The 57,671-nt window shown below is 49.4% G+C and carries 50 protein-coding genes and 1 tRNA gene (1 of these 51 running past the window's edge); 30 read left to right on the top strand and 21 right to left on the bottom strand.

What is annotated here, in order from left to right; genetic code table 11:
* Both BUB16_RS07955 and BUB16_RS07950 read left to right on the top strand, forming a co-directional pair.
* Nucleotides 1-1,272, top strand: partial view of a peptide MFS transporter gene (locus tag BUB16_RS07955; RefSeq protein WP_073061951.1) — the 3' portion only. It extends 423 nt beyond the left edge of the window; the window shows 1,272 of its 1,695 coding nt (coding positions 424-1,695); its start codon lies off the left edge, out of view; its stop codon occupies nucleotides 1,270-1,272.
* 308 nt (nucleotides 1,273-1,580) lie between these two features.
* The gene (locus BUB16_RS07950; protein ID WP_084088126.1) at nucleotides 1,581-2,795 is read left to right on the top strand and encodes a BspA family leucine-rich repeat surface protein; all 1,215 of its coding nucleotides are present in this window, start codon (nucleotides 1,581-1,583) and stop codon (nucleotides 2,793-2,795) included.
* Between the two features lie 154 nt (nucleotides 2,796-2,949).
* On the opposite strand, the gene purU is transcribed toward BUB16_RS07950, so the two are convergent.
* Nucleotides 2,950-3,786: a formyltetrahydrofolate deformylase gene (purU, locus tag BUB16_RS07945; protein WP_073061947.1), complete on the bottom strand. Its 837-nt coding sequence runs from the start codon at nucleotides 3,784-3,786 to the stop codon at nucleotides 2,950-2,952.
* A gap of 274 nt (nucleotides 3,787-4,060) precedes the next feature.
* Between purU and mnmE the strand changes: the two genes are divergently transcribed.
* Nucleotides 4,061-5,428, top strand: a complete 1,368-nt coding sequence (gene mnmE, locus BUB16_RS07940) for a tRNA uridine-5-carboxymethylaminomethyl(34) synthesis GTPase MnmE (RefSeq protein WP_073062361.1) — start codon at nucleotides 4,061-4,063, stop codon at nucleotides 5,426-5,428.
* Nucleotides 5,429-5,585: 157 nt separating this feature from the next.
* On the opposite strand, the gene BUB16_RS07935 is transcribed toward mnmE, so the two are convergent.
* The 3 genes from BUB16_RS07935 to BUB16_RS07925 form a co-directional block, all read right to left on the bottom strand.
* Complete coding sequence (locus tag BUB16_RS07935; protein WP_073061944.1) at nucleotides 5,586-6,653, bottom strand: alkaline phosphatase family protein; 1,068 nt, start codon at nucleotides 6,651-6,653, stop codon at nucleotides 5,586-5,588.
* 288 nt (nucleotides 6,654-6,941) lie between these two features.
* On the bottom strand, nucleotides 6,942-8,423 hold the full coding sequence (locus tag BUB16_RS07930; protein ID WP_073061941.1) for a SusD/RagB family nutrient-binding outer membrane lipoprotein: 1,482 nt from the start codon (nucleotides 8,421-8,423) through the stop codon (nucleotides 6,942-6,944).
* Nucleotides 8,424-8,458: 35 nt separating this feature from the next.
* Nucleotides 8,459-11,620, bottom strand: coding sequence for a SusC/RagA family TonB-linked outer membrane protein (locus BUB16_RS07925; protein WP_073061938.1), 3,162 nt, complete (start codon nucleotides 11,618-11,620; stop codon nucleotides 8,459-8,461).
* A 359-nt stretch (nucleotides 11,621-11,979) separates the two neighbouring features.
* Here BUB16_RS07925 and BUB16_RS07920 point away from each other — a divergent pair, with 359 nt between their 5' ends.
* The 3 genes from BUB16_RS07920 to BUB16_RS07910 all read left to right on the top strand — a co-directional run bounded on the left by BUB16_RS07920 (nucleotide 11,980) and on the right by BUB16_RS07910 (nucleotide 14,820).
* The gene (locus tag BUB16_RS07920; protein ID WP_073061935.1) at nucleotides 11,980-12,576 is read left to right on the top strand and encodes a short chain dehydrogenase; all 597 of its coding nucleotides are present in this window, start codon (nucleotides 11,980-11,982) and stop codon (nucleotides 12,574-12,576) included.
* Between the two features lie 70 nt (nucleotides 12,577-12,646).
* Nucleotides 12,647-13,693, top strand: coding sequence for an LLM class flavin-dependent oxidoreductase (locus BUB16_RS07915; RefSeq protein ID WP_073061932.1), 1,047 nt, complete (start codon nucleotides 12,647-12,649; stop codon nucleotides 13,691-13,693).
* 110 nt (nucleotides 13,694-13,803) lie between these two features.
* The gene (locus BUB16_RS07910) at nucleotides 13,804-14,820 is read left to right on the top strand and encodes an alpha/beta fold hydrolase (RefSeq protein ID WP_211483125.1); all 1,017 of its coding nucleotides are present in this window, start codon (nucleotides 13,804-13,806) and stop codon (nucleotides 14,818-14,820) included.
* Nucleotides 14,821-14,847: 27 nt separating this feature from the next.
* Here the strand turns inward: BUB16_RS07910 and secG are convergent, their stop codons facing one another.
* The gene (gene secG / locus BUB16_RS07905) at nucleotides 14,848-15,252 is read right to left on the bottom strand and encodes a preprotein translocase subunit SecG (RefSeq protein ID WP_073061913.1); all 405 of its coding nucleotides are present in this window, start codon (nucleotides 15,250-15,252) and stop codon (nucleotides 14,848-14,850) included.
* A 143-nt stretch (nucleotides 15,253-15,395) separates the two neighbouring features.
* Between secG and BUB16_RS07900 the strand changes: the two genes are divergently transcribed.
* Entirely contained in the window at nucleotides 15,396-16,283 is an 888-nt protein-coding gene (locus BUB16_RS07900) for a mechanosensitive ion channel family protein (protein WP_073061910.1), read from the top strand.
* 102 nt (nucleotides 16,284-16,385) lie between these two features.
* Here BUB16_RS07900 and BUB16_RS07895 read toward each other — a convergent pair whose 3' ends face one another.
* Nucleotides 16,386-17,060, bottom strand: coding sequence for an SOS response-associated peptidase (locus BUB16_RS07895; protein ID WP_073061907.1), 675 nt, complete (start codon nucleotides 17,058-17,060; stop codon nucleotides 16,386-16,388).
* An 85-nt stretch (nucleotides 17,061-17,145) separates the two neighbouring features.
* Between BUB16_RS07895 and BUB16_RS07890 the strand changes: the two genes are divergently transcribed.
* Nucleotides 17,146-18,108: a CPBP family intramembrane glutamic endopeptidase gene (locus BUB16_RS07890; protein WP_073061904.1), complete on the top strand. Its 963-nt coding sequence runs from the start codon at nucleotides 17,146-17,148 to the stop codon at nucleotides 18,106-18,108.
* A 92-nt stretch (nucleotides 18,109-18,200) separates the two neighbouring features.
* Entirely contained in the window at nucleotides 18,201-19,565 is a 1,365-nt protein-coding gene (locus BUB16_RS07885; RefSeq protein ID WP_073061902.1) for a DEAD/DEAH box helicase, read from the top strand.
* 170 nt (nucleotides 19,566-19,735) lie between these two features.
* Here BUB16_RS07885 and BUB16_RS07880 read toward each other — a convergent pair whose 3' ends face one another.
* Complete coding sequence (locus BUB16_RS07880) at nucleotides 19,736-20,977, bottom strand: aminotransferase class I/II-fold pyridoxal phosphate-dependent enzyme (protein ID WP_073061899.1); 1,242 nt, start codon at nucleotides 20,975-20,977, stop codon at nucleotides 19,736-19,738.
* A gap of 525 nt (nucleotides 20,978-21,502) precedes the next feature.
* Between BUB16_RS07880 and BUB16_RS07875 the strand changes: the two genes are divergently transcribed.
* Genes BUB16_RS07875 through BUB16_RS07860 form a run of 4 tightly spaced genes read left to right on the top strand, consistent with a single transcriptional unit; the run spans nucleotide 21,503 to nucleotide 27,936 of the window.
* A complete protein-coding gene (locus BUB16_RS07875; protein WP_084088125.1) occupies nucleotides 21,503-21,958 on the top strand; it encodes a MarR family winged helix-turn-helix transcriptional regulator in 456 nt (151 codons plus the stop codon).
* Between the two features lie 55 nt (nucleotides 21,959-22,013).
* Nucleotides 22,014-23,222, top strand: coding sequence for an efflux RND transporter periplasmic adaptor subunit (locus BUB16_RS07870; protein WP_073061894.1), 1,209 nt, complete (start codon nucleotides 22,014-22,016; stop codon nucleotides 23,220-23,222).
* A 59-nt stretch (nucleotides 23,223-23,281) separates the two neighbouring features.
* Nucleotides 23,282-26,431, top strand: coding sequence for an efflux RND transporter permease subunit (locus BUB16_RS07865; RefSeq protein WP_073061891.1), 3,150 nt, complete (start codon nucleotides 23,282-23,284; stop codon nucleotides 26,429-26,431).
* A 47-nt stretch (nucleotides 26,432-26,478) separates the two neighbouring features.
* On the top strand, nucleotides 26,479-27,936 hold the full coding sequence (locus tag BUB16_RS07860) for an efflux transporter outer membrane subunit (RefSeq protein ID WP_073062354.1): 1,458 nt from the start codon (nucleotides 26,479-26,481) through the stop codon (nucleotides 27,934-27,936).
* 50 nt (nucleotides 27,937-27,986) lie between these two features.
* Here the strand turns inward: BUB16_RS07860 and BUB16_RS07855 are convergent, their stop codons facing one another.
* The gene (locus BUB16_RS07855) at nucleotides 27,987-28,619 is read right to left on the bottom strand and encodes a CPBP family glutamic-type intramembrane protease (protein WP_073061888.1); all 633 of its coding nucleotides are present in this window, start codon (nucleotides 28,617-28,619) and stop codon (nucleotides 27,987-27,989) included.
* A 153-nt stretch (nucleotides 28,620-28,772) separates the two neighbouring features.
* Here BUB16_RS07855 and uvrA point away from each other — a divergent pair, with 153 nt between their 5' ends.
* The gene (gene uvrA / locus BUB16_RS07850; RefSeq protein ID WP_073061886.1) at nucleotides 28,773-31,583 is read left to right on the top strand and encodes an excinuclease ABC subunit UvrA; all 2,811 of its coding nucleotides are present in this window, start codon (nucleotides 28,773-28,775) and stop codon (nucleotides 31,581-31,583) included.
* 154 nt (nucleotides 31,584-31,737) lie between these two features.
* On the opposite strand, the gene BUB16_RS07845 is transcribed toward uvrA, so the two are convergent.
* Together BUB16_RS07845 and BUB16_RS21185 are read right to left on the bottom strand one after the other, a co-directional pair.
* Nucleotides 31,738-32,688, bottom strand: a complete 951-nt coding sequence (locus tag BUB16_RS07845; protein ID WP_073061883.1) for a collagen-like domain-containing protein — start codon at nucleotides 32,686-32,688, stop codon at nucleotides 31,738-31,740.
* 162 nt (nucleotides 32,689-32,850) lie between these two features.
* Nucleotides 32,851-33,048 (bottom strand): hypothetical protein, encoded by a 198-nt coding sequence (locus BUB16_RS21185; RefSeq protein ID WP_139240235.1) that lies wholly within the window; start codon nucleotides 33,046-33,048, stop codon nucleotides 32,851-32,853.
* Nucleotides 33,049-33,368: 320 nt separating this feature from the next.
* Here BUB16_RS21185 and BUB16_RS07840 point away from each other — a divergent pair, with 320 nt between their 5' ends.
* From BUB16_RS07840 to BUB16_RS07825, 4 genes are all read left to right on the top strand, one after another.
* Nucleotides 33,369-33,929, top strand: a complete 561-nt coding sequence (locus tag BUB16_RS07840; RefSeq protein WP_073061880.1) for a sigma-70 family RNA polymerase sigma factor — start codon at nucleotides 33,369-33,371, stop codon at nucleotides 33,927-33,929.
* A gap of 140 nt (nucleotides 33,930-34,069) precedes the next feature.
* Nucleotides 34,070-36,505 (top strand): tetratricopeptide repeat protein, encoded by a 2,436-nt coding sequence (locus BUB16_RS07835; protein WP_073061878.1) that lies wholly within the window; start codon nucleotides 34,070-34,072, stop codon nucleotides 36,503-36,505.
* 359 nt (nucleotides 36,506-36,864) lie between these two features.
* Entirely contained in the window at nucleotides 36,865-37,434 is a 570-nt protein-coding gene (locus BUB16_RS07830) for a porin family protein (protein ID WP_073061875.1), read from the top strand.
* Between the two features lie 264 nt (nucleotides 37,435-37,698).
* Nucleotides 37,699-38,460: a ThuA domain-containing protein gene (locus tag BUB16_RS07825; RefSeq protein ID WP_073061872.1), complete on the top strand. Its 762-nt coding sequence runs from the start codon at nucleotides 37,699-37,701 to the stop codon at nucleotides 38,458-38,460.
* A 199-nt stretch (nucleotides 38,461-38,659) separates the two neighbouring features.
* Here BUB16_RS07825 and BUB16_RS07820 read toward each other — a convergent pair whose 3' ends face one another.
* From BUB16_RS07820 to BUB16_RS21455, 5 genes are all read right to left on the bottom strand, one after another.
* The gene (locus BUB16_RS07820; RefSeq protein WP_073061868.1) at nucleotides 38,660-38,917 is read right to left on the bottom strand and encodes a hypothetical protein; all 258 of its coding nucleotides are present in this window, start codon (nucleotides 38,915-38,917) and stop codon (nucleotides 38,660-38,662) included.
* 355 nt (nucleotides 38,918-39,272) lie between these two features.
* Nucleotides 39,273-40,565 carry a hypothetical protein gene (locus tag BUB16_RS07815; RefSeq protein WP_139240234.1) on the bottom strand — a complete coding sequence of 431 codons (1,293 nt, stop codon included), beginning with the start codon at nucleotides 40,563-40,565 and terminating at the stop codon, nucleotides 39,273-39,275.
* 142 nt (nucleotides 40,566-40,707) lie between these two features.
* Nucleotides 40,708-41,238 (bottom strand): Yip1 family protein, encoded by a 531-nt coding sequence (locus BUB16_RS07810; protein WP_073061861.1) that lies wholly within the window; start codon nucleotides 41,236-41,238, stop codon nucleotides 40,708-40,710.
* A gap of 501 nt (nucleotides 41,239-41,739) precedes the next feature.
* Nucleotides 41,740-42,201 (bottom strand): GAF domain-containing protein, encoded by a 462-nt coding sequence (locus BUB16_RS07805; protein ID WP_139240232.1) that lies wholly within the window; start codon nucleotides 42,199-42,201, stop codon nucleotides 41,740-41,742.
* Between the two features lie 218 nt (nucleotides 42,202-42,419).
* Complete coding sequence (locus BUB16_RS21455; protein WP_170864324.1) at nucleotides 42,420-42,569, bottom strand: hypothetical protein; 150 nt, start codon at nucleotides 42,567-42,569, stop codon at nucleotides 42,420-42,422.
* Nucleotides 42,570-42,605: 36 nt separating this feature from the next.
* Between BUB16_RS21455 and BUB16_RS07795 the strand changes: the two genes are divergently transcribed.
* A complete protein-coding gene (locus tag BUB16_RS07795; RefSeq protein WP_084088123.1) occupies nucleotides 42,606-43,280 on the top strand; it encodes a MarC family NAAT transporter in 675 nt (224 codons plus the stop codon).
* A 20-nt stretch (nucleotides 43,281-43,300) separates the two neighbouring features.
* Here BUB16_RS07795 and BUB16_RS07790 read toward each other — a convergent pair whose 3' ends face one another.
* Nucleotides 43,301-44,068, bottom strand: coding sequence for a type III pantothenate kinase (locus BUB16_RS07790; protein WP_073061851.1), 768 nt, complete (start codon nucleotides 44,066-44,068; stop codon nucleotides 43,301-43,303).
* Between the two features lie 352 nt (nucleotides 44,069-44,420).
* On the opposite strand from BUB16_RS07790, the gene BUB16_RS07785 reads away from it, so the two are divergent.
* The 8 genes from BUB16_RS07785 (at nucleotide 44,421) to BUB16_RS07750 (ending at nucleotide 52,146) form a co-directional block, all read left to right on the top strand.
* Nucleotides 44,421-44,885 (top strand): DinB family protein, encoded by a 465-nt coding sequence (locus tag BUB16_RS07785; RefSeq protein ID WP_084088122.1) that lies wholly within the window; start codon nucleotides 44,421-44,423, stop codon nucleotides 44,883-44,885.
* Nucleotides 44,886-44,939: 54 nt separating this feature from the next.
* Entirely contained in the window at nucleotides 44,940-46,319 is a 1,380-nt protein-coding gene (locus BUB16_RS07780; RefSeq protein WP_350354134.1) for an alanine/glycine:cation symporter family protein, read from the top strand.
* A 311-nt stretch (nucleotides 46,320-46,630) separates the two neighbouring features.
* Nucleotides 46,631-47,131 (top strand): ankyrin repeat domain-containing protein, encoded by a 501-nt coding sequence (locus BUB16_RS07775; RefSeq protein WP_073061841.1) that lies wholly within the window; start codon nucleotides 46,631-46,633, stop codon nucleotides 47,129-47,131.
* A gap of 453 nt (nucleotides 47,132-47,584) precedes the next feature.
* Nucleotides 47,585-48,166: a crossover junction endodeoxyribonuclease RuvC gene (gene ruvC / locus BUB16_RS07770; RefSeq protein WP_073061838.1), complete on the top strand. Its 582-nt coding sequence runs from the start codon at nucleotides 47,585-47,587 to the stop codon at nucleotides 48,164-48,166.
* 109 nt (nucleotides 48,167-48,275) lie between these two features.
* The gene (gene ruvA, locus BUB16_RS07765) at nucleotides 48,276-48,875 is read left to right on the top strand and encodes a Holliday junction branch migration protein RuvA (protein WP_073061834.1); all 600 of its coding nucleotides are present in this window, start codon (nucleotides 48,276-48,278) and stop codon (nucleotides 48,873-48,875) included.
* Between the two features lie 117 nt (nucleotides 48,876-48,992).
* A complete protein-coding gene (locus tag BUB16_RS07760) occupies nucleotides 48,993-49,673 on the top strand; it encodes a response regulator transcription factor (RefSeq protein ID WP_073062347.1) in 681 nt (226 codons plus the stop codon).
* A complete protein-coding gene (locus BUB16_RS07755; RefSeq protein ID WP_073061831.1) occupies nucleotides 49,670-50,770 on the top strand; it encodes a sensor histidine kinase in 1,101 nt (366 codons plus the stop codon). Before BUB16_RS07760 ends, BUB16_RS07755 begins: the two co-directional genes overlap by 4 nt.
* A gap of 290 nt (nucleotides 50,771-51,060) precedes the next feature.
* A complete protein-coding gene (locus BUB16_RS07750) occupies nucleotides 51,061-52,146 on the top strand; it encodes a mannose-1-phosphate guanylyltransferase (RefSeq protein ID WP_073061826.1) in 1,086 nt (361 codons plus the stop codon).
* 63 nt (nucleotides 52,147-52,209) lie between these two features.
* On the opposite strand, the gene BUB16_RS07745 is transcribed toward BUB16_RS07750, so the two are convergent.
* The 3 genes from BUB16_RS07745 to BUB16_RS07735 are packed head-to-tail and all read right to left on the bottom strand — an operon-like array spanning nucleotide 52,210 to nucleotide 54,056.
* Complete coding sequence (locus BUB16_RS07745; protein WP_073061822.1) at nucleotides 52,210-52,968, bottom strand: MBL fold metallo-hydrolase; 759 nt, start codon at nucleotides 52,966-52,968, stop codon at nucleotides 52,210-52,212.
* Nucleotides 52,968-53,273, bottom strand: coding sequence for a hypothetical protein (locus BUB16_RS07740; protein WP_073061819.1), 306 nt, complete (start codon nucleotides 53,271-53,273; stop codon nucleotides 52,968-52,970). Before BUB16_RS07740 ends, BUB16_RS07745 begins: the two co-directional genes overlap by 1 nt.
* A gap of 9 nt (nucleotides 53,274-53,282) precedes the next feature.
* Entirely contained in the window at nucleotides 53,283-54,056 is a 774-nt protein-coding gene (locus BUB16_RS07735; RefSeq protein ID WP_073061816.1) for a hypothetical protein, read from the bottom strand.
* 52 nt (nucleotides 54,057-54,108) lie between these two features.
* On the opposite strand from BUB16_RS07735, the gene BUB16_RS07730 reads away from it, so the two are divergent.
* On the top strand, nucleotides 54,109-54,660 hold the full coding sequence (locus BUB16_RS07730; protein WP_084088121.1) for a glutathione peroxidase: 552 nt from the start codon (nucleotides 54,109-54,111) through the stop codon (nucleotides 54,658-54,660).
* A gap of 356 nt (nucleotides 54,661-55,016) precedes the next feature.
* Here BUB16_RS07730 and apaG read toward each other — a convergent pair whose 3' ends face one another.
* The gene (apaG, locus tag BUB16_RS07725; RefSeq protein ID WP_073061812.1) at nucleotides 55,017-55,409 is read right to left on the bottom strand and encodes a Co2+/Mg2+ efflux protein ApaG; all 393 of its coding nucleotides are present in this window, start codon (nucleotides 55,407-55,409) and stop codon (nucleotides 55,017-55,019) included.
* A gap of 472 nt (nucleotides 55,410-55,881) precedes the next feature.
* On the opposite strand from apaG, the gene BUB16_RS07720 reads away from it, so the two are divergent.
* Together BUB16_RS07720 and dgt are read left to right on the top strand one after the other, a co-directional pair.
* Nucleotides 55,882-55,955, top strand: a tRNA-Asp gene (locus BUB16_RS07720).
* A gap of 279 nt (nucleotides 55,956-56,234) precedes the next feature.
* Nucleotides 56,235-57,050, top strand: coding sequence for a dGTP triphosphohydrolase (gene dgt / locus BUB16_RS07715; protein WP_073061809.1), 816 nt, complete (start codon nucleotides 56,235-56,237; stop codon nucleotides 57,048-57,050).
* Here the strand turns inward: dgt and BUB16_RS07710 are convergent.
* On the bottom strand, nucleotides 57,042-57,671 hold a 630-nt coding region (locus BUB16_RS07710; RefSeq protein ID WP_170864323.1), incomplete at its 5' end, for an IS3 family transposase. The two genes, dgt and BUB16_RS07710, sit on opposite strands and share 9 nt — an antisense overlap.

The following is a 57,671-nucleotide window of genomic DNA, read 5'->3' as shown; positions in this document are numbered from 1 at the left end:
ATGGTGGGGGACTTGTATCCCGAGGGCGGGGCGCGACGGGATGCCGGCTTTTCTATCTTCTACATGGGCATTAATTTTGGCGCCATTTTGGGTCCCCTGCTCTGCGGGCTCCTGGGCGAGGGCTATAACTGGCACTACGGATTTTCACTGGCCGGATTCGGAATGGTGCTCGGACTGATTTCCTATAAATACGGCTACAAATTTTTAGGCAATGCCGGGGACCTCAAAACCGGCGAGAGCCGGGAAGTCCTTAACGCGCGGAGCCGTAGATTTTATACGATTCTCTCCGTTACAGCCGGTGCTATCGTTGCTTTCACCTTCCTGATGAGTTCCGGTGTCATCAACATTACGCTCCAGACCCTGGCCGAGTACCTGGGCGGGGCGGCGGTGACGATAACCATCCTATTCTTCGGCTACATCATCTTCTTCGGGGGACACACAAGAGAGGAACAGAAGAAATTAGGGGTCATTTTCTGGCTCTTTATCCTGGCGGCGCTCTTCTGGAGCGGGTTTGAACAGGCGGGTTCTTCGCTTAACCTCTTTGCCCAGGATCTCACCAACCGTTCTATCGGAGACATTGCCTGGCTCGATGCTACGACCGCTTCTATCCTTACGCTGCTTATTGCGATCCCGGTATTGTACATGGTATACCGGGTTTTCAATCGCAAGAATCTCTGGGACTTTGCCAAATGGGTGGTCGGTATCTCCTCGGTAGGTATTCTGATTTTTATCTGGTGGCTGATTCAGCGGATCGGTATCGGCTGGGAAACGCCGGCCAGCACCCTTCAGCTTATCAACCCGTTTTTTATTGTCGTTTTCGCCCCGATATTCGGGTGGCTGTGGACCTGGCTGGCGTCCAAAAATGCGAATCCCTCTATCCCGGTTAAATTCGGATTGGGATTATTCGGCCTGGCCGCCGGCTTTTTTGTGCTCTCGTGGGGAGCAGTCAACGCCACGGAGGCGAATCCCGTAAGTCCCTCCTGGCTTATCGTAACCTATTTCCTGCATACCTGCGGCGAACTCTGCCTGTCGCCTGTCGGGCTCTCATCCATGACCAAGCTGGCCCCTCAAAGCCGGGTCAGTCAAATGATGGGCATCTGGTTTGTCGCCGCGGCCGTGGGCAATCTGTTTGCCGGACTCCTGGCCGGCCAGCTCGAAACGCTTGCCCCCACAAGCCTCTTCTGGTGGGTTGCTATGATCGTAGGAGGCGGTGGAATTGTGGCGCTGATTGCCGCGCCCCCTGTCAAAAAACTGATGGGGGACGTGGAGTAGGTAGAAGTTGACCTCTCCCGTTTCTTCTCTTACATGCATACAGTAAATTATTCATGTAACCTTAGTACACCTCTTTTTGCGTTTTTTTGAAATTTAATTAGTTATGTTAATATTAAATTGTGTACTACCATTGAGGGATCCCGTATCCGCCGATGGATAACCTCCGCAGATATAAACCTGAAATTACGGCATCCTTAACAACTACCAGGCGGAATGGAGTGATACCATAAGACGATCGAGAGGTACTTCTTTCTGTTTTCTGTTTCCCTTCATATCATAACTATTCAGCAGAAATCATCCTGAACATCATGCGTTATGCTTTTTTCTTACTTGTCTTAGCGCTTATCACAGTTTCCTGCAGCGATAGGGGAACAAGCCCTGACCCCGGCAACAGTACATTTTACCTCCATGAAAATGGAGTTACCATCATGTGCCCGGATGCAGAGCCGGGCCAGAAAGGAGTGGTTAATGGCGTAGAATATGTGGCAGTTGATAGCACCCTTCTGGAGCAAAAAATAGAAAATGGGGAGGATCTGTCTGCTGTATGCACCTCGCTCGTTACGAACATGCCAAGCTTAAGTACAGTAAATGGATCTTATAACCAAGATATAGAATCTTTTAACCAAGATATAAGCAGTTGGGATGTGAGCAAAATAACGGATATGAGCAGCATGTTTAATGGGGCAAAAAACTTTAACGCTGATATCAGCAGCTGGGATGTAAGTAATGTTACGGATATGAGTGGTATGTTTGCTGGGGCCTTAAGCTTTAATCGGGATATTAGTGGCTGGGATGTGAGCAACGTAACGAATATGAGAAGCATGTTTGATGTGGCCTCAAGTTTTAATGCTGATATAGGCAGCTGGGACGTCAGCAAGGTAACGGATATGGGTGGGATGTTTGCTTACGCAGAGAGTTTTAATGCGGACCTGAGCAACTGGGACGTGAGTAATGTAACGGGTATGGACAGTATGTTTTCTCTGGCTTCAAGCTTTAATAGCGATCTAAGTAGCTGGGACGTCAGCAAGGTCACCAATATGAGCTATATGTTTGATGGAGCCTCAAGCTTTAATAGCAACTTAAGCAGCTGGGATGTAAGCAACGTAACTGTTATGTTCCGTATGTTTTTTGCGGCTACAAGCTTTAATGGCGATCTAAGCAGCTGGGACGTCAGTAAGGTCACGGATATGAGTAGGATGTTTGCTGGCGCCTCTAACTTCAATCAAGATCTTAGCAGCTGGGATGTGAGCAAGGTAACTGGCAGCAATAGTCATACTGCTGAGATCTATGGCTCTGGTATGAGCGGTATGTTTAGTGGAGCCTCAAGCTTTAATGGCGATATAAGCAGCTGGGATGTGAGTAATGTAATTGATATGAGGTGGATGTTTGATGGGGCCTCCAGTTTTAACCAGGATCTCAGCGGCTGGTGCGTAAACGATATTGATGAAAAACCAGAAAATTTTTCATCTGAAAGTGCCCTTTCCCAGAAACACCACCCGGTTTGGGGGACCTGCCCGCAGTAATCCGCCGGGGTGAGTTCGTTTACACGAACTGCAAGGATGACTTCTCCAAAGGGCCAATAATCAGTAATCCACTGGGCCGGGTTGTCTTTGCTCGATGTCACAGAATCAAGAACATAAAGCTAAATACAGACTCAATATCTCTTTCTTACTTAGCTCACTCAAAAACAATTGTACGTCCATTATGGATAAAGATCCGTTCCTCCAGCAGTAACTTGACGGCCTTGGCCAGCACCGTCTTTTCCACATCCCGTCCCGCATTGGCCATTTGATCGGCCGTGTGCGTATGATTGACCGGTAGCACATCCTGGGCAATAATGGGTCCCTCATCCAGGTCTTCCGTCACAAAGTGAGCCGTGGCCCCGATTATTTTTACGCCCCGTTCAAACGCCTGCCTGTAGGGGTTCGCCCCGATAAACGCCGGCAAAAAGGAGTGATGTATATTGACAATGCGTCCCCGGTAGCGGTTGACAAATTCCGGGGTAAATATGCGCATATATTTTGCCAGGACGATATAATCCGGGTCATACCGGTCAATAACTTCCTGCAGTTGCTTTTCATGGGCTCTCCGCTCCAGGCCTTTGTGACTTACCTGATGAAAAGGGACGTCAAAGGCCCGTGAGAGGGCTTCCAGCTCCCCGTAATTGCTGATCACGGCGTCAATATCCGCAGGTATTTCACCATAACTGTACCGGAGCAGTAAATCTCCCAGGCAGTGGGCTTCTTTGGTGGCCATAACGACGATTGACCGGTGGCCGATCTCGGCCCGGCGAATATTCGCGTCCGCCGGCAACGCCTTGTTGAGATCTCTTACCACCCCCTCGGGCGTCCGGTCTCCCTCAAAGGCCGTACGCATCACAAAATGATTCGAGGTAGCGTCCACAAACTCCTGGTTGCTAACAATATTTAGCCCGTAGTTGTACAACACTTCCGTAATCCGGTAGACCAGTCCCTTTTCATCCGGACAGTCGATATGCAATACCTGTTTTCCCATCTTATACCTTTACCTTTACTTTCATCTTAATACTAAATTACCCGTCAGCCGTTTTCTGGTTTGCGTCTTTCTTCTTTCCCGCGATCAAACAGTAAGCGGCAGCACCAACAGTAAAAATAAAATCTGCGCCAGTCAATATTTCTTTTCAGTTATCCCCCTTCCCCCCTGCATTATTTTCATCCGATATGAATGCTGATTAACGATACCAGAGTCGTTATATTTACCCGTTATGAACAACACGACTACAGCCTCCGATCCTACAGATGACGCCACTATTACAGAACGAAAACCCATTGCGGCTATCGCCACCCCGGTGGGCGAAGGCGGGATTGCCGTCATACGGGTGTCGGGAAAAAATGCCATTGAAAAAGTAAACGAGGCCTTCCGGGGAGCGGATCTTATCGAAAAAGAGAGCCATACCGTCCATTTCGGAAAAATCACAGATGCGCAGGGGGACGTGGTGGATGAGGTGCTCGCCACCCTTTTTCACGCTCCCCGGTCGTACACGGGAGAAGAGACGGTAGAGATTTCCTGCCACGGGGGCGTGCTGGTCACCCAGGCCGTACTGGAGACAATATTGGCCCTCGGCATTCAGCCGGCCGAGGCGGGAGAGTTTACCCAGCGGGCCTTCCTGAATGGCAAAATGGAACTGAGTCAGGCCGAAGCGGTGGCCGACCTGATTCATGCAAAAAGCGCCAAAGCGCTGGATTCCGCGCACCAGCAGCTGGAGGGACGGCTGGGCGAGCATATCAGGGAGTTTCGGCAGCAAATTATTGACGCAACCGCCATGGTGGAACTGGAGCTGGATTTCGTGGAGGAGGATGTGGAATTCGCCAACAGGGAACAGCTCCGGGAGCTGCTCGCCGAACTGGAAGAAGAAATTGACAAACTACTTGCCACCTACGAAACCGGCCGGCTGGTCAAGCACGGGGTTCGAACCGTCTTTATCGGACTGCCCAATGCCGGCAAATCGACCCTGCTGAATACGCTGGTGGGCAAAGACCGGGCGATTGTTACCGAAATCGCCGGAACCACCCGCGATACCATTGACGTGGACTGGAGCTACGAGGGACTCCGGTTCATCCTTACCGACACGGCGGGACTCCGCGAGACGGAGGATGTGGTCGAGGCAGAGGGGGTCAAGCGATCTCAGAAAGCGTTCCGGGAAGCGGACCTGGCGGTTTATCTCAAGGATCTGTCCCGCGAACCGACGGCAGCGGAGCGCAAGGATATCGCCCGGTTTCAAAAAGCGGCCGGCGATACGCCTTTCGTACTGATTGGCACCAAAAAGGATATCGCACTGGATCTGGAGGACGAGCGCATGGATTACGACCTGAAGATATCGGCTCTGGAAGATGAAAAAATAGCGGAGCTTAAAAAGCTGATGAAGCAGCGGGCGCTGGAGAACAAGCATTACGATGCCTCGAGCCTGCTGGTCACCTCCAGCCGTCACCGTGACGCCCTTCAAAAAGCCCGGCAAAACGTGCAAAGCGCTCTGCAGGCCCTCGACCAGGGCATGACCGGCGACTTCCTTTCCATCGACCTGCGCTCGGCGTTGAAAGACCTGGGAACCATCACCGGCGAGATCACCAACGAGGATATCCTGGATTCCATATTTTCGCGTTTCTGTATCGGTAAGTGAGGGATTAGACGCGGAGTGTAAGGGACCGGGAAAAGTAGTCGCCGGATGGTAGCATATCGTTGTAAAGGGATCTCTGAGCGAAAAATGCGGGACACGTGCACTGCTCCCGCAGAACGATGCAATCCGGTAATAAATAAGAGTTGGGCTCACCGCATACTTACCGCTGTTCGCCTACAATAGTTTCTATCATTTTGACAACTCCCGTACTATATAGCTGCTCTTCTTTCTTCATTTCTCCCCGGGCCTCCGCCTGGTGTCCGTACATCATCAGCCAAACCTGTCCGGCTCCCTCGATTTCCGATCCGTGACTTCGCCACGTATCCAACGGCCTGGTTCCCCGGCCGTGATCCGTGGTCACGATAAAAGTCGTTTTTCCCCGGTAATACGGGTTCCCTTGCGTAAAGCGCCACAGTTCCTTCAAAAAAGCGTCGGTACTGTGAGCCGAATTCAGGTAGGCCTGGTAGTTTCCGTCATGGGCAAAATCGTCGGTCTCCCCATAGGCGATATAGACCATATCCGGGTGCTCCCTTTTCATATACTCCAGCGCATAGTTATGGGTGAAGATATCCAGTCGAACCGATCCCCAGGGGCTGGGGGTGTGCGGTTGAGCCTTATTGAGAAATCGCTCGATTTCCGTAAGATTGTCACCCTCGGCCTTCTCAAAACCGGCATTCACCGGCACGCCACTTCGCTTCTCATTGATGATATACGGAAATACATTCCAGCTGCCAAAAGCGGCCACCTTACCTTCATAGGCTGCGCTTTTGTTCAGCTTTTCGAGAATCGTAACATTGGGATTATTCATCTTGTCATTGCTGTTAATACGCTCATCATCCGCTTTGCCGGTCAAAATCTCGTTATACCCGGGATAGGAAAACACCATCCCGTTCATCAGGTTTACCTTACTTCCCTCCCCGCGATTACCATGGATGCTGCCTATCTCCGCAATCGTATTCCATATAAACGGAAGCAGCGCTTCTCGCCTCCCGGTCGGAGTTTCGCGCCAAAACTGTTCTTTTAAAGAAGCAGCATCGGATACATACTCTTCATGGTCAATTAGCAAAGAATCCGCCCCGGTAAAAAGCTCCTGCCAGCGAAACCCGTCAAGGGTTATAAGCACCACTTTTTCTGTTGACGAATTATTCTGAGCCTTGGCGTTGTTGTTCCAGCCAGCGAGCGGGAGCCAGATCAGGATTAGCGCTGAGAGTACAAATTGTTTCTTCATATCAAGTATATTAATTAATGTGACAGATAGCATAGGTTATATATTCCGGCTCAAAAGTGCCATCTTTGTATAAATTAATCATGGTATAGCCCGGTGGGTTTGGTGGGAGAACGGTTATGTGTCCCCGGTATTATTGCTTACCTGCTCACCGGTAATATGGGCAATACGCACGACCCGTTTCTTGTTAACCCTCGACTGTTTGTAGGTATTTGCTCTCGTTAACAGACAGTCCAGGGAAGTGTTGCCGGAATATGTTAGAAAATCTTTTGATTTATAAGCTAAACTCTATTAGTTAAGCCACCAGGACGTTTCACGAATTCCATCATTGCCAGCTCCGAACTGACGATCAATGGCCGCTGAGACATTGGCCTTATTATTTTGATATTCACTTTGGGGATAAATCCATCGTGTGGGAGGAGATCCTGTCTGTGGCTGCAGGAATTCCGGGTAACCTGTTCTCAGCTGCTCAAAGTAGAGCGTCCATCCACCCTGCAAGAACGAACGCAAATACTTCTGCAAAGCGATGCGCTTTATTTTTTCCTCCGTTGTTACGGCGGTCGACAAATCTACCGCTTCTCCCTGCAAGTACTCCTCAGCCGCCTGTTCATCGACATAGGAGGCATAATTTTCCGCGTAGGTATTGTAAAAGGCAAAACTGGCCTTCACGCCTTCATCATAATAGGATTCCGCCGACGACATGGTTATCCAGTCGCGTACCCGGGCTTCTGCCAAAATAAACTGAAGCTCGGAATAACCCAACAGCACGTGGGGTTCATTCGTAGGATCTTCAGTGTAGCGCAAATCAACGAGTGAAATATTGCCTGCCGCCGCCTTATCACTGTTTTTGCCATACTGACCGATAGGGTTGCCACCTTCGTAAGCATCAAAATTATTCCTGGCCAACCCCTGCTCGCTGGCATTCTTGGTTTGAGTTGCATAGATGAACAATCGGGGATCCTGCCGGTCTTGCAGCCGCTTGATGAACGTTGAATCGACATAAATATCAGATCCGTACGTGCTTTCGTTATATTCTCCATACCGGCTGCCCAATTGATCATAGAATACCATCTGACCGTTGTCGGCAATCGATTCTATGAGTGGCTCATTCTGTGCAATGGATGCAAATCGAGCGGGAATATCCAAGTCGGTCTTCCCTACTTTATTGGATAAGGTCATTAGCACCTTCAGCCGGTAGGAATTGACCAGCCGCCGCCATTTGGAGGCGTCCGATGAATAGATAATATCCCCCTCGATTACATCATTGTATTCTTGCAGCAGGCTGTCGGCTTCTTCAAGCTCGGTTAAAATACCCTCGAATACCTTCTTTTGGGTATCATATGCCGGAACATAAATGCTTTCCATTTCACCTTGCAATGCTTCAGAATAGGGAATATCACCGAAGGTCATCGTTAGGTTATAGAAGTAATAGGCCCGAAAAAACTTACCCAGTGCCTCGTACACCGGCTTGTTAACACGCTTTGCCTCCTCAATCATCTTGGTGACATTCCGCAAACGATTATAGGCATCGAAACTTCCGCGATTCCATTTATAGTACTGAAGTGCGCTCTCTCCCGATGTACTCACGATCATCCGGCTTGCCAGCAAAGGGTCAAGCCCTTCTACCTGAAAAGCATTAGATGCTATTTCAGTCAATAGCAACTGCGGCGGGGTCTCGGATACACTGTTTGGATTATCGTCAAGCTTTTGCAAATCATTACACGAGGTAATGACGAATACCATCATCAAAAGGATGTATAGTGACTGTTTCATTGTTGGGATCTTTATAGTTTTAAATGAATTCATTATTAAAAAGACAGATCGATCTTAAGCCCTATATACCGGCTTGAAGGATCTTGCAGGTCGTCGTCATTGCCGAAATCGGGATCAATAACTTTTGCCTTCTTCAGGATGGCAAGGTTGTAGCCGAAGGCCGTCAGATTTAGCTTTTTTACACCTAAATTGGGGAATAAGTGGGCCATACTGTAGGTCAATGAAACATCCCGAAGCTTTAGGAAGCTGCGATCGAAAACATTAGCGAACAGCTCACTCTCATCCCGGGTAACTTTTGCCCGGTACGGATAGTTTTGAGCCCACTGCTGCCAGCCTACCGCTGTGGTATTTTCCTTAAACTCGCGGGTATCGCTGATCACATTTCCATCCGTATCGGTCTGTAGTTCTCCGCTTACCACATTCACGCCTTCCGGAACGTATACCGGTTCGCCGGCGGCATACTCCTCATCTCTCCATCGGGTTGCTTCGGGATGCTTGCCGCCCCACCACATTTTTTCTACGGTCAACGAGTTCATCACTCCGCCGACAGCGCCGTCAATGCCGACGTTAAGAGCGAACTTATTGTACTTGAATTGATTTTGAAGGCCAAATCGCCAATCGGGAAGCAGGTGTCCTTTTAGCTGGGGATAGGGATCTTGCGTAGGCAACCCGGTTTCCTCATCCAGTACCAGGCGGCCGTCCGGGGCTTTCATCCATCCGGTCGCATAGTAGTTATCAGCCCGCTCACCCTCTGATAAGTTTTTGTACTCATCCTGATCACCATAAATGCCGGTTAACCGTTCAACGCGCCGCGACCAGTTGGCGGTGATATTCCAATTAAAGTTTTGGCTCTGCACCGGGGCCGTATTAACGGTCACCTCCACCCCGTTGGTGGTATACTCGTTGCCGTTAATTTTTCGGGTCTCGAAACCCGATGCCAGCGAAATCGGCAAGTCAATGATCTGGTTCTTATCAATGATGTTATAATAAGTTACATCAAAGTTAAGCCTGTTGCTAAACAGCCCGGCTGACAAGCCTACCTCTTTGGTAACCGACTGCTGCGGATTGATAAAGGGATTCACAATATCCTCCGGATAGCTCAACTGCGGATTGCCATTAAAGGTACCCGTTTTATTATAGTAAGCAACCGTTTGATAGGGATTGTTAAAATCCGGATCGAGATCGCTGGACACTTTCGCCCATGAGCCGTATACCCGCAGATTTGAGATGGACCGCGGCAGGCTAACAAGGTTAGATACCACCGTACTCAATGATGCCGAGGGGTAGAAATAGGAGTTCGTTGACTCCGGCATCACGGACGACCAGTCGTTACGTCCCGACAGGTTCAGGAAAACAGCATCCAAAAATTCCAGGTCAACTGTTCCATACAAGCTTCGGATTGCCTTTTTCCGCTGCTCGGTGGATCCCTGTACATTTCGCTTGGTGTTGGACAGGCTGTACACGCCGGGGACCACCAGGCCGTCGGTTGAGTTATAGTATTCTTCGTAGCTCTGGAAGTTAGAGTTTGCGCCGGCAATTACATGGAAGTTAAAGAAGGAAGTCAGCTGATTTTCGTATCGGAATCGCAAGTCGTTATCAAAGGTGAGAGCGTCCACATTCCAGGTTTTGTAAAAGCCGTCCCGGGGATCGCCGTACCGGAGGTACGACTTGGGACGCTCCTGATCTTCGAAGCGATCTTTCTTATTGACCGAGGAGCGTGCCTGTACATAAAAATTATTTGTCACATCCCACCGCAGCTTTAGCTGTCCACGGTATACATCAGAATCATATTCCTGATTACGTTCATAGGCGCCAAAATAGGGATTATTATACCAGGCATAATTCCAGTTCGCCTGTTTGTACCCCTCTTGTCCCGGAACCCAAAGGTGATTTTGCTGCGCCTGAGGATCCACATCGGCCCCCTGCCAAATCAGGAGGGTGTAAATATGATTGTTGGGTCCATATCCGTAGGCGGGATAATTGGGCGATTTCACCTTATTATAGGATACTTTGTTATCCAGCGTGATGGAAGAACCGATATTAAAGGTGGATGCAAACGAAAGTCCGCCGCGATCCACCGAAGTATTCGGCACACGTCCCTGCTGATAGCCATAATTCCCGGAGAACCGGTACCGGGCGTCATCCTTTTTATAGGCCAGGGAAAAGTCGGTAGTACTGAATATACCCGGTCGCATAAATTCTTGCAGATTGTTATGGGACTCCCAGGGAATGGGCACGCGCTCATAACGCGATTTGTCATCATACTTTGAGCCCTCTACCGTGCCATACCATTCAATAGTCTCACCGGTCTGTGTGTCACGGATGGGGCTATTCCACTGGGGAATCATTTTACCTTCCTCAAACTTGGGCCCCCAAATCATATCTCCATCAGAAACTCCGCCTCCTTTGCCATCCCAGAACTCATACTGACCATTAGAGCCATTGCCATACTGCTTTTGGGCTTCCGGAAAGACGGCATAGCCTGCGGTGCGCATCGTACTGTTTGATATATTGACTTGCAGTCCTTCTGTTTTAGCATCTTTCGTGGTAATTAAAATAGCCCCGTCTTTTCCCCGCGAACCGTACAAGGCAGAGGCTGTAGTTCCTTTGAGCACATTAATCTCGGCGATATCATTTTTTGAGATATCAAAAAAATCGGTTTCGACCGGCACATCATCGATGACGATAAGAGGCTCCTTGCCGCGCAATAAAATTTCCGGACTCTGGAACAGACCGGTTGGATTATTTACTGTCAGTCCTGATACTTTGCCACTAAATAGGTTTGCTATATTAGGAGCAGTGGTATTTTCAAGAGATTCGTTTTCAATTTCCTGTGTTGAATAACCGATTTTCTCCTTTTGCTGGGTAACCCCCATGGCTGTAATTACCACTTTACCAATTTCACCGATTGCCATTGGCAAAGACACATTGATAACCTCGCGGCCGGCCACAGGTATCGTTTTCTTTTCATATCCAACAAATGAAAAGATGAGCGTATCTGCCTGACCAGCCTCTAAACTATAGTTCCCGTCGATGTCGGTTGAAGTTCCCTGGGTTGTCCCTTTGACCATAACATTTACCCCGGGCAAAGCCTCCCTGTCAGAGCTGGTTACCCTGCCTCCAACCTGATTATCCTGAGCCTGACTAATTCCATGTACATATAAAAAGCCAATGACTAATAGCCAATACTTTTTCATTATAATATTTGCAATTTAAAGAGTTTGATATTTGTAATTTTATATGAGTCCTTCCTCATATTTAAATTTAAAGTCGAACATACAGGCAAGTCTTAACCATGGTATTAGATCAATGTTATTTCTGGATTATGACTTCTGTTTATAACCAATTGAATCATTATGATTTGATAACAGTATCGGACGACCAAAATACGTATGGACTAAATCGTTCTTTGTTTTTGTACAAGCCTGTTGGCACAAACAGCCCCTTTTTCCCTGAAAGACTACCCCGATTAATTATCTCCCCTTCCCAAACGGAGGATCCTTCTTTTTTGTTAGTATTCTTCCGAATCATCATCACTTGAAAAATCTTCAGACATATGAAAATTATCATCGTCGGTGCTACCGGCACCATCGGACAGAAAATAACGGCCGATCTTGAAGGCGAACATGATATCATAAAAGTGGGTTCGCAAAGCGGCGACATCCGGGCCGACATTACGAAACCGGAATCGATCAAAAAACTATTCCAGGAGGTAGGATCTTTTGATGCCCTGGTTAGTGCCGCCGGCGGCGGACATTTTGGCCCGTTGAAGGAAATGGACAGCGACGATTTCCAGGTTGGTTTGAATAGCAAGCTCGCAGGACAGGTAAATCTCGTTTTGGCCGGTCAGCACTTTATCAATCCCAGGGGATCCTTTACCCTGATATCGGGCATTCTTTCGGACGACCCGGTCTATGCCTCGGCCAACCTGGCAGCGGTTAACGGGGCGATCAACAGCTTTGTAGCGGCTGCAGCAATGGAACTGGAAAACGACGTGCGCATCAATGCGGTAAGTCCGGGCGTAGTGGAAGATTCCCCGGAATTCTTTGATGCGTTCCCGGGTCATATTCCCGTAGCCATGGACCGCGTAGTAACCGCTTTCCGAAAGAGCGTGCTCGGCGCCGTTTCAGGAGAAATTATCAAAGTTTGGTAGCGCGGTCGGAATACTGAACGATTGCCGGACTATGGAACCGTATAACGTTCATAATTTCAAAACCTGAGAAATGAGTACAAAACAACTTGCCGATATCAACTATTCCATCCTGGACCTGGCGGTCATCACGGAGGGACAGTCCGCCGCCGGTGCTATCCATAACAGCCGCGATTTAGCCCGGCAGGCAGAAAAAATGGGCTACAGCCGGTTCTGGATGGCCGAACATCACAATATGGAGAATATTGCCAGTTCCGCCACCTCTGTTTTGCTCGGCTATGTGGCGGAAGCCACCGATTCCATTCGCATCGGATCGGGCGGTGTCATGCTGCCGAATCACTCCCCCCTCGTCATTGCCGAACAGTTCGGAACGCTCGCTACTCTTTATCCCGGGCGGATCGATCTCGGACTGGGACGCGCCCCCGGCACTGACCAGGCTACAGCCCGGGCCATCCGTCCCGACCGGATGCAGCAAGTACGCCAGTTTCCCAACAACATCAGACAGCTGCAACAGTATTTTTCCGCCGGCAACAGCAGCTCCGATGTCCGCGCAATCCCGGGAGAAGGGACCGACGTTCCGCTGTGGATTCTGGGATCCAGCACCGACAGCGCTCACCTGGCTGCGGCGATGGGACTCCCCTACGTGTTTGCGAGCCATTTCTCCCCGCAGCAACTCCATGCCGCCCTGAAAGTCTACCGGGATAAGTTCGAGCCCTCCGACCAGCTGGAGGAACCCTATGTCATGCCCTGTGTTAATGTGGTGGCAGCCGATACCGACAAGCAAGCCGAATGGCTGGCCACTTCGCTGAAACAGATGTTCATGGGCGTTGTCACCGGCGAGCGCAAGCCAATGCCGCCCCCGGTCGATGACATGAATACCGTCTGGAACCTGCAGGAGAAAATGGCGGTAGAACAGATGCTCACCTACTCTTTTATCGGAAGCAAAGAGACGGTTGAAAACGAAATATCCGCTTTTACGGATGAGACGGGAGCCGACGAAATCATGATCGCCTCCTATGTCTATGATCATGCAGAACGTATTAAATCGCACCGATTGTTTGCCGAGGTAATGCGGGGAAAAGCATCGTCCCCGTCGGTCAAAGAGTTCACGGGATCGTAACAAAACCTATGTTCGGTTAATTAGATGAGCCCTATAAAAATAAAAGCAGGAATATCCCCGTTGCTCTGTAACCCGGGGAAAAAATTTACTACATTGCATAGTTAACTGTTATGGATAACCCGACCCCTGCCATGAAAAGGCCCGTCTTTATCATACTTCTGGTACTTTTGAGCACAGCTTCCCTGTTCGCGCAGGACCGGCGTCCCGCTCTCGGCATCAACCTCGAGGGCTACGACTATCCCTACCCGGCCGAGTATTTTACCTTTGAGTCACAGCAGCAGTCGATGGAAATGGCGTTCATGTACGAGGAAGCCGGCGATCCCAATGGCAGGACCATCCTGCTGTTCCACGGGAAAAACTTCAACGGGGCCTACTTCGGGGAAGTAATGCAGGCATTACTGGACGAAGGGTTTAATGTATTGGCTCCCGACCAGATTGGCTTCGGCAAGTCGACCAAACCCGACTATTATCACTACACCTTCCAGCAGCTGGCACAGAATACCAAGGCGCTGGCCGATTCCCTGGGAATCAGTCGAACCGTGGTTCTGGGTCACTCTATGGGCGGCATGCTGGCCACACGCTTCTCGCTGATGTACCCCGGAACGGTGGAAACGCTGGTTCTGGAAAATCCCATCGGGCTGGAAGACTGGAAGAAAAAAGTGCCCTACCAGGGAATTGATCACTGGTTCCGGCAGGAGCTGGACAAAACCTATGAAGGCGTCAAACAGTATATGTCCCAAAGCTATTACGACAACAACTGGAGCCCCGCCTATGACGAGTGGCTCTACCTGCGGACGGCCTTTTTCGGTCAGCCCGGTTACGAGCGCTATGCCTGGAACCAGGCGCTGACCACCGATATGGTTTTTACCCAGCCCGTGCTGTATGAATTTTCGGATCTGGAAGTCCCGGCCGTACTTATTATCGGCCAGCGTGATCGTACGGCCCTCGGCACCGGACTGGTTCCCGATTCGGTGGCCGCGACCATGGGACAGTATCCCAAGCTGGGCAAACGCACCGCACGGGAAATCCCCGATGCTACGCTCATCGAACTGGACGGCATCGGGCACCTGCCGCATATCGAGGCGTTTGATCGTTTTATGGACGCCCTGCTTTCTACCATCAACTGAACATCTCCGGAGATGGCGGGGCTTGATTTAATTATTTCCGCCGTCCGAACCCGAACCGCCTGCGTCGTTATTTCCGTCCTGGTTTTGCGGCATATCGGGCACAGCAGACGGACTTTGAGACGAGTTGTCAAAGTTATTCTGTTGTTGGACAGGCACTTCAACGCCGCTTTCCTGTACCGCACTCTCGGAAGTCCCACCCCGGTCAATGGCAAAGTTGGCGAGCAAGCTGAGCACAAGTAAAGCGCCACCCAGCACGCTGGTGGATTTTGACAGCAAGTCGGCCGTGCGGCGTGCCCCCAGGCCGGCACCGCCCTGCATGCCGCCGGCCAGGCCGCCGGAAAGTCCACCGCCCTGACCCGGTTGCAGAAGAACGACGATGGTTAAGAGAATACAAACAAGAACAATAAGAACTAAAATGATATTATACAGCATAATAAAGACAACTATCGGTAAATATTAGACTCGTTAAGTTATCCAAAATTCCTTTTTTTTACAATGTTATTATGTCAAGAAAATTTCCGTTCTTGTATTATCAACCCTGCTACGGTTAATTTATTATCCTAAAGTCCTTTTCTGTGGAAGATTTCACGAACCAACTCCAGAATATCATTCAGAGCTCGCCGGCCTTCAGTAATAAAGTCGTTCTCTCCCTCGGGATCATATTTGTCATATGGCTGATTCGCTATCTTGCCGTGCGCTCGGTCAATAAGCACATACCGGAGGCGAAAGACCAGTACAAGTGGCGCAAAAACCTCACGTATATTTCCGTTTTTATCGGATTTCTGGTTGTCGGACGTATCTGGTTTGAGGGACTACAGTCGCTGGCAACGTTTCTGGGGTTGCTTTCTGCGGGACTGGCGATCGCCCTTAAAGATCCGATTTCAGACTTAGCCGGATGGCTGTTCATCCTCTGGCGCAAGCCGTTTGAAGTGGGAGACCGCATCCAGGTGGGCGACACCAAAGGAGATGTCATTGATCTTAGAATTTTTAAATTTACGGTGCTTGAAATTGGCAACTGGGTGCGCAGCGATCAAAGCACCGGCCGGGTAGTGCATGTGCCCAATCACCTGATTTTTTCCGACGCGCTGGCTAACTATACCAGCGACTTTGATTTTATCTGGAATGAACTGGAGGTGCTTGTCACCTTCGAAAGCGACTGGGATAAAGCAAAACAGATCTTGCAGCAAATTGCAGACGAGCATCTCGAGGAGTTCATAGAAAAAGCCGACCGGCAGGTACGGCGCGCCCAAAAGGCCTACCTCATTTATTACCGGCATCTCACTCCCATTGTCTATACCGATGTACAGGACAGCGGCATCTGCCTGACGATCCGCCACCTTGCGAATCCGCGCAACCGGCGGGGAATCTCCCAGGCCATTTGGGAAAATATCCTCCGCGCGTTTGAGGAACACGATGATATTGAATTAGCCTACCCGACCATGCGCATCTACAGGGATCCCTGACCATACAATGATTAACCGGGCTACGCAGTTTATGTTATCCAGGGGACACCCGGGTAACATAGGTAATCACAAAAACCAGGGTAATCAGCTTAATCTGTGGTCCTACTTTGGGATAGGCTGGATCAACTCCGGGCGATTATTATCGGTATCGTTGACCTCCTCCGAGACGCGATTGACCGCCATTTTACTCATCGGATACGACTGTAAAAGCCGATCAAGCATCTGCTCACTCAACGCTTCTCCCCGAAGCCAGGTTTGATAATGCTCCGGGTCCAGAATGACCGGCATCCGGTCGCCTACCGGCTGTACCAATGCATTTGCTTCGGTGGTGAGCATGGAACAGGAATAAACGTCGCGTCCCGATTCAGATTCCCAAACCGAATAAATGCCGGCAAAAGCCATCAGCTCGTTCGAAAGCAACCGGATATAAAAAGGGGTATTTTTCTTTTTTGTGGTTTTCCACTTATAAAATCCATGAGCCGGAATCAGGCAGCGCTGTTTCTGCAAACACGCTGTTTTCCACTCCTCTTCCCGTATATCTTCGATCGTTGTCTGATAATTTTCTGTTCCCTCACGCTCATCCTTTGCATCCGGAGGAATCAACCCCCATTTAAAGTTATAAATCAATCGTGCACCGTTCTCCCGGTACACGACCGATATCAACGACCCGGGAGTAATATTATAATGCGACTCAAAATAATCCTCCCGCTCTGAATGCACGTTAAACTGGCGTTCCACTTCATCTTTTGAAGCATGAAAAACAAATCGATCGCTCATAGGGTTGGTTTTTTTTAGACTTTTTCATCATTTAATGTAGATTCCACCTCCTTTACATATTAAAGTAACCGCTACAGAACTCCCAATGTTTCCCGATATAATGAATTTATTTTTCAACCGCGAGGAACAGCGGCTACGCGCCGGCTGGCGTGTGCTCATTCAGTTCATGCTGATGTTTTTCCTGGTGGGATTTCTTTCTCTGGCGTTTAATCGTTTCCTGGACAGTTCGCTAAGCATCATCCCCACGATAGCCCAGTGCATCGGGGTGACAACCAGCATTTGGCTCGCTGCCCGCCTGCTGGATAAACGTCCACTGAGCGAATACGGTTTGTGGTTTAACAGCCTGTGGTGGAAAGAGTTCTGGGTCGGCACCCTGATCGCTGCGGTGGCCATCAGCACTATTTTTGTCACGGAGTGGTCGCTCGACTGGCTGACTATCACCGGTTACGGCTGGGACATGTCAGCCGGACCTCCCTTCACCCGGGCATTACTCAGTTCCCTGGGCGCAATGCTTATGGTGGGTTTTTATGAGGAGTGGTTTTCCCGCGGGTACCAGCTCCTGAACCTTGCCGAAGGGCTTCGGTATCCCTGGCTTGGAGTCCGTGGAGCCGTAGCCATCGCTACGCTGGCCTCCTCGCTGTTATTCGGATTGCTGCATTTTTACAATCCCAACGCCTCGGCCATATCCACTTTCAATATTATGCTGGCAGGCATTGTGCTGGCTCTTCCCTATATCCTGACGGGAAGCTTGGGGCTTTCGGTCGGGCTCCATTTCAGCTGGAACTTTGTGCAGGCATCCGTCTTTGGTTTTCCGGTCAGCGGCACCCAGCTGGATACCTCGGTCATTCAAATCGCACAAAAAGGACCTGACTTTTGGACCGGCGGGGTCTTTGGTCCCGAAGCGGGACTGCTGGGCATATTTGGCATGGCAATAATGGTGGGTGGTACATACGTTTATATAACAGTGTCGGGTTATAACTGTGCTATTGCAAAACTTTTTAGAAAAGAGCACCATTCGTCTGTAAAATCAGATGAGCAAGCCCAATAAGTTTTGTATATTCTGCTACCTGATGAGTATCGTTTGTTCTTGAAGCGATGCATTTATGCAAGATAATGTTAATTAAATGAAAGGTTGGAACGTTGAAGTTTGAAGATATGACGTTAAGCCCCAATATTATGAGCGGGCTGCACGATGTAAACTATACTGAACTCACGGAATTACAGGAAAAGGCGCTTCCAAAGATACTGGAAGGCGATGATGCATTGATTAAGGCCGAGCCCGGGAAAGATAAAAACGCTACGTTTGTCATTCCCGCCCTGGCTAAGATAGATGCAAAGAAGAAGGTCGAAGAGACTACGACCCTGATCCTTACGCCCAATTCTGCGGAATCAAAGCAGATAGATGAGCTGATCTGGGCCATGGGATACCATGCACAAATTGAATGTGCTTCGATCGATCTTGACGGCGAAGAGGAGCAGCAGAAAGAGCTGCTGAAAGATACTCCACAGGTCATTGTCGGCAATCCGGGTCCACTGCTCGCAATTTTACAGGATTTGCGCTACATATTTCGCCATGTGGATTACCTGGTCATCGACGAAATGGATACCCTCTTCTCGCTAAATCTGGTCCCCAAGGTGAACAATATCCTGAAAAGAGTTATATCTGAGCATCAAACGCTTATTTTTACCGATACGTTGACGGATGAGGTGCAAAATTTTGCTGAAAACACCTTGACCGACGGTATCGCTATTGGTTTTGACCCATCAAAATCAAAGATGCTTTCCAAGCCGCCCAACGTGCCCGGAAACCTCTCTCAGGGATATATTTATGTGCCTAACCGCATGAAAATCACTACGTTTATGGCTCATATTGAAGAGACTCCGGAGGAACGGTGCGTGGTCTTTACCGCATCAAAACGGGGAACGGATCGCCTCTATAAGACATTGCGTAAACACAACTTCAAAGCCACCAGCATTCACGAAAAGCTTTCAGAGGAAAAAGTCGCACAGCGGCTTGCCAATTTTACCAATGGTGATATTCAGTTTCTTCTGGTAGCGGATATTTCGGCCGCAGCGCTGGATATCGATAACGTCGCCCAAGTCATTAACTATGATGTACCCAGCGATCCCGACGAGTACCGGTACCGCACCGACCTGGTGGGAAGCGGAAAGGCCACTCGCCTCGTCTCCCTGGTATCCAAGCAGGATCGCAGTGATATCAACAGAATTGAAAAAGAACTGACTCAGGTTCCCAAGGAACTGGACCTTCCCAAAAAGGTTACGCAAAAGCTGAAGGAACGCAAAAAAAATCAGAAAAAGTCCGGCTCCAAAAAACAACGCAACGGCAACAAGAAAAGCCGCAAAAGCAAGAAAAAAAGCAAAGACAGCGGATTGGAGCTTCCCCGTCCCAGTTACGACAAGCTAAGTGGCGGTAAAAGCGGCAGCAGCCCTAAAAAAGATAAGAAATCGGGCGTTATCCAGATGCTTAAAAACCTGTTTTCGTAATTTTTAATACTTGTCTGTCTGGTCATTTTAAGCGATCGGGCGGGTTTTCTTTCCGTATCCGGCGACAGGATGGGTTGTAGCAGGATGGGTCAGGGATGGACTTTCTGGATAAAAGTTCCCCGCATATCCGGCTAAAAGTAAGGAAAGAGCGGCCCTGTCTTACTCCCGGTCTATGCCGTCATTTTCTTCTGGACTTCGGCACTGACGCTGTTTAACGCTACATCCTTGATTGACTCAAAGCCGTTCAGCGTCTGCTGGATATGCTCGTCGGTATGGGCCGCCGTCGGAATCAAACGAATAAGGACTGTCCCCTTTGGCACGACCGGATAGGTCACCCCACTTACAAATACGCCATGCTCTTCGCGAAGCCTTCGCATGATAAGCTGACACAGATCCGTACTTCCCTTGGTCAGCACGGGAGTTACGGGGCATTCCGCCGGCAGTACGTTATAGCCGATCTCACGGAGGCCGCTGCGCAGCTTTCTGGTATTTGACCATAGTTGTTCTCTCCATTCTGGATGTTGACGAATCATGGACAGCCGCTTGCGCGCCGATTTTACAATAGGCATGGGTACCGATTTGGCAAAAATCTGGCTGCGGGCGTTGGCTTTCAAAAATTCAACAACGCGGGTTTCTGTTGCGACAAACGCACCGATTAAAGCAAAAGCCTTGGCGAAGGTCCCAAAGTAAATATCAATGCCGTCGTGGCAGCCCAGATGGGTCCCCGTACCGGAGCCATCATCCCCCATCGTACCCACACCATGCGCATCGTCTACCAGCAGTCGGAAGGGATATTCCTCCTTGAGGGCAATCATTTCCTTGAGTATGCCGAGGTCGCCGGTCATTCCGAAAGCGCCCTCTGTGACAACCAGGACTGAGGAGTTGGATTTCGCATTGCGATGGGCGCGTTTCAACTGCTTGGCAAAGCTGTCGATATCATTATGCTTGAATACAAATTTTTCTGCCATTGCCAGCTGCTTACCGTCCACAATACAGGCATGACTCAATTCATCATAGATAAGGATATCATTGCGATCTACCAGCGCATGGATCACGCTCATGATTCCCTGGTACCCGTAATTTAATAACAAAGCATCCGGTTTATGGACAAAATCAGCCAGCTCTTCTTCAAGCTTCTCGTGATCGTCGGAGTTACCGGTCATCAGCCGTGCCCCCATGGGACTGCTGAGGCTGTAGTCCCGTGCTATATCTCTGTCGTACTCCCTGACCTCTTCATTACTGCCGACCCCAAGATAATCGTTAATACTCCATACGATAACATCCTTACCATTGAATTTCATTACAGGGCCCAATGGTCCCTCTAATTTAGGATAGGTATAATAACCATAGCCTTCAGATGTAAATTTTCCTAAAGGACTGGGACGGCACTGAAGCTTGTCAAATAAATCCATAAAACTGCTTAAATAATTGCTTTTGTTATAAATAGGTGCTTTTGTTGCTAACAAAAAACTAAATGGGCCCTAAAAACATTTAAAAAAGGTAATGAAAATTACCCTCTTCTCAAAAATGGGCCCCCATCAAAAAAATACAGGCTGGCCAATTATCATAGACGTTACTAACATACAGTTTTTCCTATAGAAAAAAATGGCAGGAGCCATACGTACGTTCAAGAAGCTAAATGGCCGGCTGAAATAAAACAAAAATTTCTCCTGTGCCCATATTTTTCACCGTCTTAAAAGACCTTAGCAGGCCCTGCAAGCTGTTTGTGAACGGGGATAACTACTCGCTTCCGGATCCGTGGCAGCCCACAAAGTTCTCCAGGGGCTCCAGTCATCCTTCAAGCCGATATATCCCCTTCGAATTGATAAAAAAATAAATTCGTGTTAAGAGAACCTTTTCTATCCGTTAATTAGTTGCGTATGTCAACTAATATGGTTTTCTTTGATCGTTTCAAAAAATACTGACCCAATATCCATATGTCTTTAAAACGAAAGCTGCGCTGTGATACCCTTGGTTGTAAAATGGGATTTACCGTAAAAGGAATCCTCCGGTTGCTGGACAAGAAGTTCGCCCGGCAAAATATTGATCTGACCCTCGAACAATATTTCATTCTCAACATAGTGAATAATGAAGAACGATTAATTTTACAAGACCTGACGGAAATCCTCAATCGCGATAAGTCTGCTATAGCCAGGCACTTAAACGGGCTGGAAGAAAAACATTTCGTGGCACGTACCACCGATCCGGAAGACAAGCGAAGAAAAATATTACTGATTACCAAACCCGGTATACAGATACTGAAGAAGGCAAAAAAGCTGGCAAGGCAAATAAACAGAGACATCACCTGCGATATCTCCGAGAAAGATCTGCAACAATTCGAATCGGTTCTCGCCAAAATATATAAGCAAATCGATTCCGAAGGGCTTTGTTGAGATCATCAACCTTATGGGTAACATTATAAAAACAAACTATACAAAATATCATCTCATGACGTTTGATTATTCATTTAGCACAGGAATCCTGCTCTTATTCGTCGCTTCACTCCTCACCGCATCTTGCGGGAGTTCGGACGAACAAGCCAGGCAAGCCGACTCACAGCAGGTTCAGCCTTATCCCGTTTTAACCCTGTATCCCCGATCTATTGAATTAACCAGCAGTTATCCCGCTACCCTGGAGGGTATTCAGACCGTGGAAATTCGCCCGAGAGTACAAGGGTATATTGTCGACATGCCGGTAGATGAAGGCGATATTGTGCGGGAAGGCCAAATTCTTTTCAGGCTGAACAGTGAACAGTACGAGCAGGAAGTGCGATCAGCCGAAGCAGATGTTAAAGCGGCGCGGGCGGCCATTAATACCGCTGAGGACGAAGTGCAGCGCCTGAGCAAACTGGCGGAAAAAGAGATTATTAGTGAATACCGGTTGCAATCGGCCAAAAACAATCTGGAATCGCAGCAGGCCGCTTTGGCCCAGGCGCAGGCAAGCCTGGAAAATGCACGAGTCAACCTGGGTTATACCAATGTCAAAAGTCCGACCGACGGCGTCATGGGCACCATCCCATACCGCATAGGCAGCCTGGTAAGCAGCACCATATCCGAGCCCCTGACGGTCATTTCCAATATCTCCCGAATATACGCCTACTTTTCGATGAGTGAGCGCGAGCTGCTGGAGATGTCCCGTAATGTTTCAACAGAAGGACCGAACACAAGCTTACAGCAACAGGTTGCCAACATGCCCGACGTGAATCTGATATTGGCCGATAATTCTACCTATGCCCAGCAGGGGACCTTAAAGCTGGCAAGCGGACTCATTGACAGGGAAACCGGGTCGGCCTCCTTCCGGGCCCTCTTTCCCAATCCGAAGGAGATACTCCGGAGCGGGGGATCAGCCAGCGTACAGATCCCCTTCCGCCGGGATTCGGCTGTGGTCATTCCCAAATCGGCTACCTACGAGATCCAGAACAAGCGATTTGTTTATACGGTCAGCGACAGCAATACCGTACAAAGTACCGAAATCACTACGCTTCCTCTATCTACCAAACAGCTTTTTGTAGTGGAAGAGGGACTCTCGGCCCAAAATAAGATCGTGACCGCGGGCCTTGGCAACCTCCGGGACGGGACCGAAATTAACCCCCGGCCGGTCAATGCCGACAGTTTATACCAGTCGCTGACCGTGAAGGAACAGCAACCGGCTGATTAAGATTATTAAGGATTGTCAGTTTTTAGAAGCATCAATTTTAAGACTCTAAATTCACTATAATGATAAGACGCTTTATAGAACGACCGGTATTATCCACGGTCATATCCATTATCATCATTATTCTCGGTTTTTTGGGCTATAACGCCCTGCCGGTTTCCCTCTACCCCGAAATTGCTCCCCCGACTATTCAGGTGTCGGCGACCTATCCGGGAGCCAATGCCGAAACCGTACTCAATAGTGTGGTAGCTCCCCTCGAAGAACAGATTAACGGGGTGGAAGGCATGACCTACATCACCTCAACCGCCAGCAACAACGGGCGAGCTCAAATTCAAGTCTACTTCGAACTGGGGACCGACCCCGATATTGCAGCGGTAAACGTTCAAAACCGGGTGGCTCAGGCCTCCAGCCAGCTCCCGCAGGAGGTGACACAGACCGGCGTCACTACCGAGAAGCAACAGACCAGCCGCCTGCTTATTTTTACGCTGTACAGCCCCGGAGCCGTACATGACGGGACCTTCCTTGAAAATTATGCCCGCATTAACCTCATCCCCCGCCTGCAGCGGGTAAATGGAGTGGGAACGGCGGATGCCTTCGGAGCCAACACCTACTCCATGCGTATCTGGATGAAGCCGGATGTGATGGCTTCCTACGATTTGGTGCCCGCCGATGTCATAGCGGCGCTGAATGAGCAAAGCTTTGTAGCCGCTCCCGGGGCCATCGGGGAAAACAGCGGGCAGTCGTTTCAGTATACCCTGAAATACAAGGGACGTCTTTCGACGGTACCCGAATACGAAGATATCATTATCAGAGAGGGATCCGGTTCTTCGGAGTTGCTTAAACTGAAAGACATTGCTGAGGTGGAACTGGGCTCGCAAACCTATTCCATCATCAGTACCGCCAACGGGGCCCCCAGTGTGGGGATGTTCGTATCACAAACCGCCGGGTCCAATGCCCAGGAGGTGGTGGAAAATGTGAAGGCGGAAATCGAGAATGCCTCCCGGTCGTTTCCCGAAGGCATCGAATACACCACCGTTTATGACGCCAACAGCTTTCTGAGCGCCTCGATGGACAAGGTCTTTGTTACTTTTTTAGAAGCCTTCCTCCTGGTCTTTATCGTGGTATTTGTCTTCCTGCAGGACTGGCGATCTACCCTGATTCCGGCCATCGCCGTACCGGTATCGATCATCGGTACGTTTTTCTTTCTGAATCTCTTCGGCTACAGCGTAAACCTGCTCACGCTCTTTGCCCTGGTGCTGGCCATCGGAATTGTGGTGGATGATGCCATCATCGTCGTGGAAATTATTCATGCCAAGCTGGAGGAGGGGGCGGAGTCGGGAACCGAAGCCGCCGTCGAGGGGATGAATGAGATCGCCGGGGCTATTGTATCCATTACGCTGGTCATGTCGGCCATATTTGTGCCGGTTACCTTCATGACCGGTTCCACCGGCGTATTCTTCCAGCAGTTTGGCATTACCCTCGCTACGGCCATTATCATTTCGGCCGTCAACGCCCTGACGCTGAGTCCTGCTTTGTGCGCGCTGGTTCTGAAACCGGAACACAAGCAGGTGGGAGACGAAAAAACGCTGGTGGACCGATTTGCCATAGCGTTTAACACCTCCTTTGATGTCGCCAAGTACCGGTATAAAAAGGTGTTAGGATTTTTCACCCGCCATTCCTGGTCTGCCGTGGCCGTCGTCGTTGGGGCTATAGCGCTGTTTGCCCTGCTATTCCAAACAACTCCCTCCGGCTTTGTTCCCGATGAGGACCAGGGAACGTTTTTTGCAAATGTAAGCCTGCCCGCCTCTTCGTCCCTGGAGCGAACCGAGGAGGTGATGGCAGAACTTGACGGCATCCTCGCCGATATGGATGTTATCGACTCGCGTCTGGCCATTTCAGGATTTGGTCTTATCAGCGGTTCCGGGAGCCAGTATGGGTTTATCGTCGGAAAGTTAAAGCACTGGGATCAGCGCGAGCAAAGCGTTAACGAGGTTATTTCCGAACTACAGAAAAAAACATCGGGCCTTCGGGAAGCAGACATCGTTTTCTTCTCTCCCGCCGTTATTTCGGGCTTTGGAAACACCAGCGGGTTTACGGTCAACGTACAGGATCTGAGCAATGCCGAGCTGAGCGAACTGGACAAAACCAGCAAACAGGTACAGCAGGCCCTGTTTCAGCGCCCGGAGATACAGTATGCGACCTCCTACTTTAACACCGACTATCCCCAGTACTTGGTCAATGTGGATGTCGCCAAAGCCCAGCGCGCCGGCTATACCGTACAATCCATTCTGAATGTCATGCAGGCGTATTACGGGGGATTGTATGTATCGAATTTCAACCGTTTTGGCAAGCTTTACCGTGTCTACGTGCAGGCGGACCCTCAGCAACGGGGGTCTGAGGAAAGCCTCCAAAAGGTTTCCGTGAGAAACAGCCGGGGAGAAATGGCTCCGATCAACTCCTTTGTCGACCTGGAGCGGGTATACGGACCCCAGAATGTCTCTCGCTTCAATCTCTTTAATTCTGTGCAGCTGACCGGGGCCACCAATCCCGGCTACAGTTCCGGCGATGCCATAGCGGCTATTGAAGAGGTTTTTGATGCACAGATTTCTTCCGACTACACTTATGCCTTTTCGGGACTTACCCGGGAAGAAAGTCAGGCAAGTGGTCAGGAGCTCTTTATTTTTGCGCTCTGCCTGCTCTTTGTGTATTTCCTGCTCAGCGCCCAGTATGAAAGCTATCTCGTACCCTGGGCCGTTATTCTGCCGCTGCCTATCGGCCTGGCGGGATCGTTTATTTTTGCCAACATTTTTGGCGTGGCGAATAACATATATCTTCAGATCTCAGCGATCATGCTGATGGGACTGCTGGCCAAGAATGCCATCCTGGTGGTGGAATTTGCCCTGCAGCGCCGCCGGGAGGGAATGAGCATCGCCAAAGCCGCGATCAACGGGGCTGAAGCCAGGCTGAGACCCATCCTGATGACCTCCTTTGCCTTTATTGCAGGGCTGATGCCGCTGGCGCTTGCCACGGGTATCAATGCCAATGCCAACCAGTCGATTGGGATCGGTACCGCGGGCGGGATGTTCATCGGCACCTTCATCGGGCTGCTGGTGGTGCCGGTCCTGTTTATTCTCTTCCAGAAACTCCAGGAGAAGATATCGGGTCCCCCCGAAATCGTGCGTGAGCAACAAAAGAAAATTATTTTGCCCTGATGCTGATGAACCTATTTGCTAAGTTGAACGATTTATTTCCAGATACCATGCCTTATAAGTCCAATGTCCCTTTTATAGCAGTCATTTTGCTGGGCGTCACGCTCTCTTCCTGTATAGCCACAAAACCCTATGAAAAGCCCGATATAGCAACGGAAAATCTGTATCCCTTTGAACAGGTGGAACTGGACAGTACGACCCTGGCTGATATGCCGTGGCAGCAAGTATTCAGGGATCCCCGGCTGCGCGATCTTATTGAAGAGGCCCTTGACCACAACCTGGAGCTCCAAAGCGCTATTCAACAGATACGAATTGCCGAGGCTAATTTTTTCGAGGGACGCATGAGCATGCTGCCGAATCTTAGTGCCGGCGCCGACGTTTCCTACAATGAGCAGTCGGATAACAGTGTCAATTTTGGTGAAGGATTGGATAATATTTCCATCCCGGCCAGCGAGCAGTATGCTGTTTCGCTGAGTTCTAGTTGGGAGCTGGATGTGTGGGGAAAGCTGACCAGCGCCAAAAAAGCGAGTTTTGCAGCGCTCCTGCAAACCGAAGCCACGCGGCGGGCGGTACAGACGACGCTGATTGCCAACGTTGCCAGTACTTATTACCGGCTTCTGGCGCTGGATAAACAGCTTGAAATTACCCGGCAGACCGTGGAAAATCGCCGCCGGGATGTTGAAACGGTCCGAAGCCTGAAGGAAAGCGATATGGTTACGGGCGTTTCGCTTCAGCAAAGTATCGCCAATCGATACGCCGCGGAAGTAACGATCCCGGAAATTGAGCAGCAGATTACCGTCCAGGAACATGCCCTCAGCATGCTATTGGGACGTGCCCCCGGATCCATAGAACGCACCAGCCTGAGCGAACAACATCCGATTGACTCGCTGGCGACCGGTATTCCGGCGCAGCTTCTTCGCAACCGCCCGGATATTATAGCCGCCGAATATTCCTTCCGCAATGCTTTTGAACTGACAAATAACGCCCGGGCTTATTTTTATCCCTCCTTTACGCTTACTGCCCGGGGAGGATACCAGAGCTTGCAGACCGAAGATCTGTTTCAACCCGGATCCCTGTTCTATAACCTGGCGGCGGGACTGACCCAGCCGATCTTCAACCGGGGACAAAACAGGGCGCGGCTTAAGCGGAGCAAAGCCCGGCAGAAGCAGGCCCTGCTGGAACTTCGAAGTACCATTCTCGATGCCAGCAGCGAGGTCTCCAACACCTTAAGTGCATTTCAAAAGGCCGAGCAAAAATTGCAGCTGCGCCAGAACCAGTTGGAAGCGCTGGAACATGCGGTGGAGTTTTCGCGCGAACTGCTCCAGTACGGAGAAGCCAACTACACCGAAGTGCTGACCACCCAGCAACAGCTGCTCTCTGCTCAAATCAGCAATATCAATGATCGGCTGCAGCAGCTGACGGCAGGTGTGGATCTGTACCGCGCCCTCGGCGGCGGCTGGGAAAAGCCTGCGGAAAATCAAAGGGTTCAGAACGAAAGCAGGGAATAGCAGCTGTAACATGGTCCATTATTAACCGTCATATCTAATGCAGCCGTACTTTAAAACGGTTCATAAAAATAGGTTCCGAACCCCAGCGTAAAGATCAGCCAGCCATAGATCACATGTTCAACGGTAACCCAAAACAGGGATTTTGTGCGAGCATAGGTGCTTCCGAACAGCAGGCCGGCGACAAAACTGAGTCCCACTGCCCACCAGTTATCATACACAATGTGCAAAAAGGAAAAAGCTAAAGCGCTTAAAATGATCGTGCTGTATTTCAGGGAGGTCAACGAGTCATAGCGGTGAAAAAAAAACGTTCTGTAGATGAACTCCTGTGGAAGAGCCGACAGCAGCGGGTATAATACCATAACGACCATCCACAGAAAAGGTCGCTCTGCGGGAAACGCAAAAAACTGCTCCGGCTGAATAATCCAGCCTAATGCAACCAGAGCACCGCATACAAGGAGAAAACGAGTCAAAATATGTTTGCTGGTATCGCTGTTTTTGGAGCCCACGAGCAGGCTCCTACCGAATTCAGCATCTCTCCAAAGCTGATATCCACAGTACCCCGCTACCAACAGCAGTGCCCCTATTTTGGGCAGTGGAACAAGTTGCCAGTAAAATAACAGCGGTATTCCCAGGAACAGCAATATCCCTTCAGTAATAAGTATTATGGGTCTTTTGTTTTTCATAATGTATCCCTTGTAACATTCGATAGCGTGTTAATCCCTGAACGACAATCCAATAATGCATGTTATTATGGATTGTTTCAATGGGATTAACCTCCTTTTTCTGTCATAAAATTCGTATCTTTAGCCGTTTATATAAACGCAAGATTCTGCTGAATGTCGCAACCCGAAGCAATCTCCCCCAAAGAAGAACAGAAACCCAGCGAGGATCGCCCGATTATCGTCAAGGGCGCACGGGTCCACAATTTAAAGAATATTGACGTTGAGATTCCCCGCAACCGGATGACGGTCGTGACCGGAGTGTCCGGCTCCGGCAAATCGAGCCTGGCCTTCGATACGATCTATGCAGAGGGACAACGCCGGTATGTGGAGAGCCTTTCCAGCTATGCGCGCCAGTTCCTGGAGCGGATGGATAAGCCCGATGTAGACTTTATGCAGGGGATCTCTCCGGCCATGGCCATCCAGCAAAAGACGGCTTCTACCAATCCGCGTTCGACGGTCGGTACCACGACCGAGATTTATGACTACATGCGGCTTCTTTATGCTCGTATCGGTCATACCATTTCACCCAAATCGGGACGCGAAGTTCAAAAGGACAGCACGAAAACCGTCATTAACACGCTGTTTGAACAGTTTGACGAGGGGACCAAATTCTACATCCTCTTTCCTATTCCCCGGCACGAAGGCAATGATCTGTCGGATGAATTGCAGGTACTCAAGGAAAAAGGGTTTTCCAGGTTGCTGCAGGTCGACCGGGAAAGTATGATCGACCTGACTACCGAAGAGGTCGATCTTTCTGCCGTCAACCGGGATGATCACCGCGTGTTGGTGGACCGGCTGGCCGTCAAGAAGACCGACGACAACCGGGGACGTATCGCGGGTTCGCTGGAGACCGCATTTCGTGAGGGACAGGGACGATGTTCTGTCAAAATTCGCGATGGCGAAGAGCTCCCGTTCTCCGAGCGGTTTGAAATGGACGGTATGGAGTTTAATGAGCCCTCCCCGCAAATGTTTTCGTTCAACAATCCCTTCGGCGCCTGCGATACCTGCGAAGGATTCGGTCGCGTGGCCGGCATTGATGAAAACCTGGTCATCCCGGACCCCGGCAAAACCATACGCGATGGTGCCATTGCGGCCTTCAGCGGACAAAAATACAGCCGGCACCTTCGTGACCTCATCAAAGTGTCGGCGCGCTACGGTTACCCGATCGACACGCCGTACAGTCAGCTTTCCAAAGAGTTCAAAAATGTGCTCTGGGAAGGAAAAGACGAATATATCGGCATCCGCCCGTTTTTTGAGGAGATCAAAAGTCAGTCGTATAAAGTGCACAAACGCGTATTCTATTCGCGCTACCGCGGATACAGCCGCTGTCCGGATTGTGAGGGGTATCGCATGCGAAAAGATGCGCTGTACGTAAAAGTCAATGACCGGCACATCGGCGAAGTGTCCGAAATGACCATCAGTGCCGCCCGCGATTTTTTTGAAAACCTGGAGCTTACCGAATTTGAGAAAGAAGTAGCGGACCAGGTATTATATGAAATCCGGAAGCGGCTGAAATACCTGGATGAAGTGGGACTCAGTTATCTTACGCTTAACAGGCTGGCCAAAACGCTGAGCGGGGGTGAATCGCAGCGCATAAGCCTGGCCAATTCGCTGGGCAGCTCCCTTATCGGCAGCCTGTATGTACTGGATGAGCCGACCATCGGGTTGCATCCCCGCGATAACGACCGCCTGATCAACATTTTAAAATCCCTCCGCGATATCGGAAATACGGTGCTGGTGGTCGAACACGATCCGGAAATGATCAAAGCGGCCGACAATATCATCGATATCGGCCCCTTTGCCGGCGTGCACGGGGGAGAGCTTAACTTTACCGGAAGCTACGGGGAGCTGCTTGAATCCCCAACCCTGACGGGCAAATACCTCAGCGGAAGAAAAGGGATCCCCGTCCCCGACAAGCGACGCAAAGGTGATGGCAACGTCATTACCCTGGAGGGCGCGACAGAACATAATCTCAAAAGCCTGGATGTCGAATTTCCGCTGGGAAAACTGATTTGCGTGACCGGCGTGTCCGGCTCCGGCAAGTCAACGCTGGTGCACGATACCCTTTATGCCGGCATTCAAAAAGAATTCGGGACCTACAAGGATTCCATCGGGCGACATCGCGCGATCTCCGGACTCCACCATATCGATTCGGTGGAAATGGTAGACCAGTCGCCCATCGGCCGATCCTCGCGATCGAACCCGGCCACCTATACGAAAGCCTTTGACGGCATCCGCGACCTGTTTTCCAATACGCGGCAGTCTAAGATTATGGGATATGAGCCGGGACATTTTTCCTTTAATGTGCCGGGCGGCCGCTGTGAAACCTGCCAGGGCGAAGGGATCCAGACGATTGAAATGCAGTTTATGGCCGATATTGAACTCACCTGTGAAGAGTGCGGCGGCAAACGATACCGCAAGGATGTGCTGCAGGTCAAATACCGCGGCAAAAATATTCACGACGTGCTGGAGATGTCCGTCTCGGAAGCGATCGAGTTTTTTGTGGATGAGGACCGCATTACCGGTAAACTGCAAACGCTGGAAGATGTGGGGCTTGGGTACCTTAAACTGGGACAGAGCGCGCCAACGCTATCCGGCGGGGAAGCCCAGCGCGTAAAGCTGGCCAAATTCCTGAGCAAGCCGGCGGGTGACCATACGCTCTACTTCTTTGACGAGCCTACCACCGGCCTCCATTTTGAGGATATCGCCAAGCTTCTGGACTCTTTTAACGAACTCGTCAACAGCGGGCATACCGTCATCATTATCGAACACAACCTGGATGTCATCAAATGCGCCGATCATATCATCGATATCGGTCCCGAAGGCGGTTTTGCGGGGGGACAGATTGTGGCTACGGGTACGCCTGAGGAGGTGGCCGGGATCGATGAAAGCCACACCGGACAGTATTTGCAGGACGTGCTTTAGCAAGGCCGCAGATGAATGAGCGCGGATCGCAAGAGGTCCGATGCTAAACACAGAGCGGGCGTTGCTCCGGCGAGATTGAGATAAAGTGATAGAGTCTCCGTCCCGTCCGTTTTCAGCTATATTCTACTCATTGTTTTAAGCTGTATTCTACTCCTTATTGTTCTAAAAAAGTGCGCCTCACATTTTCCAATCCGTAATGTTCGAGTACAGCATGGTAATCTGAGTAATCCAGCTCTTGAGGTACCAATGATGAGGCAGAGGTTTGGTCATTTACATTATTGGCGGCGGTACGGATGATATGAATCTCGTCATACGTCTCCCCGGGGCCGTCTGCCACAGATATAACAAACCGGGCACCAACCGATGAACCAAAGTAATAGTGAAATATCTGATAGAGTGTATTTTGGCCAGAACCATAACCCGGCATGTGATAATAGGTGGGATTAATAAAAGTAGTTACTAAATATACCCGCCATTCACTTTCTTCCATCTCGGTTCGCGTTACATCAATATCCATTTCGGCTTCTCCTGTTGTAAAATCATGGCTGCTAAAAATATACAGCGTTACGTTTGCGTTACCGTTGGCACCTTTCAAATTGATGGGACTTTCCCATCCATCACCGGTTTTGGGTCCATAGAGTTCATAGCTTGATTTGTCCAGGTAAAAGTCACCTACCGCACCCAGCGATCCGTCGGGTGCACCGCTGCCGGAATGAATCTGGCTGCCGTCTTGGCCATCCTGCCCGTCGGCTCCGTCCTGGCCATCTTCGCCCATCAGTACAATAATGGGATTACCCCATCCGTCTTCATCTTTGGGACCGTACAGCTCGCCGGTGTTCTGGTTCAGGTAGTAGTCGCCAACGGCCCCGATTTCTTCGCTGGGTGCGCCTTCATCGGCATACATCACGCTGCCGTCCTCCCCGGCGGGGCCGACGGGGCCCTCCGGTCCCTGCTCTCCCTGTTGCCCCCGCTCGCCCTGCGGCCCCTGCGGGCCTTCGCAGCCCATAAGACCCAACCCAAGAACCAGCATAAAAGATAATAGCAGGTACGAGATGCGATAAATGGTGTTTCCATGTTTGTTCTTCGTATTTGTTGTTGGATTCATAGTAGATCGCTGTATTCGACTTATATGATTCTATTTGTTGAATAGATATAAGGGACTTCTTCCCTTTCACCTTATATATGCGTAAAATCCGGGCAAAGTACGACACGAGGATGCATATAATTGCATCGATCTTCCGAAGCTATTACAAAGGGGGGGGACTGATTATTCTCGATTTGACCTTGCGGCTTCGCTGTTACCCGCTAAAGCTTCCCTCCCTCTCTGTTGAGCCACCCATAATCGGTAATCCATCCACGAACGCTTCCGTACAACCTCTGAAAAATAGTAGTAGATACCTGCAATTAGGGAAATCAGGGTGTCATGCTCTCCTGCAACATCCCCGGAAGTAAATCCTAATTCCATACTGACCCAAATAGACGGCAACAGAGATATTCTTAAAAAATACCCGGAATGCGACAACCAGCAAAGCTGCCCTGTGGCATAAAAAATGATGCCACCGCCTCCAGCAGTGGCATCATAGGCAAGCAGGGTCTCCCTTGTTTTATGCTCTGCTTACTTTTCCCAAATTTTTTATTAATATGCAATAATGTAATCTTTGGAGCCCGCGATATAAACTTCGTAATACTCTTGCAGCGGCAATCACCACATTCTATGTTATTATCATAACACTGCTATTTATGTATGCGTAAATAACAGAGGATATACGACACCCTTCATCGGTTATGGATAAAAAACATGATATAACGCAGTTACTTCGCAACGCCAGCTCAGGCGATGAAGAAGCATTTGATGCGCTATATCCCCGGGTGTATAACCGGCTTCGTGATATTGCCAAACTGCAGCTGCAAAAAGAACGCGATAATCATACCCTGCAAAAAACAGCATTAGTTCATGAAGTCTACCTAAAACTGATCGATCAGACTCAGACCAATTGGCAGGACCGCGCTCACTTTTACGCCATTGCTGCCCGTGCCATGCGTCAAATTCTGGTGGATTACGCCCGGAAAAGAAAGGCGCAAAAAAGAGGAGGAGACCGGGACCGCATACCTTTCAGGGAAGATATGATCGATCTGGACAACCATGCTGAGGAGCTGTTGGAACTCAATGACCTGATCGATAAGCTGGCCCGGTTCGACGAACGCAAAAGCAAGGTGGTCGAAATGCGTTTTTTTTCCGGCATGACGATCCGGGAGATTGCTGAGCTGCTGGATGTGTCCACCCGAACGGTCGATCGCGACTGGCTGAAGGCCCGGGGATGGATTTACCGGGAATTATCAAAATAATATGTAAGGTATTACCTCTTAACCGATCATACTATATGAAGAGGACTTTGAAAACCAGGGATTTTAGTCGATATCAACCCCCGAACGTATTTAAAACCGCAACATAATATCCCGGATTAGTCACCAAGAAATTCAGCATTATGGACAAACAACACTGGAAGAAGTTGAGCCATATTTTTGACCTTGCCCTCACCCTTTCCCCCGAGCGGCGAACCACCTACATTCGAAATCTCTGTGCCGGCGATCCGGAGCTCCGGCAAGAGGTCAGCAGCCTGCTCTCCTCTATCGAAGAATCGGACAAGATGCTGGAAGAACAGCTCCGGAAAAACCACCTCCTCCTCAGCGACTTAACCGCGCACCTCGAGAAGGACGGGCCCTCCGGCTCCTTAACGGGGAAGACGGTCGGTCACTGGAAGGTTAGCGATCTCCTGGGCCGGGGCGGCATGGGTGAAGTGTACGAAGTCGAACGCTTCGATTCCGACATTCAGCAAAAAGGCGCTTTAAAAATCATGCGCCGCGGACTGGATACCCCTGAAAATATCCGCCGTTTTCGGCTGGAAAAGCAGATTCTGGCCGGATTAAACCACCCAAATATAGCCCGGCTGATTGACGGAGGCATCAGCGAGGACGGATTGCCGTACCTGGTCATGGAGTTCGTTGACGGGGTGCCGATCGACCGGTATTGTGATCAACGCCGGCTGACCATCTCCGACCGGCTGGCGCTCTTCCGGGAAGTATGCCGGGCTGTGCAACACGCCCACAAGAACCTCATTGTTCATCGCGACCTGAAACCGGAAAACATCCTTATTGCCGAGGACGGGCACGTTAAAATCCTCGATTTCGGCATTGCCAAAATACTTGATGAGACGCTCTATGAGTTATCCACCGTTAAAACGCACCGGAGCATGCGATTGATGAGTCTGGAGGCGGCCGCACCTGAACAAATTTCCGGCGACCCGGTCACTACTTCCGCGGATGTCTATGCGCTGGGTACCCTCTTGTACCAGCTCCTTGCCGGCCGGCATCCCCTTGATATTGAAGAGCAGGGATTTCGCGCTATCGAACAGATGATCATGCATGAAGATCCACTGCCCCCGAGCCGAAGGTTGAATGATGCTGAACATCCATCCCCTTCAGCCATTGCTGATAAACGCAACACCGACCAACCGGGGCTGACTACCCTGCTCCGCGGCGATCTGGACGCGATTACACTCAAAGCCCTCCGAAAAGAGACAGGACAACGCTACGAGTCGGTCATTCAGCTCATTGCGGACCTGGACCGGTTCAGGGCCGACAAGCCGGTCTCGGCCCAGCGGGATTCTACCCGCTACCGCCTGTCCAAGTTCTTTAAACGACATAAAAAGAGAATGGGTATTGCAGCAGCTGCAGTGGCTGTTATTACGGTATTGACGATTTTCTATACCTTTCAACTCGCGAAGGAACGCAACGAAGCACAACTGGAAGCACAAAAAACAGAACAGGTTAAAGATCTGCTTGTTGAAATTTTCCAGCGTAGTGACCCCTTCCGGGAGCCGGAGGCCAAGAACCTATCGGTACAGGAAGTACTGGATCGGGGAACCCAAAGGGTATCCTCCTCCCTGGAATCCCAGCCGCTGGTTAGGGCCGAGTTGCAGGAAGCGCTGGGCAGCGTCTATTCCGGGTTGATCATGTACCCCAAAGCAGAACCCCTGCTTCGCAAAGCCCTTGCTACCTATAAACGGGAGCTGGGTCCCGACCACCCGGATGTAGCCGAAACCTCGCAGCTGCTGGGCTTTCTCCTGTTTCGCAAAGGGGCATATGAAGAGGCCGAAGCACTTTTTAAAGAGGCTGCCCGTATATACCAAAAAGAATATGGTGAAACAGATACCCATTATGCGGATATTCTGAGCATGCTGGGCAACCTATACGCCGAAACCGGCCGGCAAAAGCAAGCCCTGCGACAGTATATCAGCGCCATAGAAATATACAAGCAGCAGGATTCACCCGGTATCGCGGGAACAACAATGGACCTGGGATACCTGCTTATGGATATGGGGAGAATGGATGAAGCCCAAAGAAAACTGGCCCGGGCAATACCCCTGTTTAAAACATATTCCGAGGAACCGGACGTAGCTATTGCCAATGCGCTTACCGGCCTGGGACAAGTGCTGCACCTGCAGGGAGACCTGGCCGCTGCTGAAGACCATCACCGGAAGGCCCTGCAAATCCGCCGGACTATTTTTGAAACGGGACATACGTATATCGCTTCATCCCATCTCCGGCTGGCCTGGGTGCTTCTCGATCGGGGAAATATCGACCAGGCTGTCCCCCTGGCCCGAAAGGCCTGCCAAAGCTTTAAAAACCACCTGCCGGCCGGTCATTGGAAAATAGCGGCTTCGGAGGGAGTATTAGCACTGGCCTGGATAGGCCAGGGAGAATTTGCCCAGGCGGAAGAGACCCTGCTGAATACGCACGAAGTGTTCCGGGAACAATTTGGGGTGGCTGACTGGAGGACTCAAAGCGCCCGCCAGACGCTGGTAAAGCTCTATAAGAGGTGGGATAAATCACAAAAAGCGCAGGCTTTTTTAAATAACTGACCCAAAAACAGCCCCGATTGTGCTATTTGAGGGCTGTATCTATAATCGTAAATTGATTTATCTGCTAAAAACGTATCCTTTCGCCCGGCTTTCACTTAAAGAGATCCTTGAAAACCAGTGGTTTTGTTCAATACCAACCCCTGAGTGATGTCAGAACCGCAGGGTATCTATAGACTACAGGTGAGGATGTTGAATTTGCGAATATGTAGCGATTGGACAAAACAACGGTTTTGCAAAGGCCTCTTAAAAAATGTTATTTTTTGTTTAGCTTTATCATTCTTTTGCATATTTCAATGAAACTTATTCATCACAAAAGTAGTATCAGTTACCGTTGAATCTTAATCAACCTATTATATCTTATGAAAAAATTATTACTATCTGTTTTTCTCTTGGCGGGATTGGTTTTTATAACGACACCCGATGCCCGGGCCCAGTTAGGTGTTCAGGGAGGGCTTAACATAGCCAATTTCAATGATACCGACGATTCCTTTGACTCGCGATCGGGTATCATGGCCGGACTTACGTATGATCTGGGAATACCGATGAGTCCCATTACCATTCAACCCGGCGTGTTCTATGCTCAAAAGGGAGCCAAGTACTCAGGGGGAGATGTCGAAACAACAGCCAAACTGGACTACCTTGAAATTCCCGTTGTAGCAAAGTTCGCCTTTATCCTGGATAATCCCATGCTAACGCCCCATGTTTACTTTGGACCCTACCTGGGCTTAAATATGAATGCGGAGCAAGAAGGGACTCCCGACTTTGAAGACGAAGTTAAAGGTACCGACTTTGGTGTGGTCGTCGGCGCCGGGGCTGATATCACCAAATTTAATGTCGGCGTGCGATATTCCGCCGGCCTTACCAATGCTTTTGAAGAAGGAGACGGTAAAAACGGCGTTTTTTCGGTTGTAGCGGGTATCAATTTTTAAGATCCTGTTATAAATAACCCCATTCTTTAAGGGCTTCACCGGCATCGGTGAAGCCTTTTATTATATTTTGCCCTGACTATCCATTTTGGTAGATTATTATTTAACATGATCCTGCGATACTATTGGGAGAACATAACCTCCTCTTTGTGGGGATGCTCCAATGCCCCACAGATCGGAACAGGTTAAGGCCCGGCCTTTATTGTGGCGTTGCTCTTCCTTGACTATCCTCACATTTTGTTTAACTCTAAATGTCTTTCTCATACTATGGACAGGAATCGTTTTGAATGTTATCTCACACCGCTGTTTATCGGACTTTTCTTCGTTCTCAGTCTTTCTTATCACCCGGCCGGAGCACAGGACAAGAAGGGAGAAGAATCGGTCCTTATTTTTACAAAAACCGAAGGCTTTCGCCATGCTTCCATCCCAACGGGTGTTGAAGCAGTCATACGACTGACCGATCAAGAGGGGATCCGCGCCTATCATACAGAAGATGCCGAGTATTTTCACCCGGACACCCTGCAGGCTTATGATGCCGTGATTTTCCTAAATACCACCGGTGATATCCTGGATGATGCCCAACAAGAGGCTTTTGAGCAGTATATCCAACATGGAGGTGGGTTTTTAGGCATTCATTCTGCTGCTGATACCGAGTACGAATGGCCCTGGTACGGCAACCTGGTCGGTGCTTATTTCACCAGTCACCCGCAAGTACAGGAGGCCACGATAGAGGTGCTCGACCGCTCCCATGCCGCTACCACTTTTTTACCCGAAAAATGGGTTCGTACCGACGAATGGTATAACTACAAGAATATCAGTAGTGAAATTAAGGTTTTGATGGAGCTGGATGAATCCAGCTATGAAGGAGGGGAAAACGGGGATTACCATCCGATCGCCTGGTATCACAACATTGACGGGGGCCGGGCTTTTTACACCGGGCTGGGGCACACCGACGAGGCCTATGCTGAACCTTTGTTTCTGGACCACCTGCGGGGAGCATTGCAGTACGCAATCGGTGGACAACAATAAGTTAATTACCTACGGAATGCGAAAGTAGCCGGTCCCCGGTTTTCAGCTCAGCAATCAGTACCCGTGTCTTTCTCGTCGATCGCTACCGCATCCGCTCTGTCCTCGGTTAACCCGGATTATTCACCATAAAATTTGGCAGCGGGCAAGGCACAGTAGCCCCCCGAAATAAATCGCATAAAAAACCTTCGGGACTCATCCTCTATTCCTCCTGCTGATCGATAGGAACGATCTGGCCCTCCGGCGTAATTTTTTCATTGGGACCCGGCTCTTCCATCGGAAAGTTATCTATCGATACATCCGGATTTCGATCATGGGGCACATAGTGCGAATGGGAGCCGTGGGAAACGGCGGTATAAGGCTTTTCATTAAAAAAGCCCAGCGCATCGGCGAGGGCAATAGTTGCCAGCACCGCAACCACTGCGATAAAAATATACTTAAGCTTATTTTTCGTTGTCATAAATTCTGTTCCTGCTGATTCCAAGACAGCCTTCTGTATCAAAAATAAGACTATCGGGAGAGAACTGAAATTTATTTTCCAGTCGTTTTTTACGAGCCGAATAAGGCTGCTACGGTCGTTATCAGCAACAAATTAAATTGGTTATCGGGGTCCCGTTAAAACCGATCGAAATCAGCGAATGATCGCCGCGATCAATAGATCAACGGTACCTCATACCAAAGATATCGCGATACCATCCGGATCACACTGTAACCTAAAACGGAATCATAAATAACAAAGGCTCCTCCCTAAAAAGGGAAGAGCCTTTGTTTGCTCTTTTAATCAATAGTCAGATTATACTTGCACCAGTTTACGCCTATTCAAACACGAGGAACTGGAGCAAACGCTCTTGTGGTCTCCAGTGGGGAGTAAACTCCGATTCGACCGTGTGATAGGAACTGTAAAACACACTTCCCTCTCCGGCTTCAAATGAGACGGTAAGGGGACGCACGCCCGACCCGCCGCTCCATTCAACATCGCCTTCCACCCACTGGGTAACAGCATCTGTGGCCCCGCTGTGCGGTCCTTTGATCACGCCCCATCCGGCTAAAAAGTCCGTAATATGGACCGTATCGTCGCTGTTGAGGCAGCTTTCTCCTTCAAAACAGTCTACATTCGCCAACCACGACTCCAGGTTGTCCTGCAGCACACTCCCGTCGGTTTCAATGCCGGAGTTACCAACTTCTGCATTTCCAATGCCTTCTCGCTCATCTGCAGGCGTTTCCTCGCTCCCGTAATAGTCAACAAATGAGGGAAAGGTTTGCTCTACATAATCATACGCCAGGTCGGTTGCATACAGAATACCTCCTTCCTCGACATACGTTTTCAAAGCGTCCCGGTCCTCCGAACTGAGCATCTCAGTGTCGCCGGACGACTTCAGGTGCGCCGCATGATTATGGGTTTTCGCCTTACTGGGATAAACGGGTGCTTCACTTGCCCCGCAATTTATAAAGACAATATCGTAATTAAAGAGATCCCGCTCTCCATCCCCGTCATTATCTTCAAAAAGGGGAGCGGAATTGTCCAGGAGGTCAAACTGCTCGGTGCCCGGTACAAGCTGCCCGTAACCGGAGGAGCTTTCGTCCGTTTCGACTTCGCCAAATCCTACTTTTGCAAGAATATCCTCCATACGATCCCAGGCCCCTTCTACGACCGCAATTTCTCCGTCAAAGCTCTCGCTGGCACTGGGCATGTTAACTTCTCCTATTTCACCGCTTCCCCCGCTAATGTCAATGGTTTGCTCAAAGGCGAAAATGCCTTTAAAGATCTTCAGCAGCACATCACTGCTCGAAACGGGGACGTCAAAAGTAAAACTGCCGTCGGCTTCGGTGCAGGTATAGGCGGCGTAGCTCTCCTGCGGCTCTTCACAGTCACCGGCATTGAGGGTCGAAGAGGAAACGCCTTTTGCCTTTGCCACTACTTTGTTTGCACCTTCACCCGATACATAGACCGTTGCACCGGCAAGCGGGGTGTCTCCATCCGGGGCCGTCACGGTTCCCGTCACTTCGGTGGTCTCCGTCTCGTCCGGACCCGAGGAGCTATCCCCGCATCCCTGCAAAATTAAAAGAAATGTCGCTATAAGTATTGCTATTGGTACCTTTGTTTGCATGGTATCTATCTTTTTTCTTGATGATTTATGAGGTTCTACTCTGTATATACGTAACTGATTTTACAAAAAGGTCATACACAATATATCTCTCTTGAGTTCAGCCTGTGAACGGCAATAAACCCGCCTTACGGCCGGCATCTCATTACCTCCACATCATTGAGGGTCCGATCAGGGTAAAAAGTACGATTTGGATAATGACAATAACCAGGGCCGACGCAAGAACATACCCCAGCCTTTTATCCTGGGGGGTGTCCATCATGGGAGAGATGCCCACCCAGAAGAGATAGATGCCGTATAGTCCGAAAAGGCTGACCCATCCCAGGAGAAACGACAAATTGGCTACAATGGCAGCCAGCAGAGAGGGGGTTGCGGCATAAACAACCAGCTTGAAGGCATTATTCAGGCTCTTGGTCGAATTGAATTTTTCAGCCAGTTCATTGATGACATACGCAGCAATCACGATCCCTATAAAAGGCGAAATCAACTGGAATACGGCGATGGTTAACGACCAGCTACCGATAAAACCGGTGAATACGGCCATGACGACCAGCGGCAAGACATAATACAGCAGGAGATCAGCGTTGGACGCAGGCTCCTCTTTGATTTTACGCCATTCTTCTTTAGGATTTAAAATGATTCCTTGCGCCCGGTCAATAATGTACTGTATATCCATAATTAATAGTGGTTGGTTAGGAGATGGAATTTCAGCCTTAAGGTAACGATTTTGGTGAATTAGAAACACATTCATATAAATACACGGACTTTGTTGTTCTCTTTCACTCAGTCTCCGGCAGCTTTCCTTCCCTGAAGCCATTCCCCGCACCATATAATACGTAAAGCCTTTCGGATATGGGTCAATTTTTTCAACAACCTGCTCTCTCAAAAGGCCGTTCGCCGCCGGCCTTTCATGGGTTACCATTCCTGCCGTGATAAACGTCCCTCTCACCCAGAAGCCTGTGAAAACCCAGGGGCTTGTTCAATACCAATACTCTGGACGATTTCAAAACCGCAGAGTACATACAGGCGATACATGAGGACGCTGAAATCGAGAAAAAGCAGAGATTGGCCAAACCTGCGGTTTTGCAAAGGTCTCACCTAATACGATGGGCAGACAGGTACTTGTCACAGCCCGTAACATAATATCGATGGCGTTTGAACTACTCAACGTCCGGTTTTAAAACAGTACTGATACCAGGTCGCAAATCTTCTCCAGGGTTTTGCGATGATCGTTGGTTATGGAATTCCTGGAATGCGAATCAATATCAAGCTCTGCAACAAATTTACCGTGTTTTCGGACGGGCACCACAATTTCTGCCTTTACATGAATACTGCATGCCAGGTAGTTATCCTCCTTGCTTACGTCCTGCACCACAAACGTTTCGTTGGTCTCTGCGGCCTGCCCGCAAATACCTTTCCCAAAAGGAATACGGGTATGATCCGTCGGCTCACCCACATAGGGCCCCAGCACCAGCTCGCGATCCGCATTCGGGTCCACCAGGTAAAACCCCACCCAGTCGAATACTTCTACTTCGTCGGATAATAACCGGCATACTTGGTACAGTTTTTCCTCGCGATGTTTTGTTGATGCATGGACAATTCCCTTCACCCGACGCAACAGATCTTTTGTATCTTCCACGGTGATATAGTTATTTCAATGTGGGTTAGTGATTCGAGGTTAAACGTAATATCCTACCGAAAAATACTATTAATTTTATATACAATGTGGTTTTTTCTGAGTGGATTCTTAACACCTGACGACAAATTGTCTTTCGAAATAAAATTGCGTCAACGGACTGCCTTGGTCTCCCTGCTTGCACCTTCGGTGGCCAGGGTTTTTGCGGTCCTGGGAAGAACCTACAGCTGTTTATCACCCCTCCTGTCCGCCTCCCGCTGCCGGGAAAAGGGCAAAGGTCGAAATAACATCCCCCGTAATCGTATCTGCATCCTGCTCCTGGTAAGGGACGATACCGCGCCGTAAAACCCGCTTTGGGAAAATGAATTCATATATTATTTTCCTTTTTCTATTTTATATAGAGGATTATGTTTGAAACTTTATTCAGCCAAGGCGACTTCTTTACTACGTACCTTTCGGGGTCAACAGCATTGCTGATTGCCGCTTTTACTTCTATTATTTCCGTAGCCAATCCGCTGGCCGCAATGCCGGTATTTTTATCCCTGACAGAAAGAAGTACGGGTATCGAACGCATCACCATCGCCCAAAAAGCATCGTTTTACATGCTTCTTATCCTTCTTCTCTTCCTGTGGGCGGGGACCTATATTATGAGCTTCTTCGGTATCAGTCTGCCGGGCATACGTATTGCCGGGGGACTGATTATCCTGCGGGCGGCCTATTCGATGCTGAATCCGGAACAACCCGACCGAAAAATCTCTAAAGAAGCCCAGGAGGCGGCCAAAGGAAAAGAGGACGTCTCCTTCAGTCCCATGGCCATGCCTATGCTCTCCGGTCCCGGCAGCATCGCCGTCGTTATCGGACTGGCTTCGCAGGCCGAGGGGTTTATTGACCTGGTCATCATCACGATTGCCATTGTTTTCGTGGCGCTTATCGCATACGGAGTGCTACGAATAGCTCCCTTCTCAGCAACATACATTGGCCCCACGGGCATGAACGCTATCACGCGGATGATGGGCTTTATTGCCATGGCTATAGGCGTACAGTTTATCCTGAATGGAATATCCGGCTTTTTCGGGGTTTAGGGTTTAAGGGAGGTGGCTGATCATTGTTGCCGGTCAGCAATCACGCGTAGTCCATCAAGCGTAAGCATCGGGTCGACGACATCGAAATAATCGGTATAGCCTCCTATCCCCTCCGAAAATCCTCCCGTGGCAATCACCTTGACGCTATCGGACCCGAGCTGCTTTTTCATCCGGTCTATGAGTCCCTCTATCATACACAGGTGTCCCAGTACCAGGCCCGACTGCATAGACTCCCTCGTATTGGTCCCTATCACCTCCGGCGGCGGTTCCAGCGGAATCTGGGAGAGCTGCGCGGCCTTCCCGACCAGGGCATCAATGGTTACCTTCAATCCCGCGCATATCGCACCACCCATTAACTCTCCCGGCTTTTGTACGGCCATCACCGTGGTTGCCGTACCGAAATCCACCACGATACAGTCGTCCCCGAACATCTCAAAAGCTCCCGCCGCACCGGCGATCAGGTCGGCCCCCACGCTCTGCCGGTCGATTCTTTTTACCGTTATGCCCGTGTCGGTTGTCCCGTTCACGATCGTCACCTCCAGATGTGAATGTCGCCGGAACACCTCGCTGATCGTCTGGGTTAACCGGGGGACAACACTGCATACGATCACACGGACAAACTGCTGATAATTTAGGCCGCTACCCGAAAATAAGTTTTGAAAAAGAACGCTGTACTCATCAGCGGTCTTGTCCGCATCCGTTTGTATGCGCCACCGATGAATCCATTTTCCGTTATCGGATGCGCCGATCACGATATTGCTATTCCCGATATCCAGTGCTAACAGCATGGCGTGTGATACCTCCTGTTTTTATTTCTGTAAAGCTAACATTATTTATCAATAAATACTGGTTATTTGGGTGGCCACCAAAGTTTGCTATCAGAATTCAATTTAAAATAGGGTACCGTTTTCCTACTTCAAAATTTGTATAATAGCAATGATTCTGATATGATCATATAGAAGCCCTTGAAAAACCAGGGATTTTGGTCAAGGTCACGGCCCCGGGAAGGTTGTCCTCGCAGGATATAGCTCACAGGTGGGGATTTCAACCGACCGATAACGCCGACATTGGGCAAAAGAGCGATTTTGCAAAGGCTTCATATAAACCATTAACGTTTAATCATAAACCATCCATAACACTATGCATCCTGCAGATCGATTGCTTCGTTTGTTTTCCTACGACATATGGGCCAATGATCAGATTCTGTTAACCCTGCAAGACCATCTGGATTTTCCGGGCGCCGAGCAGGCTATCTCCTATTACGGCCATATTGCCGGCACCCAGGAGGTATGGTACGATCGTATTCAAGACCTGTCGAACGAAGACCTGGAAGTCTGGCCCGACTACGGGTTATCCGTTGCCCTGCAAAAGCTGAAAACCTATACAGAGAAGTGGCGGTTGCTGATTGAAGAGAATCGCTCCGACCTGGACCGGAACATCTCCTATATGAATTCCAAAGGGCAGTTTGAAACGCCGCTTTCCGATATCCTGCATCACCTTATTATCCATGGTCAACACCACCGGGCACAAATAGCCAGTCTGCTTCGCAAAGCGGGTATTGCGCCCCCGGGGACTGATTTCATCTTTTTTTGCCGATCTAATTAGTATATTCACACTGCTTGATAATCAATATGATTAAAGTTATACGAGGTATCCGTTCTGAAACTTATTGAAGAATATTTGGCTGCGTTTTCAAGCTTTATGTGGGGGATGCCGCTGGTGTATTTGCTGGTGGGCGGAGGATTATTTTTTATGATCTACTCCCGCTTCGCTCCCTTTAAATATTTTATCCATGCCCTCGAAATATTACGCGGAAAATACGACAACCCGGATGACCCCGGGGACATCTCCCACTTTGAGGCACTCGCCAGTGCCCTTGCTGCCACGGTCGGCATGGGGAACATCAGCGGCGTTGCCGTTGCCATCTTTATGGGCGGTCCCGGCGCGCTCTTTTGGATGTGGGTGAGCGCCTTCGTGGGAATGGCCACCAAATTCTTTACCTGCTCGCTTGCTATTTTATACCGCGGCAAAGACTCGGCGGGCAAAATTCAAGGGGGCCCGATGTACGTGATTACCGAAGGACTCGGCAAAAAGTGGAAACCGCTGGCGGCCCTCTTTGCCGCCGCCGGCATCTTCGGTCCCCTCCCGATCTTTCAGGCCAACCAGCTCACCCAGATTCTTCGGGATACCATCTATATTCCCCAGGGCTGGGTCGCTGCCAATGCGCACATGGGCGGCGATCTTATCACGGGACTGGTGCTGGTGGTCATCATTTCCTTCGTCATATTCGGCGGCATCACCCGCATCGGGAAGGTCACCTCGCGGCTGGTTCCGGCCATGGTTGTCATCTACGTGAGCTGCGTGCTGGTCATCCTAGCCATCCATATCCAGGAGATCCCCTATTATTTGGGACTTATTTTTACCGACGCCTTTACCGGGAAATCCGTAATGGGAGGCGCGGTAGGTTCACTGATCGTCATAGGAATCCAGCGGGGGGTATTCTCCAATGAGGCAGGGCTTGGAACCGAGGCCCTGGCCCACGGGGCTGCCAAGACAAAGGAGCCCGTCCGCGAGGGACTCGTTGCCATGCTGGGCCCCGCTATCGATACGATCATTACCTGTACCATGACCGCCCTGGCCATTTTGGTCACCGGCGTATGGAAATCCACCGAAGCCAACGGCGTAACTCTTACCCTTAATGCATTTAACGAAGCACTGCCGGCCGTTGGCACGTACCTGCTGGTCATTTGTGTGGTCTTCTTCGCCATCAGTTCCATGCTCACCTACTCCTATTACGGCACCAAGTGTCTCGGGTTTCTGATCGGGGCCGAACGACAACACTGGTACAATTACTTTTATGTGGGATCCATTGTTTTCGGTTCGGTCGCTTCAATCGGGGCCGTCATCGATCTCATCGACGGAATGTTCGCCCTCATGGCCATCCCCACGATGATTTCCGGGCTTATCCTGGCCCCCAGGGTCATGGAAGCGGCGAGGGATTATTTTGCAAGAATCGGCACCTTCAAGGAATACAAGTGACCCTTTATTTCGGGGGCGGATAGCTTGCCGCACAGCTTTTTCGGATCTTCATCGTTCCTTTATATTAGACTAAGGCCTGCCTGTTTATCTAATTCAAAGGTACTATAACGATATCGGTATCAATTAGCTTTTTATCCTTTCTATATTCAGTTATTAAGGTAGCCTGTCCCTCCCCCCTAAAGCTTTCTGTTTTACATCATTAGCTGGTCCTTGCGTAACCTTCCGTTGGTAAGGTTCGTATCTTTGGGCTCACTAATTGAGAGCGCAGACAGCTCTTATAAAATAGATAAAAACAACGTTCCATATTACCTATGAAAACTTTCAAAGGATTAATCTTGTGCGTCAGCCTAACCCTTTTAGTGGTACCTGGTGCCGGAGCTAATTCTAACACTGATACTATTACCGTTAAAACTGACACTCTTAAAGAAAATATATTTGAGGCCATTCGCAGTATTGACTATACCAGCATCAACGTATTGCTTGCGGAAGAAATGGATGTCAACATCATCAACCAGCAAGGCAACACTCCGCTGATGGTAGCTGCAGAGGTTGGCAATCTCCGTATCCTGGATATCATACTCACTCACAACCCTGATATCAACGTCCGCAACCAGGAAGGAAAGACGGCGTTGATGATTGCAGCAGAAACGGGGCAAACACATGTTGTTGAAAAACTGCTGGTTCACGACGCTGATCACATGCTAAAAGACAACAATGATAACACAGCATTAACATTGGCCTCAACCTACGGTCATAATGCAGTGGTAAATTATATCAAAGAAATGCGAACGCAAACGACCTTTGCCAAGTAGCATTTAAAGGACCGACATGTACCTTGCAAGTCCCGGTGAAGATCCGCCGGGACTTTTTTTATTATATATTTAAGAGGTTTATTGCAAACCGCATCATGCTGAATTTAGTTCAAAGCCTGCTGCAGGAAAACATGGCGATAGATTATAGAAGACTTCCAAAACCGCTCCGTTGCCAATTACTGCATTTTCGCGCATTTGACATCCTTACATATGCTTTATTGGCTGTGGTTTTAAATACGCTCAGGGGTTGAAATTGACAATGATTCCCGATTTTTCAAAACCTTCTCCAAAAGTATCATTCCAAGTGATCCTGAAAACCCTGGTACATCCCAATTGCATTTGGTTCACCATGACGTTGTGGACTTTACAAAGGATTCTATATGTTAAGAATTAAGCATATGGAATGGTGCGGGTAATCTGTTATATTTTAAGAAACCGGAGGAACGAACTGTTATGGCTGACATTTTTTTAGGTATTGATCCCGGATCCCGCACGACCGGCTATGCTGTTCTCACCAAAGAAAACGGCAAGCTGGTTGCCATGCGCTGCGATACCATCAATATGGCGCACATGGACGACCACGCCGATCGTCTGCAACATATTTTTGACAAAGTATCAAAGATTATCGCTTCTTTTCATCCCACCAGCTGTGCCGTCGAGACCCCCGTTTATGGCGTCGATCCGCTCGCGATGCTCAAACTGGGACGCGCCCAGGCAGCCGCCATGCTGGCGATCACGAATAACAGCATTCCGGTCACCGAATACTATCCCAAGCAGGTAAAAAAATCCATTACCGGCAATGGCAATGCCAGCAAGGAACAGGTCGCTTTTATGCTACGCAAAATGGTAAAACTGCCGGAGGAAAAACTCTCCAAAGATGCCACGGATGCCCTTGCCGTAGCCTGGTGCCACCTGATGAAACAGAACAGCATTCAAAACCGGATTCCGAAATCGAACAAGAAGACGCATCAGAATAACAGCACCTCGAGCTGGGAGAGCTTCGCAGCCAATAACCCCGATCGAATTTCAGAATGACAGGACCCCGACCATGCGTGAAGCAACGAACAGAAGAACAATACCTGCAACCCTCCGCGGCGGTTTACGCCTTATTCATTATTAAAGAAAAACAGTCTACCTAACAGCCATGATCGCATACTTGAAAGGCACGGTTCATTCCAAGTCAGAAAACCAGCTTATCCTTGAGGTACGCGATGTGGGATATCAGCTGGAAATATCGACGCAAACGCTGGAACAGCTTCCCCCGCTGGGAGAAGAAGCTGAGCTGCTGGTCCACCACCATATCACCGACAACGACCAGCGCCTGTTCGGGTTTTTAGGCCAAAATGAAAAAGATCTTTTTGAGCTGCTGATTACGGTCAAAGGCGTGGGACCCAAACTGGGACTGACAATCCTGTCGGGGCTGCCTGCCGAAGAGATTACCGGCGCGATTGTGCAAAAGGATAAAGGCAAGCTCTCCCAGATTAAAGGCATCGGTAAAAAAACAGCCGAACGAATGATCCTGGAGCTAAAGGACAAAGTGTCCGAAATGGTTGATGCGACCTATACACAAGCAGCCGGTTCCGTCTCAGGAAACCTCAAAGGAGAAGCGGTCTCGGCCCTGCAGTCGCTGGGATTCAAGAAAAGAGACTCTGAGAAAGCCGTTTCCATGGCCGTTAAGAATGGGAATTCAGCACAAAATGTACAGGAGCTGGTCAAAATGGCCCTTGCTCAGCTTAATACATAACAATAATTTAACACACTGTGGTTTTAATTTGAGACGGGCTCTTTGTAGTATTAACGGATAACGTTAAGATTACTATTTTTCTCATATCACGTAACTTTTACAACTAATCTTTTGCCCGTGCCTGACAGAAAAACAATTTTAGTCGTCGATGATGAACAGGACCTGCTCGATCTAATCGAATACAACCTCAAAAAAGAAGGCTTCGATGTTCTGAAAGCCGAAGATGGACTGGAGGGCATTGATATCGCCCGCAAGCACCGGCCCGACCTGGTTCTTCTGGATATCATGATGCCCAAAATGGACGGACTTGAGGTGGTGGAGCGCATGCGCAGTGATAAAAAAATCAAGCGCATTCCCATTATCTTCCTTACGGCCCGGGGCGATGAAAAGACCGAAGTAGAGGGACTCGACAAAGGCGGCGACGATTATATCACGAAGCCCATCAGCACCACCAAACTAATTTCGCGCATAAAAGCGGTACTGCGCCGTTTCGAGGAAACCGAGGAAATGGCTGACCAGATTAATGTGCACGACATCGTAATTGACAAAGACCGGTATATAGTGACCCAGGGCGAAGAAGAATTCCACCTGCCCCGAAAAGAGTTCGAACTCCTGTACTTTCTGGCCAATCGCAAAGGCAAGGTTATGGATCGCCAGACGCTGCTTAACCACGTATGGGGCGACAATGTGTATGTGGTTGACCGAACGGTGGATGTACATGTTCGCAAAATTCGTGAAAAACTGGGAAAGGAGTATATTGAAACCGTTAAAGGAGTCGGATATCGCTTTAAAGAATGAGGAAATCTCCGTTTACCAAATCATCGCGCCTCTCCTTCAGGGCCGGCCTGTTTTCAGCGATCGGAGTCGGTGGAGTCAGCATGGGCTTGTCTTACTTCTTTTTTGAAAGCAGCCTTGAAAATCTCCTTTTCTTCGGGCTCCTGTTGATGATCCTTACCTTCGGTATCGTCTACGCCATCACCTACCGGATGCTTATCAGGCGCATGGAAACCCTTAACCGCATTAACAGGAATATCGCCCGCAAGCGGTTTGAGGACTACGATAACCTCTCTACCGGGGGACACGATGAGCTTGACTACCTCATCAAGCAAACCATCCGGGCCAGCAAAACGGTAGAGCGCGAAATCCAGCGGCTCAATCGTATCGAAAACTACCGGAAAGAGTTCATCGGCGATATTTCACACGAGCTCAAAACTCCTATTTTTGCAATCCAGGGTTTTATCGAAACCTTGCTCAATGGGGCTATTGATGATGAGGAGGTCAACCGCCGGTTCCTGAAAAAAGCCATGCGCAACGTCAACCGCCTGATCTTGCTCACCAAAGACCTGATGGAAATTTCCAAGCTGGAGACCGGGGAGCTGAAGTCGGAAGTGCAGAGTATTTATCTCCACAATGTGATCTCGGATGTGGTAGACAATCTCCAGTATAAAGCACAAAAAGAGAATGTGACGCTGGAAATGGGAGCGTTTAATGAAAATACCCTGGTTCGCGCCGATCGCAACCAGATCAAACAGGTGCTCATCAACCTGGTCGAAAACGCCATCAAATACAATGTGGCGGGCGGATCGGTGACGGTGAGCGCCCAACCTTTTTCCAATGATCCCGGCAAGATGCTCGTCTCCGTAAAGGATACCGGCATCGGCATTGATCAGCAATATATCGAACGCGTGACCGAACGCTTTTTTCGCATTGATAAATCGCGTTCCCGTGAAAAAGGCGGGACCGGACTCGGTCTGGCGATCGTAAAACACATCATGGAGGCGCACGGGGAGGAATTCTTCATTGATAGCGCTCCAAACGAGGGCTCTACCTTCAGTTTCACCCTTACCAAAGCGGAGGTGGAGCAAACACGTCCCCCTGTCGACTCCGTAGGGTGAATCGCCTCCAATTTCGTGACAAACAGCCTTTGAATATTACGAAGAGACCTTTAAAACCAGTGGAGGGTGTTCAATATCACCCCCTGAGCGATCTCAATGCCATAGTGGATAGACTACAGGTGAGGATTTTGAAATAGCAAAAACGCGGAAACCGGGCAAAACAACGGTTTGCAAAGGTCTCTGTAAGATAGGAAAAAAGAGCCGGCGAGATCTTCGCTTCACTATTGCCGCAATATTAGCTACTTTTCCTTACATACAGAATTCATCCTCTTTAACTTGTATTATATATTATGCTGCATGCTGTAATTATGGCCGGGGGATCCGGCACCCGTTTTTGGCCGCGAAGCACCCGGGAACATCCCAAACAATTTTTAACCCTCTTTGGCGATCGCACGATGCTGCAGGCCACAGCCGATCGCATTGCGCCCCTCATCCCTTCCGAGCGGATCTGGGTCATCACCAACGACCGCTACGTGTCGCTGGTGCGGAAGCAGCTTCCGGAGGTCCCCCAAAAAAATATTGTGGGAGAGGCCGTTGCCAAAAATACGGCTCCCTGCGTTGCCCTTGCCGCTGCGCTTATCCGCGAGCAGGATCCCGATGGCACGATGGCCGTGCTTCCCGCCGACCACCTGATCAGCCAGACCGACAGTTTCCTCTCTATTTTAGAAACAGCAGACACCAAAGCCCGGGAAGGTCATCATCTGGTGACCATCGGCATTCAGCCCGACCGGCCCGAGACCGGATACGGCTATATCGAGTTTGATAAAGATTCTTCGGAAAGCTACCGGGGGCCTGATATAAAAAAGGTAAAACAATTTCGTGAAAAGCCGGACCAGCAAACCGCCCGGCAATTTATCGAGTCCGGTACCTTCTTGTGGAACAGCGGCATGTTTGTCTGGAGCGCCGGAACCATTCTCCGGGAATTCGGGCGGCATCTGCCGGACATAAAAAAGCAGGTCGACCAGCTGCGGCCTGCCATCGGCAGTGAAAACCAAAAAGAGGCGGTTGATGCCTTCTATCATGCATGTCCCTCAATCTCCATCGATTACGGCATTATGGAGCCGTCGGATGATGTTTTCGTAGTGCCGGGCTCCTTTGGCTGGAACGATGTGGGAAGCTGGAAGGCCGTTTATGAGCTCCGTGACAAGGACCGGGACGGCAATGTTATTCAAGCCGACAGCGCCGCGCTGGCCGGCGCCACCGGTAACCTCATCCAAAGCGACAGCGGCAAGATGATTGCTCTGGTGGGCGTGGAGAACCTGGCCGTGGTTGAGACCGAGGACGCTATCTTGGTATGCAACCTGGATGAAGCGCAAGGCGTCAAGCAGATTGTAAACCAGCTCAAAGAAAAAGAAGAAACCAAGAAATTCCTGTAGAGGATAAAACCCCGCGTACAGTCAATTCCCCTGCTGCTCTCCCTGGCAGTTTCACAGCGTTACTTATAGTTCAACCGTAAGCTGGTCGTAGGCCAGACTGATCCCGTCGGGGAGCTTTTTGTTACTCTCCTCATGGTCAACATACCCGTTCATATGCACCAGGTAGGTCCGGGGAACCTCCAGCTCCCGGGCCACCTCAACCGCCTGGGGGATTGTCATATGCGTGGGGTGGTCGGGCTCCCACCGCAGTCCGTCCAATACCAGGACCCGGGATCCCCTGATCCGTTCTTTGGTCTCCCCGGGAATCACCTTGACGTCACTGAAATAGGACAAGTCGTTAATCCGGAAGCCGAGGACATCGACATTCCCGTGCCTGGCAGGCAGGGGCGTAATCGTGGTATCCCTGAACGAAACAGGTTCCGCCATTTCAATCAGGTCCAGCGACGTTGCTCCACGGTAGCGATCGGGACCAAACATATAGTCGAAGCGCCTCCGTATGGAAAGAATCCCATCCTTTGTGGAATAGACCGGCATACACTTGTTTTGCTCAAAACAGAAGGGCCGCAGGTCATCCAGCCCGGAAATATGATCCATATGCTCATGGGTAATCAGCACCAGGTCGATATGGCTTAAACCCGCCCGGAGGGTCTGCAGACGAAATTCCGGCCCTGTATCGATGACGATAGACGTTTGTTCGGTCTGCACCCATGCGGAGCAGCGCCAGCGAATATTCCGGGGGTCAGCACTGAGATGTTCCCGGCCGAATCCGCCCGCAACGGGAACCCCCATGGATGTACCGGTACCTAAAAATGTTATCTGCATTACTCCAGGTCTATATCTAACTCTTCAATTTCACGATCCTTAAACTGCTCAAAGCGCTCCCAGAGCTCCTCCAGCTGCCTGCGTACAGCAGGCTTGATATAAATATCGTGCAGCGGCTGATCCTGAAGCACTCTCGCCAGCAGGCCCACCTGCTGCTGTTCCGGCTTTTTCTTGTTGAGTACCACCAGCTTTTCCCCCTCCATCACACAGGAATCTCCCCGAAAGGTTCCCTTTTCCTTGCGGATGGTGTAGCCCGCCTGCTCGACCAGCTGTTCCAACTCCAAAAGTAGCTGCTCTGTTTTCATAACGATGAACTAAAAGGTAATTCCCAGCTGGATGCTGTGTCCCTGCATCCGGTAGTCATATTTCTCTTCCTCCACATTGTAATTGCGCAAATCGTATTTATACCCGGCGCTGAGCCCCACGTTCCCAAAAAGCCGGTCGAAATAGAGCCGCCCCTTCAGGGCCACACTTCCCAGCGAGCCCCCGAACAGTCCACCTGATGCAAAGGTAAAGCCGTAACTCGGTATGGCTCCCACCCGGATGCGCATATTCCGGACCGGACGTGCATTGGCCTGCAGGCCCGCCCCGGCTGTTACGCTTCCGAAGCGAAACCGGTCCAGGCTGATGCCCGTCCTTTCGTTCGTGATATTGGTGAGCCGCGACGATATGCGCACCGGGAGCAGCAGGCTAAATTTCTCTGTGAAATAGAGCGGAAAGCCAACGTTGATATTTCCTCCCACATCAAAATAGGCAACGTCGTCGCTGCCCGTAATGTTCCCCCCCGTTCCCAGGTACAGGTTCAACATCCGGCTGCTGTATCCCACCCGAAGGACCGGGGCATCATAGGCAAACTGGCCGGCTTCATTCGTATTTTGGCTTCCTTCATAGGTTACCGTTGTCGGTTCATAACCAATATAAAGTTCGTTAACCGGCTGCCTGAACTGCGGGGGTGCCTCTTCATCCATCGAAAACATCTGTGCTCTCACCACCCCGGCCGAGCTCAATAAAAAGCACACCGCGAATACGATTACAGCTGCCTGTGACCGAAACTGTGAATACCTGCGTTTGAGGGAATGATTCATCATAAAATTACATTTATTATTTACTATTGCGCTTTAAAATAACGGTTTACAACCTATGAAAACACTCGGATTACTGATTATATTTTCACTGATGAGCTTAACTATCGCAGAGAAGCCTGTAGATTCCGTCCATAACTTTAGTTTGACAACGATTGACGGCAAGGAAGCCTCACTCGACAAATATAACGGAAAGGTATTATTAATTGTAAATACGGCCTCGGAGTGCGGCTTTACCCCTCAGTATGAAGGCCTGCAAGCGCTTTACGAAAAGTACAAGGATGAGGGGCTGGTCGTACTGGGGTTTCCCGCGAACAATTTCGGGGGACAGGAACCGGGTACGGATGAAGAAATCAAGCAGTTTTGCAAGGTAAATTACGATGTATCTTTCCCGATGTTTTCAAAAATATCCGTCAAGGGCGAGGACCAGCATCCCCTCTTCAACTATCTCACATCGGCTTCTAACCCCGATTTTACGGGTGAAATCAAGTGGAATTTCGAAAAATTCCTGGTCGATAAAGAGGGCACACTCGTCCGCCGTTTCCGCAGTGATACGACACCAAAAAGTAATCAGATTTTAAAGGCAATAGAAACGGCTTTGGAGAGTTAATATACTGTATCCCTAATACATCCCATCACCATCCCGACAGAGGGCCGTAACTGATACTTACGGTCCTCCTTTTTTTATAGAAAGCTCTACAAAAACCGTTCTGTGGCCAATCTATTGCATGTTAAGTGCATTCAACATTCCTCACATGTGCTAAACCCGGGTTATTCACGAAACAGTAAGAATTAAGCCCTTAATATTGTTTGGCCTATCAACCATTAAGCATAGCCCAAATTTCTTGGTGGCTAATCCGGGTGAAATATTGCGGTTTTGAATACGTCCAGGGGTGATATTAATCAACATTCCTTTTTTTTCAAGGGTATTATATAAAGAAGACGCTTTCCTATATTTATCTGCCTTTAATTTAATACGTGTGATACCAGCCGAAATTTCGGGATTCTCACCTTCAGCTGCTCCCCGTCGTCTGACTGCATGGTATAAAACCCCTTCATACTGCCCCGGAACGACTTTAGCACACAAAAACTGTTGTACGTGTGTTCCCCGCCCGGTTCTATCGTAGGCTTTTGCCCGATTACGCCTTCCCCGTCCACCTCGTGCGTGCTGCCCGAAGCGTTTTCAATCTCCCAGTGACGCCTGAGCAGCTGCACGGTCCGGGACCCTAAATTTTTGATCGTGATGAAATAGGCAAATACATGTTTATGTGCAACCGCATGGGATTCTTCCTCGAGGTAAATCGGTTTTACCTCGACGCTGATATCGTGCGATACTTCAACAAATGTTGGTTGATACATACGAAATTCCTTGGTTTATACCTATGGTAACTAAATTCTTTCAGTGAATCAAAAGTTTTAAATATACAATGTTCGATGCAGACTCCTGTAGTGTAAAACAGAAAAACGTTTTTCTTCATGACAGCCCCGGGCTTCAAACTTTCCTCTTTTGACCCCGAGACAGAGTCGCCGGAAAGTTCTTTTGATTAAATCAAATTTTGACTTGACATGGGAGTCGAAAGGTCGTTATATTCAGAGCTCTCATTCGGTCCGGTGATTTGACTTAGTTCAGGTACGAAATCACGATTACGAACCATCTGTGAGACTGGCCGGCAACAGGCTGTTTGCTATTGACGAATTAAAGTGCGTCCTTCAGCCGCCGGTCACGAAGAAGAACAGAGCGGTTTTTTTCTTCTGTACTGAAACCCGGTGTGGTAATGTGACAGTCCGAATGAGGAAACGATAGTGACGTAAAAGAAATTAAGTATTATACGGTCCGGTAGTTCAGCTGGTTAGAACGCCTGCCTGTCACGCAGGAGGTCGCGAGTTCGAATCTCGTCCGGATCGCTCAACGATAAGCCGCTATCTCGCAATGAGTTAGCGGCTTTTTTGTTTTATGAAAATTCTTTCTATTTATGAGTCGAACGCTCCTCGGGACAGCTGGGGGACAGCCCATCTCTCGTCACCTCTCTCTAATTTCATTTCGATATCATTGAAATTTTTGTTCGACGGTAGCGGGTTTCTCTCGCAACAGTCTTACATAAGTTCAGAAACATTAAAGGTAGCTTGATTAATCTATTTCAATAGTATTTATTACTAAATTAATATTAAATACATAGACTTGTAATGGATTGGAAAAAACTATTATCTGAAGAACGCCTTAGACCTTCTACAAGAGATAGCAGATTTGAAGGAGATAAAAGAAATGAATTTGAAAGTGATTATGGAAGAATCGCTTTTTCTCCAGCAATTAGAAGAATGCATGATAAAACTCAAGTTTTCCCTCTAACTACAGATGATAATATCCATACAAGGCTGACACACTCAATTGAAGTTCAATCTGTTGCTAAATCAATTGGTTTTGATATTTGTAGTAGGGACAAGTTTCTGAATCATGTTGAAGGCGACTTAGAAGGTAATTTAAAAAAGGAACAGACACTTAAAGAGTATTTAATTAGAAGGATTCCGACAATTCTCGCATCTACTGCCTTTTGCCATGATATTGGGAACCCTCCTTTTGGTCATTATGGCGAAGATATAATTCAAAACTATTATAAAGAATTGTTTTCCAAAGAGGAATATAAAGAAATTGACTTAACCAAAGAACAAAAGGAAGAGTTTATAAATTTTGATGGAAATGCTCAGGGTTTTCGCGTCTTAACTAAACTCCAGATTTTAAGTGACAGATTTGGCTTAAACCTTACAGCTGGTACTTTAGCATCTTTTTTAAAATATCCTTGTACCTCTAGAGAATATAATTCAGAAGAGAAAGGTGATTACAGTAATAAAATTGGAGTCTTTGAATCAGAAAAAGAGCATTTAGATAAAGTCAGGGAAAAAACTGGCCTAGAAAAGGAAAGGCACCCATTAGCATTTCTAATGGAAGTGTCAGCTTCCCCATTTTTTGGGCCACTTAAAAGTAGAGGATTTCGGTTAAGGTAGTAGTTCTACCGGTGTTTTATACCCCAGCGATTTGTGGGGTCGATTGTGGTTATAATCATATTTCCATTGCTGGGTTTTCTCTCGCACTTCGCTCAGGGTTTTAAATATATAAGCGTTCAGCAGCTCCGAACGAATACTGCCATTAAGCCGCTCAACGTAAGCATTTTGCGTTGGTTTGCCTGGCTGTATAAAGGCCAGGGTAAGATTATTGTCTTTGCACCAAAGGTCTAATTTTCGAGAGATAAACTCCGGGCCGTTATCCACCCGAATCATCTGGGGCAGCCCGCGGGATTCTTTCAGGTTTTCCAGCACCCGTATCACCCGTGGGGCCGGCAGCGAGGTATCCGTTTCGATCCAAAGCACTTGCCGGTTGTAGTCATCGATCACATTCAACATGCGAAACGTGCGTCCATCCCAGAGGCTGTCATGCATAAAATCAAGGCTCCACACCTCATTGGGTCCTTCGGGCTGGAACAGCTGCTGTTTGGCACGAGCCGGCAACCGCTTCTTGGCCCGGCGACGGATATTAAGCCTCAGGGCCGTGTAAACCCGATACACCCGTTTGTGATTCCAGGGGCGACCCATCGCCCGCAGGCGGTGATGACATTGCCAGAAGCCAAT

The organism is Fodinibius roseus (assembly GCF_900129315.1).
GTDB lineage: Bacteria > Bacteroidota > Rhodothermia > Balneolales > Balneolaceae > Fodinibius > Fodinibius roseus.
The sequence above is the reverse complement of the archived record's forward strand: the minus strand, read 5'-3'. Positions and strand labels throughout refer to the sequence as shown.

Bases quoted from the DNA above. Each gene is read 5' to 3' on its own strand.
- BUB16_RS07875 (WP_084088125.1), top strand. From the start codon at position 21,503: ATGTCTTTAAAACGAAAGCTGCGCTGTGATACCCTTGGTTGTAAAATG.
- BUB16_RS07950 (WP_084088126.1), top strand. From the start codon at position 1,581: ATGCGTTATGCTTTTTTCTTACTTGTCTTAGCGCTTATCACAGTTTCC.
- BUB16_RS07785 (WP_084088122.1), top strand. From the start codon at position 44,421: ATGCATCCTGCAGATCGATTGCTTCGTTTGTTTTCCTACGACATATGG.
- BUB16_RS07845 (WP_073061883.1), bottom strand. From the start codon at position 32,688: ATGAATCCAACAACAAATACGAAGAACAAACATGGAAACACCATTTAT.
- BUB16_RS07855 (WP_073061888.1), bottom strand. From the start codon at position 28,619: ATGAAAAACAAAAGACCCATAATACTTATTACTGAAGGGATATTGCTG.
- BUB16_RS07890 (WP_073061904.1), top strand. From the start codon at position 17,146: ATGTTTCCCGATATAATGAATTTATTTTTCAACCGCGAGGAACAGCGG.
- BUB16_RS07790 (WP_073061851.1), bottom strand. From the start codon at position 44,068: ATGCTGTTAGCACTGGATATCGGGAATAGCAATATCGTGATCGGCGCA.
- BUB16_RS07830 (WP_073061875.1), top strand. From the start codon at position 36,865: ATGAAAAAATTATTACTATCTGTTTTTCTCTTGGCGGGATTGGTTTTT.
- uvrA (WP_073061886.1), top strand. From the start codon at position 28,773: ATGTCGCAACCCGAAGCAATCTCCCCCAAAGAAGAACAGAAACCCAGC.
- BUB16_RS07795 (WP_084088123.1), top strand. From the start codon at position 42,606: ATGTTTGAAACTTTATTCAGCCAAGGCGACTTCTTTACTACGTACCTT.
- BUB16_RS07755 (WP_073061831.1), top strand. From the start codon at position 49,670: ATGAGGAAATCTCCGTTTACCAAATCATCGCGCCTCTCCTTCAGGGCC.
- BUB16_RS07935 (WP_073061944.1), bottom strand. From the start codon at position 6,653: ATGAAGAAACAATTTGTACTCTCAGCGCTAATCCTGATCTGGCTCCCG.
- BUB16_RS07775 (WP_073061841.1), top strand. From the start codon at position 46,631: ATGAAAACTTTCAAAGGATTAATCTTGTGCGTCAGCCTAACCCTTTTA.
- secG (WP_073061913.1), bottom strand. From the start codon at position 15,252: ATGCTGTATAATATCATTTTAGTTCTTATTGTTCTTGTTTGTATTCTC.
- ruvC (WP_073061838.1), top strand. From the start codon at position 47,585: ATGGCTGACATTTTTTTAGGTATTGATCCCGGATCCCGCACGACCGGC.
- BUB16_RS07870 (WP_073061894.1), top strand. From the start codon at position 22,014: ATGACGTTTGATTATTCATTTAGCACAGGAATCCTGCTCTTATTCGTC.
- BUB16_RS21185 (WP_139240235.1), bottom strand. From the start codon at position 33,048: ATGGAATTAGGATTTACTTCCGGGGATGTTGCAGGAGAGCATGACACC.
- BUB16_RS07920 (WP_073061935.1), top strand. From the start codon at position 11,980: ATGAAAATTATCATCGTCGGTGCTACCGGCACCATCGGACAGAAAATA.
- BUB16_RS07745 (WP_073061822.1), bottom strand. From the start codon at position 52,968: ATGCAGATAACATTTTTAGGTACCGGTACATCCATGGGGGTTCCCGTT.
- BUB16_RS07880 (WP_073061899.1), bottom strand. From the start codon at position 20,977: ATGGATTTATTTGACAAGCTTCAGTGCCGTCCCAGTCCTTTAGGAAAA.
- BUB16_RS07835 (WP_073061878.1), top strand. From the start codon at position 34,070: ATGGACAAACAACACTGGAAGAAGTTGAGCCATATTTTTGACCTTGCC.
- BUB16_RS07840 (WP_073061880.1), top strand. From the start codon at position 33,369: ATGGATAAAAAACATGATATAACGCAGTTACTTCGCAACGCCAGCTCA.
- BUB16_RS07915 (WP_073061932.1), top strand. From the start codon at position 12,647: ATGAGTACAAAACAACTTGCCGATATCAACTATTCCATCCTGGACCTG.
- BUB16_RS21455 (WP_170864324.1), bottom strand. From the start codon at position 42,569: ATGAATTCATTTTCCCAAAGCGGGTTTTACGGCGCGGTATCGTCCCTT.
- purU (WP_073061947.1), bottom strand. From the start codon at position 3,786: ATGGGAAAACAGGTATTGCATATCGACTGTCCGGATGAAAAGGGACTG.
- BUB16_RS07895 (WP_073061907.1), bottom strand. From the start codon at position 17,060: ATGAGCGATCGATTTGTTTTTCATGCTTCAAAAGATGAAGTGGAACGC.
- BUB16_RS07820 (WP_073061868.1), bottom strand. From the start codon at position 38,917: ATGACAACGAAAAATAAGCTTAAGTATATTTTTATCGCAGTGGTTGCG.
- BUB16_RS07740 (WP_073061819.1), bottom strand. From the start codon at position 53,273: ATGAAAACAGAGCAGCTACTTTTGGAGTTGGAACAGCTGGTCGAGCAG.
- BUB16_RS07730 (WP_084088121.1), top strand. From the start codon at position 54,109: ATGAAAACACTCGGATTACTGATTATATTTTCACTGATGAGCTTAACT.
- BUB16_RS07860 (WP_073062354.1), top strand. From the start codon at position 26,479: ATGCCTTATAAGTCCAATGTCCCTTTTATAGCAGTCATTTTGCTGGGC.
- BUB16_RS07925 (WP_073061938.1), bottom strand. From the start codon at position 11,620: ATGAAAAAGTATTGGCTATTAGTCATTGGCTTTTTATATGTACATGGA.
- BUB16_RS07930 (WP_073061941.1), bottom strand. From the start codon at position 8,423: ATGAAACAGTCACTATACATCCTTTTGATGATGGTATTCGTCATTACC.
- BUB16_RS07750 (WP_073061826.1), top strand. From the start codon at position 51,061: ATGCTGCATGCTGTAATTATGGCCGGGGGATCCGGCACCCGTTTTTGG.
- BUB16_RS07910 (WP_211483125.1), top strand. From the start codon at position 13,804: ATGGATAACCCGACCCCTGCCATGAAAAGGCCCGTCTTTATCATACTT.
- BUB16_RS07825 (WP_073061872.1), top strand. From the start codon at position 37,699: ATGGACAGGAATCGTTTTGAATGTTATCTCACACCGCTGTTTATCGGA.
- BUB16_RS07865 (WP_073061891.1), top strand. From the start codon at position 23,282: ATGATAAGACGCTTTATAGAACGACCGGTATTATCCACGGTCATATCC.
- dgt (WP_073061809.1), top strand. From the start codon at position 56,235: ATGGATTGGAAAAAACTATTATCTGAAGAACGCCTTAGACCTTCTACA.
- BUB16_RS07815 (WP_139240234.1), bottom strand. From the start codon at position 40,565: ATGCAAACAAAGGTACCAATAGCAATACTTATAGCGACATTTCTTTTA.
- BUB16_RS07810 (WP_073061861.1), bottom strand. From the start codon at position 41,238: ATGGATATACAGTACATTATTGACCGGGCGCAAGGAATCATTTTAAAT.
- ruvA (WP_073061834.1), top strand. From the start codon at position 48,276: ATGATCGCATACTTGAAAGGCACGGTTCATTCCAAGTCAGAAAACCAG.
- BUB16_RS07735 (WP_073061816.1), bottom strand. From the start codon at position 54,056: ATGATGAATCATTCCCTCAAACGCAGGTATTCACAGTTTCGGTCACAG.
- apaG (WP_073061812.1), bottom strand. From the start codon at position 55,409: ATGTATCAACCAACATTTGTTGAAGTATCGCACGATATCAGCGTCGAG.